This window comes from Prevotella sp. C561 (assembly GCF_000224595.1).
Taxonomy (GTDB): domain Bacteria; phylum Bacteroidota; class Bacteroidia; order Bacteroidales; family Bacteroidaceae; genus Prevotella; species Prevotella jejuni.
The window spans coordinates 30,139-87,427 of record NZ_JH114153.1; the positions used below are offsets into that span (position 1 = coordinate 30,139).

Sequence of the window (57,289 nt, forward strand, 5' to 3'; positions counted from 1 at the left end):
CTTAGACCTATGAACAGGCCAGCGGTTATCGAGCTCGGCATTACCCACGGTGATATTCTCAGCAGAGAAGGTCATCGCGATGGTCATCGGCGCCTCGTTGTTTACGTCGAGTGTCTCCTTGTAATGAACGATGTAAGCATTCTTGAAAGAAATCTCCTTCATCTTAGCATCCTCCTCACTCTTCTTGTAAACAATCTTACCCTCAACAGGTTTGAACTGACTGTTGAGCATAGCCTCGATAGTAGAAGTGTCATCAGTAGACTCGATAGTGACGCTGATACGCCCGCCAGAGATACTTGATGCAGGCTGACCCTTCTTGTCAGTCGTACGACTGAACTCGTAGTTAGAATAGAGTACGTCGTACTCCTTGCCACCTAATTCCAATGTTGCTCTAAATGAACTCATGATAGATAATTTTAAAGTAGTTAGAAAAATAAGAAAACGAGGTCATCTTAATTTCCCTCACGTATGAGAAACAAAAAAGAGAAAACCCCCTAACAACGTTTTGAAGTCTCCTCTGCGTGTGGCTGTAAAACAGTCTTGCTCTTTGGAAGAAGAGGAAGATTTGCAATCTGTTGTCATTTTTGTTGTTAAAAGTAATCATATAATTTCATAAAAGCAATTGATACAACACTAAATAACAAAGGTTTAATATCTTATACACATTCAAAGTCATCTTCATTCTGCCCCTCATCCACTCTTTGTCATTATATCCTTCTGTCTACGTAAGAGCTTTCAGTCACTCTATGTCATTATGTCATTCTGTCTGAGAATATTAAAATCTCCAATAGTTCTGAGCTTTCAGTCTCTCTATGTCATTATGTCATTCTGTCTGAGAACATTTAAAGCGTTGTTCCTTCTGTGCCCTCTGTCTCTCTATGTCATTATATCCTTCTGTCTGAGAACATTAAAATCTCCAATTGTTCAGAGTTTTCAGTCTCTTCTTGTCATTATGTCCTTCTGTCTGAGAACATTAAAATCTCCAATTGTTCAGAGCTTTCGGTCACTCTATGTCATTATGTCATTCTGTCTGAGAACATTAAAAGCATAGTCCATTCTGTCCCCTCTGTCTTAGTGCAATTTGCGTAATTCGTAGTTCTTTGTAGATAGTTGTATAGTATAGTCCATACCAGTCTTATTCCCATGTGGCATTATATCATCTTTTAATATGTCATTCTATTTATGGATAGTCCGTCTTTGTACCACTCAATTAAACCGCCGTATTTGTATGTCTGTGGAACTCGGTGTGAGTATGAAAAGTCTCAACAAAAATGTAATGAAAGGTAGGAGTTAATGACGAAGGTTATATACATGGTTCACGTCTATAATCTGTATTAAATCAGTGTGTTGTGAGCAGTGGAGGAGAAGGTGCTTATTAAGACACAAGAAGAGCCTTAACAAGCATCAAGAAGGGCGTGTTCTTGAATGAAGAAGAGCCTCTTCTTAATCCATGAAGGGCATGTAGAGGATATGATGTGTGCGATAATTCATTACAAAATAGCACTAAGGTTAAAGTAAAAGATAATCATCTACTTCTCTTCTTCTTCTCTTTAGTCATTCAACGAAATACGTAATTTATTGATAGTAGTTTCTATTTGTTTCTGATGAATGGTGATTTCCTCAAAGTTCTTTAATCTGTAGTAACGTCATACATTTTATGGTACTAAATAATAATAATGCGATTCTATGACGTATAACAAAGATTGCAAAGCAAGACAAGGTGTCATACCATGACTTTATTCATGGGAAGAGCGAATTAGAAGAGTGGCAGAATTGAGTTCTACTCGATACTATGTAAGGTGGAATATGTGTGTGTTTTTATCATTCTACTTGTAATTTTCTAATTCTTCATTTATGTCATCAATGAGAGTGCTTATAGAAACATTCAGCCCAAATCCATCGTGGACAGGGAATATTAACGCCTTGTTTATGTTATGTGCTTGTAGTTTCCCTATAGTCGTATGAAGGAATTCTGCTAACTCAAAGCATTTACATAGAGAGCCAGACATTGCTTTTGTTTGGTTTATATAATATGATGCAAAATCATTGAATGGGAACAAAATAACATATAAGTCGCCGTTTTTTCCTTCATTTAGAATGATAGAATCATCATCAAATAATGTCCATATACACTCCCAATCACATATTCGTTTGATGAAATATGCATAACGTTTTTCAGGAGATAATCGTATTATAGCCTCAATTTCTTGTTTAGATATTTCCATAATCTTTTTGTTTATTTCTATGCCTCTGGTTGTTTTTGACTTTGGTAGACTACTTTGATGTCTTGTCTTTAGAAACGGTTGACTCCGTTAATTGCTACATCTTTCTAATGTTGACTTGATATCTTTATTACTGTTGATAGTTGTCAGAGTTTTTTTATTACCATTAAGGATTGCTTGAAAGGTATGAGTAGTACGCTAACCCTTTACCCATAAGGCAAAGGTATGCTTATTTTAGAGATTACACAAGTGTTTTGCTTTATAATAATCTATTCTTGCGTTGTCATCTCGGAAGTGTTTGTAGGAGGTCTCGTCTCATTGTCCATGTATCGACTTAGTCGATGGGAGGGGATGTAGTCATGAATACTCTTCCGCTTACGCAAGTTATTGAAGCTATCATAGCCAGCATACAAAACAGCAATGGCTTAACTGAGGTATGCTTTCACAGAATAATCTTTATAGTTGCAGATGAAAGTGTAGCTTATTATTATCTCATTAAAGCCATGTCACGAGAAATAGTATGTTCGACTAAAATATCGCCTCATTTTGTAGGTTACGAATGGCCCATTAGATCATTTTTTATTATATAGGTCTGGCAAAGGGAATATATCCTGGTTCTTAGGATAATCTTCTATATTAGCAGACAGCCATAATTCAAAAGTCTGATAGTTATCAAAGAATCCATAAATATACCCTTTTTTCAATAGTGTTAAGTATTCATCAGTAGGTATTTGGATTAGGTTGTCATGGTGAATAGCTTGTGATTGAGTGATAAAAAGTTCTTTATTATAAGGTAGAAAAATGACCTGGTCTGGGTAAATTATATTTTCTTTGTTCAAATCAATGTGTCCTACCATCTTCCAAATCTTCTTTCTAACTGCCGTTTCTTTACAATCTTTATATGCCTTAAAGCCTAAAGATAATAATTGGTTTATGTTTGTCAGAGGTATTTCTGATATATAGTTGAAGATACCAAAACTAAATTGTTTTATCCAACACACATATACATACTTCCCATTAGGTAATGATATTTCATACACATTACCATATTTATTTCTAGAGTTTCGTAAATCTTGAGACATTGGTATATATTAATATAAATTTAAAATGTTTCTATCAATCTTTCTTCGAACATTTAATTCCATTGTTATTTGTGTGGTATTGTAAAACGAATAATAGTCTACTGCAATGGATGAAACGTAGTATCTGATTCAGCCACATGCCATAACTTTGTCCATGACACCAATTTTTGGATTGTCTTAAGGTGTCATATTAAAGTTGTATTGTGCATCATCACGTGGGTCATCATAACTCGTAAACTCATCAGTAGGTTCAAAGTTAAACCCGTAACCATAAATAGTACTCTTGGACATTACTCTTTTTTTATAGCCAGATATAGCCACACGATACTTGCCTTTGCCGAGTCTTACTCTGAAACCTTTATATAGTGTTTGACCATCTAAAGTCTGATAGGATAAACAGTCCTGTGCAGGATCCTTAAATAAACTTACTCTAAAATTAGCTAAACTCCCCAAAGAGCCAATCCAAACGTTATCGTCTTCTACATTTAGATTAAATCCATCATAGGTAAAAATTTCATTCCAATGGTCTTTTATAATGTCATCGTGACCTATTAGAATCTCATAATCTATTGAATCAATGGGTAAGATAGGAATCCACACTCCTTCCTTCAGTGAATCAATATATAAGTCATTATCGTCTTGAAAGACCTTCAAGAGATTTTTACTCTTTATTTGTTTTCTTGTAAGAAACCTCTTCAAGGAAGCTATACAAACAACATAGATGCCATAACTTTCGACTGATAGTATTCTTTTTTTCATTCTTTATTTGTTGAAAAATATATCATTGTTTTATAGTATAACGTTTTTTAGCTTCTGTAAATCCTCTAAAAGCGTTACGCCTTTATATCGAATATCATACAAATAGAGAACCGAAGATGTCATAAATCATAACGTACACTTCTGACATTTATTGTATTAAGTATTCGTGGAAAGCTCTTAGAGTCCTATATCCGACTTTGTGATTGGATATGAGGATATAGTAAACATAATTTGATATAAGATTTATCTTTCAACTTATATCTTGTGTTCTTTCCATCTTATGTCTACTTAGAGACCTGATACGTCAGGATTTTTGTCAGTCTGTTTTATAAACAAGCTAAGCGAAAAAAGCAGGTTTACCTAATTTGATACAAGAGGAATTCAAAACGTTATGAGCAACCTGTTGGAGCGAGCTTCTCGATTTAAGGTGATTGACATGTGTCTTTATCATAAACAAGTTCAATCGTTGACCAATGGCAAGAACAAACAAAGGTGCGCTCAGAATATCGTTGGATATTATTTATATTGATGGTCTCTATATCATCAGTTCTTTCTCCTGACATCTTTATATATACTTCGTGAAAATGATAATCAGTAATCTTGAATTCGACTATTCTGAACCCTTTATTCTCTAAATATTGAATTAGTGTTGTTATAGGATTACAGACTTTGATGTTTTCTATTTGCATATACATCTATTAAATTTGCTTGATTCTAATTCTATTGGGGCTTCATAAGGTGTTAGCTTTTCATTATAATCTTCTAAAGTATTGCGTTGCGCCACCTCTATTATATTGAAGATTAGCTTTTGTTATATATCCATTTTGAGTTGAATTATTTCCTGTTAAGCTTATAGGGTATTGGTGATGTAATTATCTGTTATCGATTTATTATGCCAGAATGGGTTATTGTAGGAACCTGTCTTATTGTCACAGAATACATTTTGAGATGTAGGCTATCCATCGAAGACATACTGTTGGTACGCGAAAGTAATATTAAGTAGCTGTGTAGTCCCACTATTTTAATACTCGTACACCAAGTTTCTGAAAAGTAACTTAACGACTACTATTATGTCTACTAATCATGAATATTACTGGAAATCTCACCAAATTCAATTTCATTCTCAAATGATATATAAATGATCTTCGTATAATCTTGAGATAGGAAATAGTGATGTTGAGGTATGTCTTCTATTAATAAGGGGATTATCTTTAATAAATCATTCAAGTAGAACTCATATCCATTCTCCGTCAAGCTATCTCCAATATATATAATCGTATCATCCTTACGATATACTCTCGCTTCTATTAACCCTTTAATAAGATTAATGGCTTCAAAAGAGACGTCTCTTTGCTCGGCTTTTATATACTTATAATTATTTAATTTACTAAGTTCAAGCTGCTCTCCGATGATGGGGATATGTTTTTTTAGATTTCCTATGTAATTAGAAAGGTTGGGAATAACAGTGTAATTTATCTTCTGCTCTTCTGCACTCTTTATTAAGATGTTATCATAATAATTATTCATAAATCAGTAAACTATTATTTGTAATGTTATTCGTTGCATATACTGACTGTTCTTGTAGTTCACGATTGTGCTATCTGATATTGGTTGAAGTGTTATAATTCGATTAATAGCAAGAACTATCTAAGTGTCCAATTCTCCAATGAAGAACAGAAATCTTCAAAGTTAGGAGCTATTTCTATCAAGCCTTCTTCCATTGGATACTCATGATAAAATACTTTAATAACTCCTGTTGATACTTCTATCCAAATATCATTACCACACCCATCATCAGCAAAGGGGATGTGAGTCTTGACTAAAGAATCCATCTCAGAATCATTTTGTAATTGAGGGGTCCGATATTTAATGATATCTTCAAATTTTAAGAAGAACCCTATTTCTATCTTATCCCAATCACCTTTTTCAATAGGGTAAAAGGTGTGTCTGAACATCATAGCTTGCATTGGGAAAAAGACACCATCGTAAGTTAGATATAATTGGATAAAACTTCTCATTTCATCACAATCTATTCCTAACTGTCGTCTTATCTCCTTTTCAGAAAGTAGAGATGTTCTACCTTCATATAGTAATTTATTATCTGTGAATGAAACCATAGTTTTATCTTTATTGTTTATACTGTTGTCAGTCCAAAGACCTCGTAAAGTAGGGTAGAGGGGGCGTAGGTTTTGCATCATTGGATAGACACATCACACTTTGTTTCAGAGTCACATTACGAGGACCACGGCCAAGTCGATTACGCTATCACAGGGTGCTGTTACATGACAAAGCTATCTGCTTTTATCAAAGCTGTTCTGTGCAACCGAACCAAGCGGGGCTCTTGTCGCTATTTGAAATTTAGTTCTGTTGAATCTGTAAAGTACGTGTTTAATATCTCTTTGCGCTGTTTGTCATCAGTACAACCGGAAATAATCTTAATAGCTAAGCTGTATTCCTTAGGCAAACTCCTATTAAAGACTAAATCCTTATAGGGATCTACGCTCTTATTATATAAGGAACATAAATATAACCGTTCATTGGTGTATGGGAAAACACACATGCCTGTTAATTCATATCTGTCTATGATGTCATTAGCTTCTAATGGAATATCAGCACAAATAACCTCATCAAAGACACCACTAATATGTGTGCGGAGTGGTTGTTCGGGTGTTGGGCTCCACCATAAATCTTTCTTTACTAACATACCTCCAGGCTTATGACCTAATATTACACAGTTAATTTCTTGGTCGTCCCCTTGATATGCAACTACTTTTCTACTGCCAGGATATTGGTTTATCCACGTGTCAGAATCTATCTTTCTAATATCTGGTATAGCGTCTTTTAATATAGATATCTGGCTACAGCGGAGGTACTGTCTGGTGACAGCTGCGGTAAATAAGACTGATAGCTCCATTGTATTCACATTGTGAAGGGTACTTTCTGTACTGAACATGTTGTAAAACCTAATATAAGGATGTTTAAGCATCTGTCCGATAACAAATACTCCTTTACGTGTTTCGACATTCAAGACTCGATTCTCTTTCCAAGATACTCTTGTCATACTTTATAATGTTTTTTGTCCTTTATGTAGTTTTGTTAAGTCAGTAACCTTAGTATTATCTTTCGTTTCTAAATATTTGTTGGTAAGTAGTTAGGTACTTACTTGTATCTTATCATTGTGCTTAAGCTTCATATTATTGTTTTGTCTTCATTTGAAGTGTACGAAAAGAGTATATAAGAAAGTGGTTGTCAAGGATGGATGGCATGCGGGTATAGTAATGAGAAGATGTAGTAACAGAGTTGGCAAGTAAGCGAGTTATAAGTTATAACAGCTATAACAAACTTCTCGTTCACTTGCCAACAATGCTATTATCTAATTAACTTGTTATCTTGTCAACTTACTTAACAATCACCTTGCGTGTTGTTCCATCAGAAGACTTAACGATGTTCAGACCCTTCTGAAGCTTCTGAATTTGACGACCATCAATGGTGTAATACTTTTCTGTTGTGGCCTTATTGAAGTTTGCACTCTCGATACCGGTGGGAGGAAGTGAGGCAACCAATGGTTCGCTTGAATACTTCTTGCTGTCAGCCTCATAAACCATTACGACCTTGGCGGTAGTGATTGAATTGTCATAGAAGTGAAGAATACGAAGGTTATCGATGACCTTGAAGTCATAGTTTCTGTTGTCCTGATAGTTGAAAGGAATATTAGTCATTTCGTCCTCATGCATGTAATTGTATTGACTTGCACTCTTCTTGAACTTGAAAGGTTCTGTGCTATCATTTACATAGACATTGTAGTACATCTTCTCTGGGTCGAGATAGTTGCCGTCAACATCTGCGTTCTTAACATAGAACGCTAATTTAATCTCATTAGAAGTGTTATCGTAGTCTGGAGTAGATGTGAAATAGAAGTATTCAGGTGTCGCTGGTGCTCCAACCTCCTTCTGAATGTAAGGTGTCAAGGTAAGACCCTCATAGCTCTCTATATAGTCTTCACCAGTAATGTTGTCATCACTTGCTCTACCTAAAGAAGTTCTAAGAATCTTAGAAGCAGTCAGTTTACCAGTTGCATCAATGCTGAACTCAAGGTTATCTGCAGCCTTGGTTTCATTCTCGAAAGCTGCGGCAAAGGTGTGATATTCCGACTTATCGCTATCGTATTTCTTAAAGTCTGTCTTCTTGGTAATACCCAAATACTGATTAGTAGACATGACAGCCTTGTCGCCCTGCTTGGTTAGTCTCACCCAAACGTTTGCGAGTTTCTCAGCCTTGAACAACCCCTTGATGTAGATATCGTTATTATCTGTCATCGCTTCAACAATACGTGGCGAAGGTTCAGACTTAGATGAAACAATATACTGAGCCTTCACAGCTGTAGAAGGAGGCGTAATTAGCTGTTCGCCAAGTGGCTCAATCGTAAGAGCCCAGTCGCCACCATAGTTGTTTTGCCAGCTATTTTCATAGGCAGCAGCCCATATTTGCTTCTTCTGACCCATACCTTTCATCACGAGTTTATTGTTCTCCCAAGTGAAATCAACATAGTTAAAAGCTGTACCAACAGGCTCGTAACTCTTTCCATCATCATTAGAAACCATACGATTAAGGGTGATAGTACGCTCGCTACTTTCCTCTTCTTCATCGTCCCCACCGAGGTCATCTGTAAGTATCGCCTGTGGTAGCTTTGCTCTATACTTGCCATCCGCTTGCTTCTCAAGCTTTAACCATGACTTGCTGTCGAGGCCTGATAGTGGATTGTAAATGTAAATACAGCCATCCTCGCCGATAACAATCTTAGACACTAAACCTTCATATCTGCCTTGCTGAACACCTGTCCAACCCTTCTTAACCCAAGACTTACTTGAGCGGTATAGGTTTTCCATCAGCTTACCTTTTGGCGTGTCCTTTATTATCTGAGCGGATGCCGTAAGGCTCAGAACTAATGCACAAATTGAGAATAAAGTTCTTTTCATATCTTATTACTTTATATTAGTTGAAATTGTATTGTTTGTCTTTTTTAGAAGTCATAACCAATGCCAATGGTACAATAGCTGCTTCCTGCGTTTGCAGTCTTCAGATTATAAGCTCCGTTTAGACGCAGTCCTTGATACTTGAAGCCTGCTCCCATAGTGACATGACTAAGGTCGTGGTCACCATACTCATAGCCAGCACGTACAGAAACCATCTTATCGTAGGTGTATTCAAGTCCGCCACCAAGCATAAAGAGCTTTGCCTCTGTAGGTTGGAAGAAATAACGAGAAGATAAGGCAGCAGCCGCTTGATGCTTCTCAGCAACATCCACTGACAATGCACCCCCTACGGCAAAATAGGTAGGAAGTGTTGTTTTATGCTTGTTACCATAGTTGAGTTGTGGACCAATTGCACCCACCTTCGCATCGAGCATGAGGTTGGCAGGTTTGTTGGCAAGGGTCAACTCGTTATTCTGATACGAACCACCCACATTGAAAGCAGCACCCATAGCATTCTTTGATAGGTGACTATAGATAAGACTTCCCGTCGCGTATGCAGCGAAACCCTTACCTAATAAATAGGTGTAACCCAAGTCGATTGTCCAGTTATAGGGCTGATAGTCCTTGGTTGGATTGCCCGAAGCGTCGTAGCCCTTTAACTTCAAGCCTCCAGCATAGCGGAAACCAGCAAAAACAGCATGACGTTTAGCAAACTTATAACCTGCAGTAGCAGCGTAAAGTCCGAAGGTGCCGTCAGCACCCTCAGCCTTTTCAAAAACAGAAGCAGCCACATCAGCAGTGAACGTCTTATCTGTTGCGAAGAAAGCAGCAGGATTGTTATATAGGTACATACCCTCGGCTGCAACCGAAGCATTACCCATAGCGGCCGTCTTAGCATCGGTGTTGACCGTCAGAATAGAGAGGTCTTGTCCCTGAGCATTAGCCTGCGCAGCACCGAGAAATGCTGCGCAAGCCATGAGAATTATATGTTTTGTATTCATACTTGTTGTGTTTATCGTTTAATGAATAGCTGGGTATGGTTACCCTTGTTGGTATAGACGGTTAGTTTATACGTCCCAGGGTTCAGTTTAGAAAGGTCGAGTGTAGCCACGTTGTACTTGTCTGGTATCACGGTAGCCTTCATCAGACGCTCGCCCACAGTAGAACTAATAACGAGTTCAGCCTGTTTTACTTCAGGATTGAGCAAGGTATGAATATCCTTCTGTACTGGGATAGGGTAGACAGCATAGACTGGAGCTGCCTTCTTTTCGACCACACGAACTTGGAAAGAGGCATCAGATGATGTCTTGCGACCGTCAGAAGCAATGATGCTGATGCGTGTGATACCCTTACTCGTTGGTTTCAACTGAAGATTGTCATTGCTGATAGTAGCCGAAGCAACACCCCCATTCGTAACATTCGCTTTATAGGTAAGCTGTGTGTTACTGCTGTGTGTATAATGACCAGCTAATGGTATCGTAACGACGCCTTCGTCCATACCTATGATGTAGTTCTCGAAAGGCTTCGTTAGCTGTGGTGGTATATACTTGACAATCTTAAATGTAAAACTCTTCTCTGCCTTTGCTCCTAAGTCATCTGAGAGTATAAAGGTGCAGTTGTAACTACCAGCTTCGAGCACAGGAACGAGGTTGACGGTCACAGTATTGTCCTTCACGGTGTAGGAAACACCCTTTGTCTCACCCGTAGCCTTGATGTCCCAGTTGTGACCATCAGGGTCGGCAACGTTGAAAGAGAATGACTTACGATCGTTCTCCATGACCTCTATGGCCTCTGTTGGGAATCCTGTAGCCTCAGGAGCATGGTTGAGTCGGGTTGTACACTTCTGAATCATAGGTTCAGAGAGGTTGCCCCAACGGTCTACTGCCACTACTGCAACGCTATAGGTAGTGTTATCTTTCAGGTCATCAAAGTCATACTTAAGTGTCTCACCCAAGCTATGTCCCATACCATTGATTTCTCTGTAAGTCATATCCTTGAGCTTATCAGCTGTCAGATCACCCTGAGCAATATAGAGTCGATAGAAGGCTGCAGTCTTATCCTCGTCCTTTGCGATACTCCACTCCGCATTAATGTCTACGAAATCAGGTTTGAGCGTCAGTGTTCTTACCTTCTCAGGGGCAATTTTCTTATCTGTTTCGAAGGCCGCCTCAGCGTCGATATAACCCTTACCTAATTTCCCCTTATACGTAGGATTTTGTTCGTCGATATTATAAGGACGGTAGGCAGTGGTCAGGCGTGTCTTTAGTTCTTCATTAGTAAAGCCTTGACGACCGAAGTAAGAAGCGATGAGTGCCGCAATACCTGACACATGTGGGCAGGCCATAGAGGTACCTTGGAAGTAAGCATAACCCGATGCTACCTTCTTTTTGGGTACGGTGCTCAACACACCTGCCGATGTTCCGAAGCGGTCTTGGTCGCCACCTGGTGCCGTAATCGTCACCCATTTCGCATAATTACTATAACTTGCTTTGCTGAAATCCCATGCCATAGCAGACACTGAAACCGTCGGAGCATAGCAAGCAGGGTAAGCAGAGAACTCTTTATTCTCATTACCAGCAGCGAACATTACCACACCACCCTTCATTGGGGAGTCTGGCCGCTGGTTGCCGTTAGCGTCACAACCCGCCATCTTGATGAAGTAGTCGATGGCTTCCTTCAGTAGTTGAGGCATGGAGGTGACGCCTGCTGTTGACGAGTAGCCCCAAGAGTTCTGACAAATGACAGCCCCGTTGTCAGCAGCATACTTAATGGCAGCTGCCGCATCGCCCTGTTCGTCTTTGTTTCTGAATATCTGACAACTCAACAGACGTACGCCACTATCGGCCGAGCCATCGCCACCAGCGATACCAGCTACACCCTTTCCATTATTGTTGCGAGCTGCAACAGTACCTGCAACGTGGGTACCGTGTCCGCCATCATCGGGTTCGATAGTACCGCCAACAACGTCTTTAGCTGTCACAAAGTTATAGCCATAGATATCGTCAACAAATCCGTTGCCGTCATCATCAACGTTAGGTTGACCGTTCTTCTCCTTTTCGTTGACATAAAGATTGTCTTTCAAGTCCTCGTGTGTGATATCAATACCACCATCGACAACGGCTACGATGACATTCTTCTTACCTGTTGTGTATTTCTCCCAGACAGGTTTAACATTACAATCGGCCCCACGCTTAGCATGAGGGCTGATGGTTCCGTCGTTATAGTAATGCCACTGTTTAGCGAGGAGGGGGTCGTCGAAATTGCTGGCACCTCCCTGTGTACTTGCTTCAAAAGGACTATAAGGAGTCATCTTAACCGTTGGTCTGGCCATTGGTAGTACTCGTTCTGCACATTCAACACCGTCAGCTTTCTTGAATTGGTCTAATACTGCTGCCACATCCTTGCTCTTGTCGAAGTAGATAGTGTACCAACGGTCGAGTCCCTCAGCAATGGTTCGTGCTTCATAGATGCCAGCTGGCTTAAATACTCGTTCCATCTTATACGCACCAGAGTATTGCATTGCAGAGGTCATAGCCGATGGGACGCTTTGCATCTCAACACTTCCGCTGCGGGTTGTAGGGATAGCTTGATTCGTACCCTTTGCCAGTTTCACATTAATGCAGCCTTTTACCGCAAAGAGGTCTTTGTCAATATTGACCGAGCGTGTGTCGGATGCGGTCGCATCTAAGTCTTGACTGTCCTGGCATGAGGCCGTAACCATCATGCCAGAGAGCGCACACGCACATAGATATATAATAGATTTTCTCATCAATGTACCTTTTATTTATTTCTTTTGATTGGTTTGTTTGAGCATACGTTCCACCTTAGCCAGACGCTGTTCTTTACTTCCTGCAAAGACGGTAGGCTTGTACAGGACGGTAATCTGCATGACTGCCTTACCGTTGTTGACGTCGGCATACTCGCCACCTGAGATGGCCAAGGTTAGATAGTCAGAACGACGCGCATAGACATGATGCTTACCATTGTAGCCAACAAACTCGAAGTTGTTTGCGGTAAGGAGCTTATCAAACTCGTGGGTGACAAACCACTCGTTGCCATACTGCCATATACCTAAATTAGGCTGACCGTAGAACAGGCTGTACTGCTCAATGCTTCCGACCTTGTCTTGTGGGGTCGTAGCATCACTGCGAAGGAAGAAGAAATAAGTACGTGCAATCAGTGTAGGGTCGTTTGTCTTGTAGAGAAGAGCCTCAATCTCGTTGTTCTTAGTCGTTTGACGCTTCATCTCCTCACTGTTCTTACCCTGTTCATATTTCTCAACATCGCTTATCTTCTTGTCAGACTTGTTCAGAAGGTCGATAGGACCAAGGTCAAGACTACTAAAAGTAGGGTAGCTGCGGTCCTGTGTATGCATCTGATAGAAGAACAATACAACACTGTTATTCTCCTCTCTGATGTCAACATCCATTGTATAAGCCTCTTTGATATTGACGTAATGATTGGTGTCCTTCTCGTCTCTTGTATATCCATTGGCTCTCATAAAGTCCTGGAAAGCTTGTGTCTTAACGGCGTTAACACCTTCTCTTGTTAGTGAACGCGTGTAGACACGGGTCGGTACACCATATTTAGTGTCGTTTACATAGACCACATCCTTGAATAATGGCGATGGTGTTCGGAAGAAGTAACTCTCTTCATAGATGCCGTTTACCTCGTCAGGTCCGCCATATTCTGTAAGAATACTCCCTCGGCGATACTCGTAATCCATCATCTTATGCAGACTGAAAGGATTACCTGGGTTACAAGCCAAGATGAAGGTTGCCACGCCTGGTTGCTTGACAACGACGTCATTGTTCTTCCCAGCGATGGTTACCGTAAGTTTCGTAGTTCTTTCAGTAGCACTATAGTTTGGCTTAGAAATAAACTTCAATCCATGCTTCTTCTGAATAACTTGCAGCCAGTCAGGCTTTTCGTTCTGTGTAAGGTCATACGACATGCCCTCTAACTTCAAGTCGACAGTGGTCGTACCACCCGCCTGTGGTAGGACAATCTCACCTTTGGTAATATCCAAAGAGATATCAGCAGCACTCTGGCTGACCATGATTTTCTGTATTGCCAAACCACCATCAACAAGGATATAGCTGCTTCTCTCTGCCCCAGTTGTGTTCGGGTCTACTTGTACAGCAATCTCGTTTCCGCTCTGTGTAAGGTGTACCCACGACTTAGGAGTCGTTGTAACCCATTCTTTACAGTTCGTGTTCACTGTAATCGTCTTCTCACCTACCTGATTAGAAAAGCTTATCTCCTTCTCTGAAACATTCAGATAGGGCTGTTCGAAGCTGTCATTGTCAGCACATCCAACCGCCATTCCCAATAATAGGCATAGCAGAGAGAACTGCATCAGCTTATGTATATTGATTATACGCATATCATGTAATAATTTAATAAGGTATAATAATCTGATTAGAACTTCAATGCTTTCTTAGCAGCAGAGAAGTTTTTAACCATCTTCGTCTGTGCTGTTAAGCCCTTACTACTTACACCTGATACGGATGGGTCATAGCTATAAAGCAGTGCGAGCACTGGTGCGTCATTGTCTAACACGCATGTAACATCAATCACTAAGTGGTCGCTTTCGCGCACGAAGAAGTGGTTATTGCCTGATGTACGGAGGAATGAGAAGCCCTCATCACCAAGTAGTTTCTTGAGCTCCTTGGTTGCAACCCATTTACTACCATACTTCCACACACCGAGGTTAGTGTCTTTGAAGAGCAAAGCACCAATCTGTACGCTACCAAGATTGTCTGGTGCGTCACCATCCTTATCCGTTGTATAGAAGATGTGAATACGTCCGTATGCTGCAGAAGGGTCTGTGCTTGCCTTCAGCTTATATTGAAGCTGTGACACCTCTGAGGTCTTGTGCTCGTTGACGGTGCGTTCTTCTTCCGTGCTACCAGCCCTCTGCTCGTATTGTTCTACTTGTGCTAACTTCACGTTGTCCTTCTGTAGTAACTCAAGAGGATAGAATGGTAGCTTATTGAAAGTCTTGTATTCACCAGTCTGCTTCATGATAGGAGTGAAGGTAAGATTAACTCCTTCGTTGTTCTCCTTCTCTGATATATAGACCTTCAAAGACAATAGCTCCTTCTCATTCGTGTATTCTCTGTCAGACTGAGAGTTGCTGCGTACATAGCCATTGTCTGTCAAGAACTTATCGAAAGCCTTGTCTTTCACGGCGTCGATGGCCTTTCTGCCATCGCCAATCATGATGATCTGTGATGGATTGATACCATCAGAACTGCAATATTGAACTAAGGTAAAGATAGGAGATGGGGTGATAAAGGTGTAAGTCTCCTCAAGTCCGTAAGCAGGCATGGCAGCTTGATACTCGCGCAGATAGCTACCACGCCCTAACTCGAAGTCCATAATCTTGTGCTCATCCTGTGGTACACCAGGGTTGATAGGCAAGAGATAACGCTGAATACCAGGTTGTGACACGACAATCTCACGGATGACACTGCCACTCTTGGCATATAGTTTCACCTCACGGGTCTGGTAGCTATCGTTGCGTTCAGCTATCAGTTTGATTTCTTCCTCAGCCTTAACAATCTTCAACCAACTAACTTCTTCGCTCGTTGTTACGTCATAGACAGCTGAGTTAGTGGTGATGTCAATCGTCTTCTCGCCACCTGTCTGTGGGAGATAGATAGCATTCGGAACCACGTCGAGCGTCACGTCGGCTGCACTCTGGGTCACAGCAATCTTGCCAGTAGCGCCATTGGCATTTACAAGAACATAACTTGTGCGCTCTGCACCCATCTTATTTTCAGTTACCTTCACCTTCAGCACGTTACCGTCCTGAACCAGCGAGAGCCATTCGCCTTCCTGTGGAGACGATGCAATCCAGCTGTTTTGATTGGTTGTCACACTAATGTTCCTTTCACTTACGCCTTTGTCAAAGGTGATGTTGTTTTCTGAAAGGACCAGTGTTGGCATCTCAAACTCGTCTTCCTTAGCACATGAAAACAGGCAAAGAAGGATACCACCTAACATTAGGGAGTAGAGTGTCTTTTTTAATTCCATACTCTTTAAGGGTTTTATAAGATAATAAATATATTGATTCAGACTCAATTCGAGGGGTTGTGATTTGTTTTTTGTATTCATATTCTCGGTAAGATATTGACTACGTGGCCTTTGTCTTAATTTATATTAAGGTGAGGTTTTCTTTTACAAAAATAGGATTTAATGAGAATAAAAACAAGCTGATTAGGTTAAAAGAAACTAACCTTATGTTATTTATATTTATCATGAAAGTGGATGTCAACGAATGGGAATATCCCTTCTTGTGCTCCTCTTTTGAATTGAATAATAGTTTCTTGACGACTTCTGCCAAGTCTGTCACCTTAAATGTCATACTAATTAAATCCATATTTATCACGGCCTGTAAAAATATCGGGTGCAAAGGTAGTGGCTTCCTACGGATGTGACAATACCTATTTATTAGGAATTTATGCTTGTTTCTTTGTATTGATGTGTCCTCTTATCCCTAATTAAGATGAGAGATTATGCTTTCTCAATAGTTGTTTGTTTGTTTTGATGCTCGTAAAATATCATTACAGAATGAGTATTCTATAACCTTCTTGATTACTATAAAGTATCTTGTTAGTCGTACTATATAACTAACAGATAAACAGTGAGTTATATACTCTATTGGAGAAGGGCATCTTTAAGCTTCAAGAAGGGCGTTGACAACGACGAAGAAGGGCATGTTCTTGAAGGTTGAAAGGCCTTGTCTTGAAGCTAATCAGGCATAGGTTAGTTTTAAGGATGTGAATTTCTTTTACATAATAGTTGGTGGGTATGGGTGATAAGGTGGATAGTTTAGGTCCAGTTCCATAGTGTGCTGTGTTTGTACGTGTTAATATGTTCATCCAAGAACAGATAAAATAGTGATTAGACGAAGCTTAGTTGAGAATGTATTTCTTTGCCAATAAGTTTGTAGAATATAATAATGAATAAGTATAAGGACTATTACACAAGTATACATGTTGGGTGAACTATAAACCAGATTGGTATATTCTGAGTTTCAGATAAGGCTATTGTAAAGTAAATAAAAATACCCATTGACCGTGTAGAGTTGTATAATACAACCGTACACGTTCAATGGGTTTACGACAGATGATCGTAGGTTTTAAGCCTTTCGCTTCTTAGTACTCCTTCTCTTCCACCATAGATAGTAACCACTAATAGGTAGGAATCCCCCGATAAATGCTGCGATGGCATAGAGAATGCGTGAGAACCATCCGCCCCAAGAACCTGTATGCAACTTCTTAAACAGTTTTCCTCCCTTTGGCTTCTTGCCTTGCTGGTCGCCTTTCATATATTTTGTCCCATCTTTCTGTGCCTGTGGTTGCCCCTTCATCTTACTTGTGTCTGGCTGTGCAAAGGCTTTCTCGTTTGTCTCACCCTGCTTTGCTCCGTCTTTCGACAGCTGTGCCTTCATTTCCTTGGGAGGTATTGGTTGACCAAAGAGTTTAGACATTCCCTGTCTGTACCAGCCGAAGGAGAATACAGGACCAGTGAGTGCCATGAGGAAAAGGAAGATGAATACATAGATACCTAACGACACATGTGAGTCGTAAACAAATCTGCGAAAACCTTTGTTGGTGCTGACTGTTAGTCTACTTTTCAGTGCTTTCTTACTCTTAGGCCACCAGACGACGACGCCGGAGAGCAATACAAGTACCATACACATGGACGTCACTGCCGTTAAAATTCGTCCTAACGAGAGCCCACCATCGTGTGCATTCTCTGGTTTCATGAATAGCCAGCGGTGTAAGCGTACTATGTCTGTATAGAGTGGAATCTCTTTTGCATTCATATCAAACAGCGGTGCGAGGTCTTTGAATAGTAGTAGCGCAAGTCCACTGAAGCATAATACGGTCATCACCACTCCAAGTGGTAATGCTAACCATCGGTGTATTTTTAGACAGAGTTTTCTCATTTCTTATATAATTATTGTTTTCGTTTCTTGTTTGTAAGCTGTTATCCTTTTGCTATCCCTTTCGTTTAAGATGGCTTTTGAGACTTATTTTCTTAGATGCTTACAACCTTGGAAGGTTTAATGAGCGTAGAGCGAATAAGTGATTATTTATATAATAAGATGTAGTAAGTTGTTGCGTTTATTGTCGAAATAGGTCAACACAGCTTCATTCGTCGCCATATCCAATTAGGGATAAGGCGCCAGAGGAAGGTGAGGACGGCCCATCGTGTGTCGATGACACAGACATGACGACGACAGTTGACAGCTTTTAGAATGCTGCGTGCCACCTTTTCTGTAGTCATCAACATAGGGAGACGAGAACTGCCAGCGAGTAGGGGAGTGTCGACAAAGCCCGGACGAATATCTGTGAAATGGATGTTATGATGCTTGGAGATAGCAAGCTGCTCCAATGCCTGTAGGTAGGTGTTCTGCATAGCCTTACTTGCACTGTAAGCAGGAGCAGGTCCGAGCCCCTTTGTTCCAGCGATAGAAGTGATGCAAGCGATGTGTCCTCCGCCATTGTTAGCAAAGTAGCGATAGGCACAACCAACCAATCTTGTGAAGCCAACAGCATTTGTTTCCATCGTCTTGAGCTCTTTCTCGGCTTCAAGACTTGGGTTTTGCCAACCGATACCTGCCGCATGGAAATAGAGATCGAGCCCTCCCATGCGTTCAATAAGTTGTTGTAGGGATGCTTCCGCAGCTTCGTCTGTCACGTCAATCTGCGCTGTGAAGACACGCTCTGGTGCGAGGTTTTGTAGGTCTGTCAGCTTGTCAATACGACGGGCTGCCACACCAACTACCCATCCCTGGGCTATGAACAATCGTGCCACCTCATGTCCGATACCACTGCTGGCACCTAATACGATAGCTTTCTTCATTTTAGTAGTTCTTTAGGGAGTAGTTCGTTGAGGCTATCCTCACGTATAATCTTAGGTGCAGCCTTGCCAGGAAGAACTAAAATCTTCTTCCCTTTGCGATAGATATGTAACTGTCGTGAACGTATCACAGCTGTTATCTCGTCATCAGTTTGCATCGCCTGCCATATAGGATAGTAAACACCATCCTCGTTAAAGAGTTTCTTCTGCAGGTGTGAACACATATTTGTAGTGTCGAGTTCTATCATTTCTTCTGTTGATTTGAATGTTATTGCGTGGATACAATATCGTTTCTTATTCTATTCTTTTGCAAAGTTAGGAAAATAAAGCAGTATAACAAGCAATGGAGAAGAAAATGCGTGATTTGTGTAAGGAGGTGGAGTTGTGGCTGAAGAGATATTTTCCTTTCTGTCTTAAGATGCTAAAAGGCTGATTAAGATATGCTGAAAAGTAGTCTTAAGATGTGTTGGGAAGTTGTTTAAGATACGTTGAGAAACTGTTTAAGATAGGATGGAAAGCAGTTTAAGCTGTGCAGGACAGCTATCTTAAGCTGTGTTGATAAGGTATCTTAAGATTGGTTGGAAAGTTGTCTTAATATGCTGAAAAAGAGAAAGGTGTAAGCCACGTAATCCGTTGGTTTACACCTCTTTTGCGGAAAGAGGGGGATTCGAACCCCCGATACCCTTTAGGGGTATACACGCTTTCCAGGCGTGCCTCTTCAACCACTCGAGCATCTTTCCTTGTGGATTCTGAAGCATATAGCTTGTCTATCGAACCCAAACTGGTTTGCAAAAATAGAACTTTAGTTTTACAATAAAGCGATAGTAAAACTTCTTTTAAATTTCTTTAAGGCTTTTGACGGTCTTTTCCTTTCTGTTAGTTTTGTGCAATTCATCGTTTTGTTTGTGAGCGAATACACTTGTAATAAGTCAAAACAAATAAATACACTTGTAACTCTATAAGACAGGTTAATATGTCTGAAATAAACGTTTAATATCATGTATGCTGTTGTATCAAGGCTGAATATGAGCTGACAAGCACGTTGTTATCCCTAATGATAGCACTTAGTTTGGGACTTGTTGTAGTTAAATGGAATATTTGATGCTATTTTTATTACTTAATGACCCGTCTAATTCACATAAAATTAGTATCTTTGCACATTAGTTTATAACCAACTAATTTAGTTTAGAAAGATAATAATTAAACATAACATACATCGTGGCTGAAACAAAGTACATTTTCGTTACGGGCGGAGTAGTTTCTTCACTTGGTAAAGGAATTATCTCGTCATCAATCGGTAAGCTTCTTCAAGCAAGAGGTTACAACATTACCATTCAGAAGTTTGATCCGTACATCAACATCGATCCAGGTACGCTAAACCCTTACGAGCACGGTGAGTGCTACGTGACGGAGGATGGTATGGAGACCGACCTCGACCTCGGTCACTACGAGCGCTTTACGGGTATTAAGACCACGAAGGCCAACTCAATGACTACGGGACGTATTTATAAGAGTGTCATCGACAAGGAACGTCGTGGTGACTACCTGGGTAAGACCATTCAGGTAGTACCGCATATCACGGATGAGATTAAGCGTAATATCAAACTGTTGGGTCAGAAGTATCACTATGACTTTGTGATTACTGAGATTGGCGGTACTATTGGTGATATTGAGTCAGCTCCATTCCTTGAAGCAATACGCCAGTTGAAGTGGGAGTTGGGCAAACGTGCTATTAATCTTCACTTGACATACGTTCCTTACCTGAGAGCTGCTGGAGAGCTGAAGACTAAGCCAACACAGCATAGTGTGAAGGAATTGCAGAGTGTAGGTATACAGCCAGATGTCCTTGTCTTGCGTACTGAGAAGCATCTTGATGATGATATCCGTAAGAAGGTGGCAGCTTTCTGTAATGTTGATTTCGATTGTGTTGTACAGAGTGAGGACCTCCCAAGTATCTATGATGTCCCTGTAAATATGTTAGAACAGGGCTTGGATGCTGCTATCTTACGTAAGTGTGGGGAGGAAGTTGGTCCTAAGCCTGCTCTTGGTCCTTGGAAGGAGTTCCTTGATCGACAGCGTAAAGCAACGAAGGAGGTACACATCGGACTTGTTGGAAAATACGACTTGCAGGATGCTTATAAGAGTATTCGTGAAGGATTGATGCAGGCTGGAACCTACAACGACCGTAAGACGGTCATTACCTTTATCAATTCTGAAGACTTAACGGACGAGAATGTAGCCGAGAAACTTAAGGGGCAAGATGGTATTGTGATATGTCCAGGGTTTGGTCAGCGTGGTATTGAGGGTAAGATAGTGGCCGCTCACTATACTCGTACACATGATATCCCAACCTTCGGTATCTGTCTTGGTATGCAGATGATGGTGATTGAGTTTGCTCGTAACGTCCTTGGTTATAAGGATGCTAACTCTCGTGAGATAGATGAGAAGACTACGCATAACGTGATAGATATCATGGAAGAACAGAAGAATATCACGAATATGGGTGGTACTATGCGTCTTGGTGCATACGAATGTGTGTTGCGTCAAGGGTCACATACCTTTAATATCTATAAGAATGAGCATATTCAGGAGCGTCATCGCCATCGTTATGAATTCAATAATGACTATGAGAAAGAATACGAGAAGCATGGCATGATGTGCGTTGGGCGTAACCCAGAGAGCGACTTGGTTGAGATTGTTGAGATACCAAGCCTGAAGTGGTATATAGGAACACAGTTCCATCCAGAGTATCAATCAACAGTACTCGGTCCACATCCGCTCTTCCTCGACTTCGTTAAGACTTCAATTGAAAATCAGAAAAGCAAATAAATGGATAAAAAAACAATCACAGGGTTTGTACTCATAGCCCTGATTCTCTTTGGTTTTGCATGGTGGCAGCAGCCATCAGCAGAACAGAAAGCTAAGCAGAGAGCTGAGTTTGTAAAGGATTCTATCGCTGCTGCCAAGAAAGCACAAACTGCTAAGCTTGCTGCAGAGAAGCAAGCACAACAGAAGGAGGCTGCGGCAGTGGATACAACAGCACTGTTCTATTCTGCATTGAATGGTAAGGCACAGGATATTACACTGAAGAATAATAAGGTGGAATTGACCTTGAGCTCTAAAGGTGGTGTCGTTAAGAAGGCTGTTATCAAGAACTATGTCGGTCATAATATCGCTGTTAAGGATGGTTCGAAGGACCAGAAGGATGTTACCTTGTTTAGTGGTGACGACCAAAGTCTTAACTTTATGTTGGCTACAAAGAATAGTAACATCGAGACAAAAGACCTTGTCTTCACGCCATCAAACGTGACTGACTCTACTGTTACATTTACTGCAGCTGCAGGAAAAGGTAAGATGCTTACCTTAAACTATACCCTTAGTGATGGTTATCTGCTTCGTATGTCATTACAGACTACGGGTATGAATGGACTGTTTGCACCGAATTACAACCAGATGGATATCAACTGGCAGGATCGTTGTAGGCAACAAGAACGTGGCTTTACATTTGAGAATAGATACGCAACGCTTACCTTTAAGAAGCATGATGGCGGTACTGACTATTTAAGTGAGACTGCTGAAAAGGAAGAGACTACGGAGGATCCAATGGACTGGGTGGCTTTCAAAAACCAGTTCTTCTCTGCAGTAATGATTTCAAAGGATAACTTCTCTACAGGTGCTAAGCTTAAGAGTACTCCACTTGAGAAATCTTCTCATTACTTAAAGCACTATGAAGCTAACATGAAGGCAGGCTTTGACCCAACAGGTAAGCGTCCTTCAGAGTTTGAATTCTACTTTGGTCCTAATGACTTCCGCCTACTTCAATCTGTAGAAAAGCAGAGTCACTTCGGTAAAGAGCTTGATATGGAACGCCTTGTATATCTTGGTTGGCCATTGTTCCGTATCATCAACCGCTGGTTCACGCTTTATGTATTCGATTGGTTGAGGCAAGTATTCCCAATGGGAGTGGTGTTGATACTCATTACCTTGCTGTTAAAGCTCATTACCTTCCCTATGGTGAAGAAGAGTTATATGAGTTCTGCAAAGATGCGCGTGCTCAAACCAAAATTGGATGAGGCTACTAAGCAATTTAATAAGCCAGAGGAGCAGATGCAGAAACAGCAGGCTATGATGCAGAAATACGCTGAATATGGTGTCAGCCCATTGTCTGGATGTCTTCCAATGTTGATACAGATGCCTATCTGGATTGCGATGTTCAATTTCGTACCGAATGCTATTCAGCTTCGTGGCCAGAGCTTCCTTTGGATGGATGACTTAAGTACTTACGATCCAATCTTCTCATGGGGCCATGATGTTTGGCTCGTAGGTGATCACATCTCATTGACCTGTATCCTCTTCTGTGGCGCTAACTTACTTTATACATGGTTTACCATGCAGCAGCAGAAAGACCAGATGGTGGGCCAGCAAGCAGATCAGATGAAGATGATGCAGTGGATGATGTTTGCTATGCCATTGTTCTTCTTCTTCATGTTCAATGACTATTCATCAGGTCTTAACTTCTATTACTTCATATCACTCTTCTTCTCTGCAGCTATCATGTGGACATTGCGCAAGACAACTAACGAAGAGAAGCTCCTCGCAATCCTTGAGGCTCATAGAGAAGAGAGGAAGAATAACCCATCTAATAAGGGTGGTGGACTCTTCGCTCGTCTGCAGGCTTTGCAGGAGATGCAGCAACAGCAGCAAGAAGAACTACGTCGGAAACAAGAAGCACTTAATAACAAAAAGAAAAGTCTATAAGCTATGAACAAAAACTTAACCATTGCAATGACTGCCGCTCTAATGATGAGTGGCGGTGTTGCACAAGCGCAGGATGTGAACATCGGACGCAACAACATCACGCTGAAGAGCGACCTCATGACTCCAGAGGCGCTTTGGGCTATGGGGCGTATCGGTGCTGCACAGGCCTCACCTGACGGCAAGAGGATTGTCTATCAGGTGGGTTACTACAGTGTAAAAGAGAACAAAGGACATCAAGTGTTGCGTGTTATGGATGCTGATGGCAAGAACGACCGTCTACTCACCACCTCTTCAAAGAGCGAGAGTGACGCAGCGTGGCTTGACAACAACACCTTAGCATTCCTTTCAGGAGGCCAGTTGTGGACGATGTCTGCCGATGGTTCCAACCGAAAGCAGCTTACACAGTCTGATATTGATATTGAAGGCTTCCGTTTCTCACCCGACCGTAAGCGTGTAGTGCTCATCAAGAGTATTCCTTACTATGGTACTATCAAGCAGAATCCAAGCGACTTACCGAAGGCTACGGGTATGGTTATTACCGATATGAACTATCGTCATTGGGATCATTACGTAACAACCAATGCGCATCCTTTCGTGGCTGATGTTACAGCAGAGGGTGTTGGCGCAGGCGTTGACGTACTTGATGGCGAACCATACGAGAGTCCGTTGGCTCCTTTCGGAGGTATCGAGCAAATTGATTGGAGCAAGGACTCAAAACTTGTTGCCTATACCTGTCGTAAGAAGGAAGGTACACAATACGCCATCTCTACTGATGCCGACATATATATATATAATGTGGAAACGCGTCAGACAAAGAACCTCTGTAAGCCAGCCGACTATGTTGAGCCAAAGTGTGATGCAACAAAGAGCCTACGTAATCAGGCTGTCAACCATCAAGCTGGTGATATGAATGTAGGTTACGATGTGAACCCTAAGTTCTCTCCTGACGGCAAGTATATTGCTTGGCAGAGCATGAAGAACGATGGTTATGAGAGTGATCGCAATCGTCTTTGCGTCTATGACTTGGCAACAGGGAAGAAGACATACGTCACTGAGAGCTTTGACTCAAATGTAGATGACTATACTTGGGCCGTTAACTCAAAGGACCTTTATTTCATTGGGGTATGGCATGCGACAGTGAATATCTATCAGACTAACCTTAAGGGAGAGGTGAAGCAACTCACAGAGGGCGACCATAACTATGTAAGTGTCTCACTCTTAGGTGATAAGAAATTGCTTGCTATACGTCAGAGTATCTCTCAAGCTAATGAAATCTACGCTGTCACTCCAGCCAAGAAGGAGAAGACAAGTGTACAGACACAGCTTAGCTTTGAGAACAAACATCTCTATGACCAGTTGGCTATGGGTGATGTAAAGTCTCGTTGGGTAAAGACAACCGATGGTAAAGAGATGATGGAGTGGGTGATAACACCACCACATTTCGATCCAAACAAGAAGTATCCAACCTTACTCTTCTGTGAGGGAGGTCCACAGAGTCCTGTCTCTCAGTTCTGGAGTTTCCGTTGGAACTTTCAGATAATGGCTGCTAATGGATACGTTATCATAGCTCCAAACCGTCGTGGACTACCTGGTTTTGGTAGCGCATGGAACGAGGAGGTGAGTACTGATTGGACTGGTCAGTGTATGAACGACTACCTCTCTGCAATTGATGATGCAGCTAACAATCTCCCATTCGTAGACAAAGACCGCTTAGGAGCAGTTGGTGCTTCATTTGGAGGTTTCTCTGTTTACTATCTTGCTGGTATTCATAACAAGCGTTTCAAGTGCTTTATCTCACATGATGGAGCCTTCAACCTTGAGAGCATGTACACTGATACTGAGGAGGCTTGGTTTAGTAACTGGGAGTATGATGATGCTTATTGGAACAAGGATAAGAGTGAGGCTGCGAAACGCACATACGCTAATAGTCCTCATCTTAACGTTGATAAGTGGGATACTCCAATCCTTTGTATCCACGGTGAGAAGGACTATCGTATCAATGCCAATCAGGGAATGGGAGCATTCAATGCGGCTCGTCTGCGTGGTATCCCAGCCGAGTTACTTCTCTATCCAGATGAGAACCACTGGGTATTGAAGCCACAGAATGCTATTCTCTGGCAGCGTACATTCTTCAATTGGCTTGACCGTTGGTTGAAGAAGTAGGTGATTAGATGACAAGTGAACGAGTTTACAAGTAGATAAGTAGACAAGTCAACAAGTCAATAAGTCAACAAGTTGCTTGATAGTATTAACTCGTTTACTTGTTAACAAGTCGACAAGTCAACAAGTCAATAAGTCAACAAGTTGCTTGATAGTATTAACTCGTTTACTTGTTAATATGTTGACAAGTCAACAAGTCAACAAGTAGACAAGTTGCTTGATAGTATTAACTCGTTTACTTGTTAACATGTCGACAAGTCAACAAGTAGACAAGTTGCTTGATAGTATTAACTCGTTTACTTGTCAACTTGTTAACTCGTCAACTTGTAAACTTATTCACTCATCAACTCATTCACTTATAATTTATAATCTAACAAATAACTTGTTTACTTGTCAACTCGTAAACTTGTTAACTAATAAATATCATCATGACAGATAAAATTCAAACTACATTGAGAGATTCAGCGGCAATGCGTTGGACGGCTCTCCTACTTTTATCCCTGGCAATGTTCTGTGCCTATATCTTTGTCGACATCCTTTCTCCTATCAAGGAGTTGATGCAGGAGCAGAGAGGTTGGGACTCAACCGCTTTCGGTACGATGCAGGGTTCAGAGACATTCCTTAATGTCTTCGTTTTTTTCCTTATCTTTGCAGGTATCATCCTCGACAAGATGGGCGTTCGTTTCACTGCTATTCTCTCTGGTGCAGTGATGTTAACTGGTGCTTTGATTAAGTATTATGCTATCAGTGATAGCTTTGCTGGTAGTGGACTTGAAGTATGGTTTACCAATAATCTAAACCACATTCCTGTCTTCGAGCAGTTGGGTGTGTCGCCTTTCTATGAGGGCATGCCTGCGTCAGCCAAGGTAGCCGCTTGTGGCTTCATGATATTTGGTTGTGGAACAGAGATGGCTGGTATCACCGTTTCTCGTGGTATTGTAAAATGGTTTAAGGGTCGTGAGATGGCCTTGGCAATGGGTTCAGAGATGGCTTTGGCACGTCTTGGCGTTGCAACCTGTATGATATTCTCTCCTTTCTTTGCAAAGTTAGGTGGCAACATTGACGTATCTCGTTCAGTAGCCTTTGGTGTTGTTCTTATTTGCATTGCATTGATGATGTTTGTTGTTTATTTCTTCATGGATAAGAAACTTGACTCACAGACTGGTGAGGCAGAGGAGAAAGACGATCCATTTAAGATTAGCGACCTTGGAAAGATACTTACCAGTATGGGCTTCTGGCTTGTAGCTTTACTCTGTGTACTTTATTATTCAGCTATCTTCCCATTCCAGAAGTATGCTGTAAATATGCTTCAGTGTAATCTTACCTTCCATGAGCTTCCAGCGAACTCGTTCTGGGCTTCATCAAGTGTGACAATCATTCAGTACGCTATCATGCTTGTTGTTGCAGCAACCGCTTTCATGTTCAACTTCATGAAGAACAAGGCTATGAAGAACATTATGCTCCTCGTGTCTGTTTTGTGCCTTGTTTTCTATTGTTACATGGGTTATATGCGTCAGTCAGCCGAGTCTATCTTTGCTGTATTCCCATTGCTCGCAGTAGGTATTACACCAATCCTTGGTAGCTATGTCGACCATAAGGGTAAGGCAGCATCTATGCTTGTGTTAGGTTCATTGCTTCTGATTGTTTGTCACCTCACATTTGCCTTCATTCTTCCACAGTTTAAGTCAAGTCAGGTAGGTGGTGTTATTGTAGCATACGTAACCATCCTCGTCCTTGGTGCCTCTTTCTCACTCGTACCAGCATCATTATGGCCAAGTGTTCCAAAGTTGGTAGATGCAAAGATTATCGGTTCTGCTTACGCTCTCATCTTCTGGATTCAGAACATTGGTTTGTGGTTGTTCCCATTGCTTATCGGTAAGGTTCTCGACAAGACAAATGTTGGTGTTACTGACCCAACACAGCTCAACTACACCGCTCCATTGATTATGCTTGCAGGTTTAGGAGTGATTGCACTTATCATCGGTCTTATCTTGAAGGTAGTAGATAAGAAGCGTCACCTCGGTTTGGAAGAGCCTAATATCAAGGAATAAGATAATAGGATGACGCTTGGAGGGTTTATGGATACGTTGTATCATTGAACTTTCATTATCCATCCTACGATTAAGTAGATAATATACAGAAAAGCCCTCATGAGCAGTTTATGCTTGTGAGGACTTTTCTTTTGTCTTTCATGAGAATGCAGTGATAGCCTTCACTAATATTAGACGAACTTTTGTAGAGTTATTTTTGAGCTTCTCTTCTTGTAGAATAATACGTTACAATGACTGTGTGTGGTTGTGTAATGGATAGTCTCTTCCCTCGTGAAGTTCATCTAAAGCGACAGTTTGTTCATGTGCCAATAGTCTCTTATTATGTATAAAGTACATTGCACCATTCGCTTCTTCCCCCTGCGCCCTACGTATTGACCATGCGTACATAATCTTACTACGCATTAACACAGCAAGCGAAGGTTGAAGCTATGACCTGAAAGGGATATACTCGTAAGAAGAAATAAGACGCTAAATACTAAGTTACGTGGCTGAACTCTATACATAAGAAGCATTCCGTGAATCTGTAATTATCTTCTTTATATAAACATAAAACTCTTCTTATTTGTAAAGAAAATACATATCTCCAATTTGAAAGACGCCTAATAAGCTTTGAGAAGACGCCTTTCAAGCCTCAAGAACACGCCCTTTAAGGACGTTGTTAAGGCCCTTCTTGATTCTAACTAAGCATCTTCTGCAGTGATGTATTGCAACAGCTTAATTATCAATAGGTTATCTGTGAGTAATGCGTGGATATTTCGAACGTTATAGTAGTTCGTTATGATACTGTTTTGTAAGGATATTTCGTGTTTAGCGGATAGGTGAATAAGAGATGAAGAGGTGCAAGTTGCGGTGATAGAGAATGGTGTATATTAGAGATAAGAAGTCTGAAAACGAAGAAACCCGCACAACGTTTGTACGGGTCTTCTTGTATTGCTTTATCCTTTCGGGATAGTTTTACAGTTACTCTACGCTATTCGTATAGCGTAGACAATCTTGTTACTCTTCTTCCTCTTCATCGTCTTCCAGAACGACATCAGCCACCTTCATGCCCTCAATAGGCAAGGTACGGTCGATAACAGCATTGTAAGAGATAGAACTCTCACTGCGTGACAGACCCAGTGGCATCAGCTTGTCATGGATAACAGACATAAGGTGATGGTTGTTATATGCGTAGATTTTCAAGAAGAGGTCATACTCACCTGTGGTGTAGTGACACTCTACAATCTCTGGAATCTGGCGCAAAGCCTCAACAACATCATCGAATTTCTCTGGGTTTTTAAGGTTCAGTCCGATGAAAGCACAGGTCTCATAACCAATACGTTCTGGGTCGATAATAAACTGAGAACCCTTTATAACACCAAGGTTTGTTAACTTCTGAATACGCTGATGAATGGCTGCACCGCTGACATTACACGCACGTGCAACCTCAAGGAAAGGAATTCGTGCATCCTCAGAGATGAGGTGCAGAATCTTTTTATCAAGACGATCTAAACTTCTATGTGCCATTTATTATTCTATTGTTTTTGCTTACAAAGGTATGAAAAAACTTTGAATTATCAAAATAGCGAGTTCCTTTTCTACAACAAATTACAACTTTCTACCTTATTTCTGTTTGTTATTTCTACTCATGGTAGCCGAAAAGTTGACATTCAATACGTTAGCTTCTCTTAGCGCTTGTTTGATGTCCATGATCGTACCCATGTCTGCATGGCGGTCTGCCTTAATGCTGACACTAAGCTGCTTACGCTGTTCTGGGGGTAAGGCAGCGGAGAGTTGGATAAGATACCGTTTAATCTCTGGGACGGTTGTGATGTTGTTATTGAGCTGTACAACCATCTCGTTGCCCTCTACCTTACCAAGGTTGTTGATGGGTCGACCGACATAAATGTATTGTATGTTCGACTTGTTATATAAGCGTGAAAGCTCGGTAGCCATTGGGACTTGATACTTCACGTGTACAGTTGCCTTCCTCATGTGTACGACTAACATAAAGAAGAAGAGGATGGAGAAGATGAGGTCGGGGAGAGAAGCCGTGTTTAATGCTGGAATCTCATGATTTCTACTGCGATAGAACTTCATTTTGTATCTCCTTTCTTTACGTCGTTACTGTTAGAAGCCACATATACCTCCGTAATTCGAATGGGTACTTCGTCAGCAATCTGCGTTTGTTGCTCATTACTACACAGGTCGAACTCCTTACCAAAGAGGTTCATTGACTTTTGGTTACGGATAGTGTTATAAGCCGCTACTAACTGATTTTGTACGTGGAGATAAGTATCGTATGAGGCGTTGCGGTCGCTTTGTAATTGGATAAGGTGGCCCTTACCAGCCGACTCAACAAGCTGCATCGTACGCTGCTTAATCTCATTCATCGAGGCAGGTTTACCATCAAGTGTCACTTGATTCTCGGCATTGATAGCGATACGTATGACCCGCTTGCTGTCTACTGCAGCTGGTGGAGTCTTCGTCTTGTCGATAGCAGCCAGTCTACGTGACACCCCTTTGTCGAGGTCCATAGAGGAGGCAACGAGAAAGAGAATCAACAGCATAAACGAAATGTCAGCTGTTGATGTGGTGTTTAAGCCAGGAACTTTCCTCCGTTCTTTCTTTCGAAACATCATTTCATACGTTCCTTTCTGTAATAACGAGTGGCCCCAAAGACGACAACTCCTGCTGCAAGGACAAGAAGAAGGAGTGAGCTGTTGACAAACATATCAGTCATTCGAAGCCAAAAGCCGTCTGTGAAGTTCTGTCCATTGACTATCATCGCTTGCGTTGAACCAAAGATAAAAGTCAAGACGAGGATGAGAGCGGTCACACCGTATGTCGTATAAGTAATCTTTCGTGCAGGAATACCATTCGTAACTCCTTCACTTCGGTTAGCTCGTTGTATGCCACGGACTACAGCAAAGACGGAGGCTAACGTGGTGAGAGCGAGTAATCCCCACATAAAACCAAGTAATACGTCGGTAAGCATAGGTGCATTGAAAGCCGTGTTATCGGCAAAAGGCATGTCATATCCAATGAGATAGAACGCTAAAAAGACGATGACTGACAAGGCTACTATGACATAGAGGATGCGTTGTGATATGCGTTCCTCGTCCATCTTTGCTATTCCTTTTATTTTCTTCATATTACTCTATGTTGTACATAACGAATAATTAGGATATTCATGTTTCTATTCGCCCAACTTAAATAAGTTCTCGGAGACATCCTGATGTCCTTTTCTCTCTTTCTGATGGAAGTCTGATACATCGGTAATCATACAGAGGATGAGTTGAGGAGAACGCTCTTGAGTGATAGCGAGTTACATGAATAATAAATTATCAATTACGTTTCAATTTATATTTCATTATCGAATCTAATAATGAAATGGCTGATTCCTCCATTTGAGCTGTGATATGTTCAATCTTAGAGAGGATGTAATTGTAGAATACTTGTAGTACAAGGGCAACGATGATACCGAAGATGGTCGTAATCAAAGCCACCTTCATACCTGCTGCTACAATTGTAGGACTAATGTCGCCAGCCTCTTGAATTTGGTCGAAAGCCATGACCATACCGATAACTGTTCCAAGGAATCCAAGTGAAGGAGCCATTGCGATGAAGAGTGTAATCCATGAACAACCCTTTTCAAGGTTGGCACTTTGAACACTACCGTAGGAGGTCACGCTGCGTTCGATGTTCTCTATAGAATCGTCGATACGGAGTAGTCCCTGATAACAGATGGAGGCCACCGGACCACGTGTGTCTCGGCTCAATTCCTTGGCTTGCTCAATCTCGCCTGCATCAATCATATCTTCGAGCTTTCCAACAAATCGTTTGGCATCTATCTCAGAAAGACTAAGGTAGATGATGCGCTCTATACAGAACGCTAAACCCAATACTAATGCTAATGCTACCAGCGACATAAAGCCCGCATTACCCTCGATAAACTTCCTTTTCAACGACTGATGGAAACCCGCATCCTTTGCTGCTGGGGTCTTTGCGGTCGTAGTGTCTGCCACACCAGTCTCATTCAAAGCATCGTCAGAGAGCGTGTCAGCTGTAGCAACCGTCGCTGTTTTTGTTGGTTCTTGAGCGATAACAATGGTCGAACAAGTGAATGCAAGAATTGTTATGAATGAAAACAACGCTATTAATTTCTTCATAATTGTATAACCTGTAGTGGTTCTCCTTATTATAATAAAGGCATTGCTGCCCCTGTTTATGAGAGGTTCCAGCCTTGAAAAGAGGAGGTTGAATAGTCTCTCTGATTGTCTGCGCAAAGGTATATAAAATTGTAATAACAGCCAAATCTTTGTACTTGAAAAGACTCAAAACCGTTACATCTAAGTGTTTCTGACGTTGGATAGCTTATTCGTCGAACTTTTTAAGGGAATAGGATATTAGTTTGTCATGTCAAGAAAGCGGTGATGAAGCTCAGAAGATGCCATCTATTTTAGTCATAGCTATGGAAAACCTGTTTGTTATTGGTATTATGTAAGGACAAACAGGTTTTCATGTTACGCTAATGTCGTCAGTCGTTATTTCTTGTCATCAGATATAGTTGCGTTGTGTTCTTCGGCTTTTTGTGCCTCTTTATTAGCTTCTAATGCATTCTTTTTACGGTGATATTGCATGACTTTCTTGCCAAACAATGCCGCCATTGAGTCAGCTGAAAGATAGCGCATAGAGCCAGAGTCGAAGCCAACAGAGTCCTGTGGGATGCGGTGCCCTTGCTCATCAACGGTATCTTTATAGATGTATAGTCTGCCATTGAAGATATGCCAGCTTGTATAAACCGTCACCTTCGGGTATTCAACAGGGCTTTCATCTTCCAAGGAGTTGGCTTTCATGACATAACCCACGGGTGAAGCCTGGTTATAACTCTTCAGAGTAAAGCCATACTCACGTGGGATAAACAACGCAGCCTTCATGGAGTCGCTCATTCCTGCTAATATCTCTTCCTCCGTTTTGGTAGGGTTTGGCTTTAACTTAGGCAATACTTGGAATGTCCATGTACCTTTCATCTGTTCGAGATCAATCACCATTTCAGCCTCGAGAGGGTCTATGGGATTAGGAACAATTGCCAGAGCATCACCAATCTGAGGTGTGCCATAAACCATGCCATTGCGCTTTGCCGTTACAATGTCAAACTTTATGGGGTCGCCTCCCTCGTTAGGTAAGAGAACAATCACTGAGTCAGAACAGCCATCACATGCCAATCCATAGCGTGTACTGTCTCCTTTCAATTGTACCTCGACGTCTATAGCACCATGATCGCCAGTCGATACTTGGTTATAACATGCCGTGAGAAGGAACAGTACAGAGCTTAAGAGAGGAAAAAACAATTTCTTCATGTATTTACTTTTAGACTGCAAAGATAGTCAATTATTGCAAAAAATATTAGTAGTCAGCCGTTTTTTGGAAATTTTTATCTAATTTTGCAAGTCAGATTGCAAGTGGTAATCTCTTCAATTAGATAATTATTGAAACATATATGGGAAAGAAAATTGAGTTCAGTCTCATTTATCGAGACATGTGGCAGAGCTCTGGTAAGTTCCAGCCACGTAAGGATGAGTTAGTTCGTATCGCACCAGTCTTCGTTGAGATGGGCTGTTTTGCACGTGTAGAGACCAATGGTGGTGCATTTGAGCAAGTTAATCTTTTAGCTGGTGAGAACCCAAACGAGTCTGTACGTGCCTACACCAAGATTCTGCATGAAGCTGGTATCAAGACGCACATGCTTGACCGCGGTCTGAACGCATTGCGTATGTATCCTGTACCTGATGATGTTCGTGCGATGATGTATCGTGTAAAGCATGCACAGGGTGTGGATATCACTCGTCTCTTCGATGGTCTGAACGACATTCGTAATATAGCTCCTGCATTGAAGTGGGCTAAGGAAGCAGGTATGACTCCACAGGGTACACTCTGTATTACTACCTCTCCTGTTCATACAATTGAGTACTACTGCAAGTTAGCCGACGAGGAGATTGCAGCTGGTGCAGAGGAGCTTTGTTTGAAGGATATGGCTGGTATTGGTCAGCCAGCATTCCTTGGTGAGTTGACACGTCGTATTAAGGAGAAGCATCCAGACGTTATTCTTGAGTATCATGGCCACTCTGGTCCAGGTTTGTCAATGGCTTCTATGCTTGAGGTAGCCAAGAACGGTATCGACATCCTTGATGTTGCTATTGAGCCACTGTCATGGGGTAAGGTGCATCCAGACGTTATCTCTGTACAAAGCATGTTGAAGAACGCTGGTTTCGACGTACCAGAAATCAACATGGATGCCTACATGAAGGCTCGTGCTATGACTCAGGAGTTTATTGATGAGTGGTTAGGTTATTTCATCAATCCACAGAATAAGATCATGAGTTCACTGCTTCTTGAGTGTGGTCTACCTGGTGGTATGATGGGATCTATGATGGCCGACCTCGGTGGTATCCGTTCAACGATTAACAATCTACGTAAGAAGAAGGGCGAGCCAGAGCTTTCAGTAGATGATATGCTCGTTAAGTTATTCGATGAGGTAGCATACGTATGGCCACGTGTTGGTTATCCTCCATTGGTAACTCCATTCTCACAATACACTAAGAACATCGCTCTTATGAACCTTCTCACCCTTGAGCAGGGTAAGGGACGCTTCGTAATGATGGACGATTCTATGTGGGGTATGATTCTTGGTAAGAGTGGTCGTGTTCCTGGTGAGATATGTCAGGAGTTGAAAGACCTTGCTAAGCAGAAAGGTTTCGAGTTCACTGATGCTGACCCACACACACTTCTTCCTAACGCTCTCGACGACTTCCGCAAGGAAATGGACGAGAACGGATGGGATTACGGACAGGATGATGAGGAGCTCTTCGAGTTGGCTATGCACCCAGAGCAGTATCGTAACTACAAGAGCGGACAGGCTAAGAAGAACTTCTTGGCCGACCTTCAGGCTGCAAAGGATGCTAAACTCGGTGCAAAGGTAAGTCCTGAAGAGGCTGCAGCGTTCAAGCATGCTAAGGCAGACGCCATCGTTTCTCCTGTTAAGGGACAGCTCTTCTGGGAGTTCCAGGGTGATGGTGAGGCTGCTCCAGCCATCGAACCATTCATTGGTAAGGAATATAAGGAAGGCGAAGCATTCTGTTATGTTCAGGCTCCATGGGGTGAGTTCGTAACTGTTCCTGCTGCCCTCGGTGGTAAGTTGGTTGAAATCAACGCTAAGCAGGGTGCTAAGGTTAATAAGGGCGACGTTATTGCTTACATCGAAAGAGAGCACGACGCATAAAGAAACAATATCATAATGACTGAGCTACGGTTCTTCGTTCATGGCGGCACGAGCTGTCTGAGTGGGGAGGCGTGGCTCTTTTTTGTTGTATGGACTATCAAGCAATCATTCAGAAGTATTATCCAGAGGATAATGAGTTGCGTCATATCCTCCTTGTTCATAGTCGTTCTGTAGCAGATAAGGCACTTGCCATAGCCGACCAACACCCTGAACTCTCCCTCGATAAACAGTTTCTTGAGGAGGCTGCCATGCTACATGATATCGGTATTATCCGTTGTAATGCACCTGGTATACAGTGCTTTGGTACCGAGCCTTACATCTGTCATGGGCGTATCGGTGCTGAAATGTTACGTGCCGAGGGCTTCCCTCGTCATGCTCGTGTCTGTGAACGACATACGGGGGCGGGGATTACTCGTAGTCAGATTATAGCTCAACAGCTTCCTTTACCAGCCCAAGACTTCTTACCAGAAACGATGGAAGAAAAAGTTATCTGTTATGCTGATAAGTTCTTCTCAAAGACTCATCTTGATAAAGAAAAGACTGTTGAACAAGCTATTGCGAGTCTTTCTAAGTTTGGAGAAGAGGGAGTTGAACGCTTTCGAGAGTGGGTCAAGATGTTCTAAAACAGTTTTTGACCGCCTCTTAGAGTCATTCCATGCAGGGAAAATAGCAGTTGTTTCGTCTATGACCTACGCTTATTCAGCTGATTTAATATACGCATAATAGTTTTAATCATTATTTCTTTGTACTTTTGTAGTATGATAAGAAAGAATCCATATACAGAGGAGAAATATAATCATTATCGGGTGACAGAGTCGGCTCCGTTGCTTGAGTGGCTACTTGCTAATCTTAAGGAAAGTAAGAGTAAGGTGAAGGCTACACTACAGAACCGTGGTATCAAGGTGAACGGTAAGTGTGTTACGCAGTTCGACCATCCGTTGAAAGTAGGCGACAAGATTTCTGTCAGTAAAAGTAAGAAGAACGACCTCTTCCGCAGCCGCTACGTTAAAATCGTCTACGAAGACCGTTTCTTGGTTGTAATAGAGAAGAATATCGGTATTCTTTCGATGGCTGCTGGCCACTCTTCATTGAATGTGAAGACAGTTCTCGACGACTATTTTCATAAGACAAAACAGAAGTGTTCGGCGCATGTAGTCCATCGTCTCGACCGTGACACATCAGGACTGATGATCTATGCTAAGGATATCCAGACAGAGCAACTACTGGAACATGACTGGCATAACATTGTCTACGATCGTCGTTACGTTGCTGTAGTCAGTGGCGAGATGGAGCAGGATGAGGGCACGATAGCCAATTGGTTGAAGGATAATAAGTCCTATGTCACTTATAGCTCACCAGTAGATAATGGGGGAAAGTATGCTGTGACACATTTCCATGTGCTCGATCGCACAGTCTCACACAGTCTTGTAGAATATCGATTGGAGACTGGACGTAAGAATCAGATACGTGTTCATTCTGCCGATATGGGTCATCCTGTGTGTGGCGACGTTAAGTATGGTAACGGAGACGATCCTCTTCATCGTCTCTGTCTACATGCCTACGTACTCTGTTTCTACCATCCTATCACCCATCAACGTATGGAGTTCGAGACGCCAGTACCTGCTATGTTCAGACACTTGTTCAAATAAAGCATGCTTGAATGGAGAATTTACAGTATTTCATAGCCCTCCTTGCCGTATTAGTTATCGGTCTTATCCTTATTAAGAAGATAACTGGTTGCATCTTTCGCATCGTTATTACGCTTGCAATTCTTGCTTTTGCCTATTGGGCTTTGACTGGTTCACACGTCCTTTAGACAGTCAGTAAGGAATTATTTACGTGAGAAGAAATATTTTTTCTCACGTAAATAATTATTTTTTTCATGAAAGTAAATCTTTTCTTTCATGAAAATAATTCCTTTGCCGAGCCCATTTAGCCTCGACTCTTCTGTCTTTTATTAATATAATAAGGTGAGGTAGCTGTGGAGTAAAGGCCTACCTCCTTAGCTTGTTATGCCTTTTAGTGATTGGTTTATAGGTAGTTATCTTTCTACTTAATACTTATTAAACGCAAAAAGCCCTGTTCCTTTTTGTCTTATAGATAGTAAGCAAAGGGGAACAGGGCTTAGTTTTTTAGTCTTGTTATATGTTGGTTATTTAGCCATAGAAGGGTAGAGTACGAACGCGAAACTTGTTGGCTTAACTGGTACACGATACTTCTCAGCAACGCCAGGACCACATGTAGCAGTACCAACACCACTCTGGTTAGCATCTAAGTGTACGGTTAGCAGACCATCACGTGAGAGTTGGTTGATATGCGTTGCACGGTCGATAACACTGTCAGAGAATGGAGTCACAGAGAATTGGAATGGTGTCTTTGCGGCTACCATAAGGCGGTTACGTGTGTCAGAGAGCGACATCCAGCGCACATCAGTGCGATTACCCGTTGCTTGTGGCTTCACATAATAGTGGAACATAGCCTCAGCTGTCGTCTTGTAGTGCCCAATCAATCCAGCTTCCTTACGGTCGTTATAAGTCTCAATATCGCCACGACCATTGTATTCAACCTTGCCGAACGTGTCCTTTACACGGAAGGTAAGACCGATGCGAGCAAGCGACTTGACGACAGCAGTATCTGGCGTGAAGTCTACCTTCACGGCTAATGCACCGTTCTTCTGTGGTTGATAGGTGAAGACTGCCTTACCGATTATGTTGCCATTCTTGCCTATCACGTCAGTTTCAGCACGTGTTATGTCTTTACTTCTACTAATCTTTGTAACTTTCTGACTGATAGAGTCGATGCCATCCTTACGCCAAACTCTTACGCCATGTTGGTCGCGACCATCGTTATCGGTGGCTGGTCGGTATAGACTTAGGCTCAATGGAGTATCGAGGAACTCTTGGTTGCCACTCTTTAAGGAGGTCAACTCGCCCGTTGTCTCATCTACTTTGTAGGTCATGCGCTGCTTCTCACGTGGGAGGAAGGCGGTGCAGTCATTAGCTTTCTTCAGTACAAACTGGTCATAGGCCACTACGTCATTCTTCGTGATGATAAGTGCATCGCTGACAGGCTGCCATGCAAGATTGAGATAGAGTTCCTTCTGTGTGCCAGTAGCAACAGATGGCAGCATGATTGTCGTTGACTCGTGTGGCGCACAGTCTACGTGTTGTGTACCCTTTGAAACGATATTACCGTTTTCATCTACAACCTGCCAGTTAAGTTGATATTCATTCAGATTGGTGAAATCAAACCAGTTCTTAACCTTTATCGTAATCCCTTTCTCGGTTGAAACGAGCTTAGACTTGATGTTCTGATAGATTTTCTTTACCTCAGAGAGATGTGGGTGAGGGGTGCGGTCGGCAGCGATAAGACCATTAGTACAGAAATTGTCAAAGCTTGGTACGTCCTTTGGACCGTAGTCACCACCGTAGCTCCAGTACCAGTTGCCGTACTTGTCTACCTCACGGAACGACTGGTCGACCCAGTCCCAAATACTTCCACCCTGTAAGATAGGCTCCGACTCGATTAAGTCCCAGTAGTCCTTCATACCTCCACAGCTGTTACCCATCGCGTGAAGATACTCGCACATGATGTAAGGACGTGTTATATCGGTTCGTTTTGCGTATGCTTTCATGTGGTCGAGGGACTGATACATAGGACAATAGATGTCTGTATTGAAATTCTCCTCAGCTCGCTCATACTGAATAAGACGTGTCTTATCAGCATTCTTCAGCCAGCGGTAGGTGTTTTCAAAGTTCACTCCGTTGCCAGCCTCATTACCCAATGACCAGATGATGATACTTGGATGATTCTTAGAACGCTCATACATGCGACGTGTTCTGTCCATGTGAGCCTTCAACCAAGTACTGTCTTTTGCCAAAGACTCCTTACCATAGCCCATTCCATGAGACTCGATATTGGCCTCGTCGATGACATACAAGCCGTATTTATCACATAGTTGGTACCAATAAGCATCGTTAGGATAGTGCGAACAGCGCACGAGGTTGATGTTATTCTGCTTCATCAAGCGAATGTCCTGTTCCATGAGTTCCTTGCTCACGGTGCGTCCCAACTGTGAATGTTCATGTCTATTAGCACCCTTCACGAGGATAGGTGTACCGTTCACGCACAGTTGTTTGTTCTTAATCTCAATCGTTCTGAAGCCCACCTTACTGCCAGTTTGCTCGGTGATATTGCCGTTCTGGTCTTTTAATGTAATAAGTAAGGTGTAGAGGTTAGGGTGTTCAGCACTCCAAGCAGCAACGTTCTGAACAGTTTTTGGGGTGAAATCCACCATTTCATCGTTGTTCTTTCCATTGACAGCCATGTCCTCTGAGAGTACAGTATTGCCTTTTTCGTCAGTCAGAACATAGCTTATAGTACCATTGCCAGCCCCCTTAATATTAGTAGAAAGGCTGAAATTACCCTTGAAAGAACCATTATCTTGCTTGTCAACACCTGCTGCTACGTTGTAATCAGCAATATACTGGGTTGGAGTAGCATAGAGATAAACATCCTGTTCGATACCACTTATGCGCCAATAGTCCTGACATTCGAGGTAAGAACCTGCTGCCCAACGATAGACCTCCATAGCAATAGTGTTCTCTCCATCGTGCAGATACTTTGTAATATCCCATTCTGACGGCATCTTTGCACCCATGTTATAACCAACGTAAGTGCCGTTAATCCACAGATAGAAGAACGACTTAACACCCTCACAACAAAGGACTATGCGGCGACCCTTCCATGTTGAAGGGATAGTAAATGTACGTCGGTAGGAGCCAACTTCGTTTTGTGCGTATGGAACGAGGGGAGGGTTCTTCTTAAACTGGAAGAGTTTATCATCAAATTCGTAGGTTTCATTGACATAGATAGGCAGTCCATAGCCCTGACGCTCCCAGTTTCCTGGTACGTTAATGTCGTTCCAACCCTGCACGGCAAAGTCGTTTTGGAAGAAATCCTTTGGTCTTTTATCTGGATTCTTGGTCCAATGGAATTTCCATTTGCCGTTGAGTGTCATGTAATAAGCCGACTGCTCATATCCACCTGGTTGTTGTAACTTTTCAACAGAACTGTATGGTAGGACGTAGGCATGCGGTTCCACCTTATTTAAACCTGTTGTGTACTGACTCTGCCACTCTGGGTAAGTGGTCTGTGCAGACATGCACAGTGGAGTAAACGCTCCAATGAGGAGTGCATAAAGTTTGTTCATGTTTATGTTAGGAATGTGTTTGTTTTCTGTTGATTTAGTCGAGTCCCAGCAAAGAGACCACTCTCTAAATACCCTATTTAGAAAGTGTTATCTCCTTGTCGTGGATGGTGTAATGGAAAGAAATGGTATAAGAAAGTCCGTCTAAGACGTTTTCTATATCCTTATTCCTCTTAATCACACCTGTATAAGTCTTTTTGTGGTCTAACTTAGAGTCTATGGTTATCTTGTAGTCATAGAGCTGCTCGAGGATACGAGCAATCTCTTTGAGTTGCATGTTATTGAACGGTATCATGTTATCACGCCATACTGCGTCAGCAAGGGCGTAGCTGTCTTCTTTCGTGATAGTCTTAGAGTCTTTGCTAATCGTAGCTTTTTGGTTAGGGTGAAGGATAACTTTTCCCTCGCCATTATGCCCAGTCACCTCAAGTTTACCTTCTATCAAGCTGATAACATCTTTACCTTTAGCCCCTTGGTCTTTGAAATTGAAGGTTGTTCCTAACACCTTTGCAGACGAAGCCTCACTACTAACAATAAATGGTTTTGCGGCATTCTTTGTGACATGGAACAAGGCTTCGCCTTTCAAGTTTACCTTTCTTTCGTTGCCTTCAAAGCTCTCAGCATAGCTAATGGTAGCCCCTTTGTTGAGCCATACAGTTGAACTATCAGGTAAGACAACCTTCTTCACTTCGTTCAAAGCAGCGACAGTGATCGTTTCGGTGGACTGACGAAGATAAGCAAAAAGTCCTCCTCCAATCAAAAGAACTGCTACTATCATCGCTGCAGCATAACGGAAGAAATGTAATCTATTGTTTTTTATTGTATGTTCCTCGTGCTTATCAATCTGAGCAAATAATCTGTTCTCAGCCTCTTCGACCTTCTGTGGGGTGGCAACAGAGCTATTCCTTCCTAAATGGAATGCCAACTCCATCTCGAAGAGTTCCTTTTGATTCTCCTCCGAGTCTGCCAACCACTGGGCTAACTGCTCCATCTCTTTGGCCGTTGCCTTGCCAATAAGATAGTCTTTGATGGTTTTGTTGTTTATTTTATTCATTCTTTTTCTCTTTCAAATGAGGCTTGTTGCCTTTAAACTTTGGTCGGTAGTTTTCCAACCAGTCATTGTTATAACAACCTAAAAGCCCTTTTTACGTAATAGTAAATAATAAAAAATGTTATAGAAGTTACTGTTTTGTAAGTTTGAATACGTGTTTACCATAGTGTTTCCATTGTTAATGTGGATTTCTTTTCATGATGAAAAATATTTTTCTTCACGACAAAAAATATTTTTCTTCACGACAAAAAATATTTTTTTTCATGAAAATAATTTCAGCAAGAAGATGTTCTCTCCTACGATAAAGACTTTATGAATGACGTTTCAGCCTTGCTCTTAGCGTCTTCACAGCCTTGTAAAGATGCACTTCAACCGTTCGGATTGAGATACCTAACTGTTCTGCAATCTCCTTATTCTTCTTGTCATGCTGATAACTCAGTATGAAGACCTCACGACATTTGGCTGGTAGTTCTCCGATAGCATCATTGATTTGCTTCCTTGTCTCCAACCCCTCGATATAATTCATCACGTCGTTCGTTTCTGGATTATAGTAGTCTAACTTGAACTGAGTAACCTTCTTTACGCTATCAGCATGATTATTGACAACGGTGCGATGCTTAATGACGTTAAGGGCCTTGGTATAGACGATACGATATAAGAAGGCTTTAATATGGCTTTCATCGTCAATATCCTCCTTGCGCTTCCATAGTTCCATAAAGGCTTCTTGTACAATATCCTCTGCCTCATCATCTTGTACAAGACGAGTAGCATAGAAGGAGAGCGAAGGATATAGTGCTCTAAATATCTGTCGAAACCTTTGTTCTGGTAATGTCATTGTTTATTCTTTAACCCTACTTAGTCTGTTTTAGTCCTGTCAACAGTTACCTCTTTGCGATAGTCATAGCAGGAGAATTCTAATAATTATGAACAAAGATACACTATTTATGCTTGTTAAGACGAATGAACGGGTTAATTTATGTGAAATGGGAGCATGTCAACCTTATTAAATAAAGATAATTGACTATCTTTGTGTATGTAAACTTGATGTTTTGTTAGTGTAATGTAATATTAATACTATTTGAACTGATTTACATGGTGATAGTTAGTCGTCTGAAAGTATTACTTTCCCTCAGAGTGATTATGTGTGCCTTTCTCTTGTTGATAGGTGTACATAGTGGTTCTGCGCAGGTGTCACTAACAACAAACCAAACCAACTTAAAGACAGTTATTCAGCGTATAAAATCGAAGACAAAATATCGTTTCTTTTATGATGATGAACTGAAAAAGCATAAAGTTAATGCTGTTTCTATCAGTAATTTATCTATTGAGTTTGTTTTAGACAGGCTTTTTGAGGGTACAGGGATAACGTATAAAATAATTGATAACGTCATTTATTTAAAGAAAGAAAAACGACCCGTTCAAAGTATAGAAACTAAAGAAAAGGGGACAACAGTGCGTCAGCATGTAGAAAAACCATTTGTTGCTCCTACGATATACACTTACTATGGTCAGATACAAGACATATCGGGAAACCCACTCATCGGTGCTACTGTAATGATAAAAGGCAGTTCTAAGGTGAGTACGGTATCTGATTTAGAAGGTAAGTTTGTACTTAAAACAGAACGTCCAAGTCCTGTGTTGATGATTTCTTGCATAGGTTTTGAAACGATAGAGAAGCGTGCTGAGAGTCGAGAAAACCAACTCTTTGTCTTAAAGGAGAGCCTTTATGAATTAGACAATATCTTTGTGACTGCCTTGGGTATAAGCCGTTCTCGCCCTGCGCTGAACTACAATGTCAAGCAGATGGACGGTGAAGACCTTAATAAAGTGAAGACAGCTAACTTTGTTAATGCCTTAGCAGGAAGGGTCGCCGGTGTGTTTGTTAACGAGTCAGCAGCAGGAATGGGTGGTGCGGCAAGGGTTGTCATGCGTGGCCCAAAGTCTTTGGCACAGAGCAACCAGCCCCTTTATGTAGTCGATGGTATCCCTATCAACAATCGAAGTAATGACGATATAAAGAGTGGTATCTACTCTTTACAGCCCAGTTCAGAAGGTATATCGGACATCAATCCAGATGATGTGGAAAGTGTGTCCGTACTTAGCGGTGCAGCTGCAGCGGCTCTTTATGGGTCGGCAGCAGCGCAAGGAGCGGTGATGATAAAGACAAAGTCGGGTAGAGTAGGGAAGACCTCTGTAGAGCTTTCTACAAGTACTCAGTTCCTTTCGCCCTTTGTCTTACCTGCATTTCAGAATGAGTATGGCAACAGAAGTAATGAGATGAAGTCATGGGGGACGAAGCGTCTCTCACAAAAGGAGGATTACACACCTAACGACTTCTTCCGAACTGGATTGAACCAAACCCATAATGTTGCTCTGACAGCAGGTACTGAGCGTAATCAAGTATATCTGTCATTGGGTTCGACCACTGTACATGGCATTATACCGAACAATGATTTCCACCGGTATAACTTCTCGTTTAAGAACGTGTTTTCAACCTTCCGTGATAAGTTGAGGCTTACCTTCTCTTTTAAGTATATTCGAGAAAATGATAAGAACATGTTGGCTCAAGGACAGTATTTCAACCCTCTCACCTCAGTTTATCTCTTTCCACGTGGTGAAAGCTTTGATGCTGTGAAATCATTTGAGGTGTTTGATGTTGCACGTAATGTCTATCTGCAGAATTGGAGCTATGGAGATGACCTAAAGATGCAGAACCCCTATTGGGTTGCCAATCGTATGGTGAAGACGACAAAGCGTAATCGTTACCTCACAGACCTTAGCTTAAAGTATGATGTAACAAGGGATTTCTCACTTGAAGGAAGACTCCGTTGGGATGAAGCTATCAATAAGTTAGAAGACAAACGATATGCTTCAACACTTGACATCTTCACTCATTCGCCCTACGGATATTATAGTTATAGTAGGGCGAACGACCGCTCTATCTATGCAGACATGATGGCCAACATCTCAAAACGGTGGACCAATCTATCGTTTATAGCCAATATTGGTAGTGCTTTCACCCATACATCCTATGATATAACAGGTTTTCAAGGTGGATTGAAACCACCATCAAACCTCTTCACACCCAATGCCATTGATTATAGTAGAGTGTCGGGCGACAACCGTCCTATCTTCGATTTGACTCGACACGCAATCCATTCCGTACTCGGCAGTGTAGAGTTAGGATGGCAGGAGAAAGTCTATCTGACTGTGACGGGACGTAATGACTGGGACTCATCACTAAGTAATACAGCACAACAATCCTTCTTCTATCCCTCAGTGGGTATGTCGGCTATCCTCTCAAAAATGCTGAAACTCCCAGAGTTCGTTGATTTCTTGAAATTCAGAACATCGTGGGCTTCAGTTGGTTCAGCCATCTCACCTAATATATCTTCAGCTTGGCGATATGAGTATATACCCTCAACAGGTACGTATCATACAGTCACCTATAAGTTTCCAGACAATTTCTATCCAGAGCGTACGAACTCCTTAGAGGCGGGCGTGACCGCAACCCTGTTTAAAGAAGCACTGTCTGTGAAGTTTACGCTTTACCAGTCAAATACAAAGAATCAGACCTTCTTGCGGCAAATCACACTTGGTGGTGCTTATAACCGTGAGTATATACAGGCAGGAAACGTGCGGAACAGAGGATTAGAACTTACTGTTGGTTATAATAAGAAATGGACTGATAGTCGCTGGTCTGTGAACATGAGTTACAGTATGAACCATAATCGGATAGTCAGATTACTTGATAATCCAAACGAGACACTGCGACAAGGCGGACTAAATGGATGTGAAGTTATCTTGACACAAGGTGGGACAATGGGCGACCTCTATACATTTACAGGTTTTAAGCGCAATCAGCAAGGTGACATCCAAGTCAATGCTGACGGACAGGTGATGCAGATAGAGCTACCCACACCACGTTTAGTAGGCTCTGTCTTACCGAAAGCTCACCTTGGACTGAACAATACTTTCTCATGGAAAGGCTTAGAGTGTAGACTGCTGATAACAGCCCGCTTGGGGGGAGTCTGCGTCTCACAGACACAAGCCTTTATGGATTCGTATGGCGTGTCACAGAAGACTGCAGTGCAAAGAGACAATGGTGGTGTAGTTGTTGGCAGTCAGTATGTTCCGACAGAAAGGTATTATACTGTCGTGGGAGGTGAGACGCCTATTTGGGATGAGTATGTTTATGATGCTTCTAATGCCCGAATAAAGGAAGCCTACCTTAGTTACACCTTCGACAAACTGATACGTGGAGCAAAGGTGTCAGTGGCTTTGACGGCCAGAAACCTTCTGATGTTGTATTGTAAAGCACCTTTTGATCCAGAGGCAACTCCCTCCACGGATATCTATTATCAAGGCTTCGATTATTTCATGCAGCCAAGTCAACGATCATTGGGATTTAGTATCAACGTAAAACTCTAAGGTTATGATGGTTAGTAGAAAGTTATTTCTCCTCTTCTTATGTTTACCAGCAATCTTCTCTTCATGTACGGGACGTTTTGTTGATATCAACCGTCCAGGTAGTAAACTGTCGCCAGATGAGTTAAAGCGGGACAACTATGCCGTCGGTTCCTTCCTTATTCAGATGCAGGGAGTGGCTTTTCCAGAGCAGGAGAATGCCTATCAGACGATGATAGACTTTGTGGGTAATTATTTGGGACGATACACAACCTACACGAAGGAATTGCCGAAGAACCATACACTCTTTAATGCCAGTAATGCGTGGTGTGCGTGGCCTGCATCATACGCTCCACCTATTGTGTCGGCCTTTAACGAGGTTGTTAAACTGAATGGTAAGGAGAATGTAACATACGCATGGGCTTTGATACTTCGTGCACAAGCTTTCCTGCGGTTTACAGATATCTATGGGCCCTTCCCGCTCAGTATGAATAATGGTAGTGACGAGGTCTATTCTTCTCAGCGTGACATCTATTTACAATTGATAAAAGACCTGAATGAAGCAACTACTCTTATCGATTCAGACACACATCTTGCGCAAGAACGAGAGACGTTGGCGTCCTACGACCTTGTCTATAAGGGTGATTTCAATCAATGGCGTAAGTTTGCTAATTCGCTCAAATTGCGTATTGCTGTGCGTATAAGTAGTGTAGAGCCTGTCATGGCACGCTCTTTGGCTGAACAAGCGGTGAGGGATGGCGTCATAGAAGAGAATGAAGACAACTGTACGATAAGTTATCATAAGTCGGGTTTATGGACTACTGCTGTCTCGTGGGGCGATAGTCGTATCTGTGCTGACATTGAGAGTTATATGACAGGATACAAAGATCCACGCATGAGTAAGTATTTCTTACAGCCAATCTCTACTGGTGCACGTAGATTTATAGGCTGTCGTGCGGGTGCTCCGATAGGGAGTAATGTTGTTGCGAAGCGACTTTACTCCACTGTTAATGTGTCTCAAACAACACCAGGGATATGGCTTATCGCCTCTGAAATGGCCTTTTGTAAAGCGGAAGGAGTCTTGCGAGGTTGGAATATGGGCGGAGGTACGGCCAAAGAATATTATGAAGAAGGTATCAGACGTTCGTTTAGTCAATGGGATGCAGATGGCGTTGCAACCTATCTAATGGATAATACGTCAACAGAAGCTAATTATATTGATGCTATAGGGGGCTATGGTGGAGACGCAGGAAAGGTCTCTACGATAACAATAAAATGGGATGATAACGCCACTATGGCTGAGAAGATGGAGCGGCTGATAACTCAGAAGTGGATAGCACTATACCCCAATGGGCAAGAGGCATGGAACGAGATTCGTCGTACGGGCTATCCTCATATTTTTGCTCTACCCCAGTCAACAAACGGCTATACGCTCTTGACGCCCAATAGAATACCCTTCGACAAGAATCAACAAATCTATAATCGACAAAACTATACCAGGGCTGTGGAGCTCTTAGGTGGTCCTGATGATTATGCAACACGCATGTGGTGGCAGAGATAACACCTTATAGTAGGTTAGGCAATGCCCCCCATGATACTATTCAACTGGTTCTTGTAGTGGAGTGGTGCCTTAGTACTTGGGATACGGAGGATTGACACACAAGGTGTAGAGGCTTATCTCGTATGTTACACAACATAAAACAGGAGATAGACTATCGTAGGAGAAGGAATGGCTGAAGCTTAAGAAAGAATAAGATAATCCTGTGTTAAATGACAGTCGAAGCCTTTAGAGACTCTGTGTTTTTTCCTTTACAACGTTTGGTAATCTCTGCTTTTATATTTACCTTTGTTCTTTGAACATAACAATCATATTATTACCAAATTATCTTTCGGCTATGGAGAAGAAATATTTTGCCCCTTCTGAACTGATTATAAATGCAGATGGGAGTGTATTCCACCTACATTTGAAACCAGAGGACCTTGCAGATAAGGTCATACTCGTTGGTGACCCAGGACGTGTGGCACTCGTTGCTTCACACTTTGAGAATATAGAATGTGAAGCATCCAACCGTGAGTTCCGTGCTATCACTGGTACTTTTCGTGGAAAAAGAATCACCGTCTTGAGTACGGGTATTGGTTGTGACAATATAGATATTGTAGTAAACGAACTCGATGCACTTGCTAACATCGACTTTAAGACACGTACTGAGAAAGAGACATTACGCCAGTTGACATTCGTGCGCATCGGTACTTGTGGTGGCCTGCAGCCTTATACACCTGTTGGAACCTACATTGCATCTGCCAAGAGTATTGGTTTTGACGGCTTGTTGAATTTCTATGCTGGTCGTAATCAGGCTTCTGACCTTACGTTTGAAGCTGAGTTTAAGAAGCAGGTGGGATGGGACTTGCAGATGGGTAACCCTTATGTGGCTTGTGCGGATAAGGAGTTATTGGATAGAATAGCGTCTGATGATATGGTGCGTGGCGTGACGATTGCATGTGGAGGCTTTTTTGGACCACAAGGGCGTGAACTTCGTCTACCATTGCAAGACCCTAAATTGAATGAAAAGATAGAAAACTTCTCTTATAACAATATGCAAGTAACTAACTTTGAAATGGAGTCTTCGGCTCTTGCTGGCCTTGCAACGCTCATGGGACACAAGGCTGTAACCGTCTGTATGGTTATTGCCAACCGCCTTGCTAAGGAAGCTAATGCAAGCTATAAGAATACGATAGATGGCTTGATAGAGAAGGTGTTGGAGAGAATATAAAACTCTTTATGAGGATAGTTACTTGGAATACTTTTGGTATTAGGACAGCTTTGCCAAATCTTCAGATGATGTTGAAAAGCTGTACTCCTGATGTCGTATGTTTACAAGAAACTAAAATAAGAGATGTATATGCCAATTTTGACTTTAATGGCTATCAACAGTATTGGAACGAGTCAACAGACTTTGCACATTTAGGTACTGCTCTTCTTTCAAAATCAAGTTCTCTCGTAGCTGTTACAAGTGATAACTTTGATGTGTATTACGACAAAGGTAATGTCATTGTTGCTGAGTTAAAGGAAACTTATGTTGTATGTGTTTATGTCCCTTACGCAGGGGCAATGGGTATAACAAGAGATAATAGACACTGTTGGTATAAGTGTTTTCAAAGTCTTATTCATCAATTACAGCAAAATAAACCATGTATTATATGTGGTGATTTCAATGTTGTACAACATGAAGAAGATACTTGGGATAAGGCTGCTATAAACACATCTTTGGCTTGTTTTACTGCTGAAGAACGTGTAGAAGTCGAAAAGTTTGTTCAGGAAGAACAGTTGGTAGATGTCTATCGTTATCTGTATTCAGATACTGAAAGTGAGGGATTTACTTATTTCCCATTTGGGGCTGAGTATAGAAAGAATAAGAAGGGGTATAGAATAGACTTGTTTCTCATTAGCAAACAATTAATCAATAAGGTTGTTGACTGCTATCCATTACAGGATGTAGAAGGCTCATGTAATGTCCCTCTCTTACTTGATATAGATATATAACAATAACAAAATGAATTCAAAGAGTATATTTTTATCTACTTCTGATACGGTGTGTTCTCTTGCCACTCAGCCTGGCGGGGCTATAGGAGTTATCCGTGTGAGTGGCGATGAGGCTATAGAAATAACGGATAAGGTCTTTCGTAGTGTACGTGGACGGCATTTGCTAAATGTAAAAGGGAATACCTTATATTATGGCGAAATCCTTGATAAGGAGGGAAATACCATTGATGATGTTCTGGTTAGTGTCTTCCGTGCTCCTCATAGCTATACGGGTGAGAACAGTACGGAGATATCTTGTCATGGTTCTGCTTATATTCTTAATCAGGTTGTTAAGGCACTTATTGATGCTGGATGTCGCCAGGCTCAACCAGGAGAGTACACCCAACGGGCCTATCTGAATGGTAAGATGGACCTTAGTCAGGCGGAAGCTGTTGCCGACCTCATTGCAGCTTCAAACCGTGCTACGCACAAGGTAGCATTGAGTCAACTTAAAGGTCATTTCAGTTCGGAGCTATCAATCCTGCGTGAACAGCTTTTGAAGATGACATCCTTGTTAGAGTTAGAGCTCGACTTCTCCGACCATGAGGAGCTTGAGTTTGCTGATCGAACAGAATTGAAAGCATTGGCAGAGACGATACATCAAAAGATTAGGACACTCACAGACTCCTTTGAAACAGGTAAAGCATTGAAGAAAGGTGTACCTGTAGCCATAGTTGGTAAGACGAATGTGGGTAAGTCGACCCTTTTGAATTGTCTCCTTCACGAAGAGAAAGCCATCGTGTCGAACATTCATGGTACGACTCGTGATGTCATAGAAGATACAACAGAAATAAAAGGAGTTACTTTTCGTTTTATAGATACGGCAGGCATACGCCATACTGACGACCAAATAGAGAAGTTAGGGATAGAACGTGCATATCAGAAGATGGATGAGGCTGCTATTGTCTTATGGGTTCTTGACGAGCAACCTACAGTAGAAGAATGTGCAGAGATGCAAGGTCTGACACGGGGGAAGCATTTGATTACTATCTTTAACAAAATTGATAATAAGGTAGTTGAGCCCAAGTTAGTAGGGGCAGGATTGCATACTGTCTATATCTCTGCAAAGTTAAAGCAGAATATAACAGCCTTAGAAGAAGCTATTTATCAAGCAGCTGATATCCCTGAGATAAACGAGAACAGTGTTATCATAACTTCAGCGCGTCATTACGAAGCATTAACTCATGCCGATGAGTCTATCCTAAGAGTGATAGAAGCACTTGATTTTGGACTTAGTGGCGACCTTGTTAGTGAGGACTTACGCATCTGCCTTTATCAACTTGCTGATATCACAGGTGGCCAGATTACCCCACATGAAGTACTTGGAAATATCTTCAAGCACTTTTGTATTGGTAAGTAAGGGCTTAAGATAGTTTACCCACGTTGCATCGTAACTCTTTTTTATTGAGAGATATAACCCTCTTGATCATAACCTTTACGCTCATGATGAATGAGGTCTATCAATTGTTGGATCTCTATTCTATCTGATTTAATATCTTTATAACGAGCATATTGTTCGTTATAACGCCTTGCTGAACCATAGCTTAACCGTGAGGAGATATCTTCTGGGATTAAGAGAGATGTGCGTCCTATGCCTAAATGCTTCTGAAACTCAGATAGGAATATATGAATACCAGCCAAATCAAAGTCGCCAAAGTGGATATATAGATTGGGAATAGATGCCAGCCATTCTCTGAGATCAGTTGATTGTGGATAGCGTGAGACGAACAGTACCTTTTGTGAAAGGCTGTGTTTATGTAGGTACTCATCGAAGAAGAGCCTTTGTTGACGTACTTTTCTGAAATTCTCCATGTTCTCAATTCCAATGATAGTTACATCTTCTGGAATTGTAAAAGTTCTCCAATCAGAAACAAATAAGAAACATCCTTCTTGCGGATTGATGATAAATGGCTCTTCATTTAATCGACATTCAATAGGCTCATACGTGTTCACTGGGAATCCAGGACACGAACGTACAGTCACGAGCTTAGAGTTTCCTGTCTCGCTTGCCATAGAACTTCTTGAGTCGAAATTATCGATATCTAAAATACGATAGTTCTCATCCTTGTCAATGAGAAACCTCTTTAATGCTTCGATGTTATTTGCACGATACGACTTTCTCGATCCATGTATAATGATTTGCAATAGACCTTCCTGAATAAGTTCTGTCAGTAGTCTATTGCTTATCCTTGAGCCTGCAACAGTCTCACCAGCTATCAACGCTTGTATAGATGCACTTATTGCCATAGTCTTTCGATGTTATATTCTCTTCAAGAGCTTCTCTACTTTCGTCTTTACACCATGCTTGCTTAGTAGGTAGGTGTACCGATAATCATACGGATTGTAGGATGTTGGCGAACTATTTATTAGATAGATATTACGTGAGTTGGCAAACTGTAAGATGCCTTTAATGTTGTTTGGATGTAGACGACCAATCTCATCCATCATACAATGGACGATGAAATCACCACTCTTGCGTGCCGCCTTCTTCTTGAAAACATTGATAAGCATGATGTTAACCATAGCTTTCACTAAGATATCTGTTCCGTCTGAACCAACGTTATTAATGCGTTCTACCCAGCTTGTGTCATTGTCGTTCTCCTTCACACGGAACTGTAGACGGAAGGCATCTCCCAATGAAACGATGTTACGATTAGGTTCGTTTTGCAACTGATGAGCTAAGCTTTTCAAGTAGTCTACAACCTTTCGGTTCACTTCATCACGATTATCACTTGAGAAGAGGTTCAGTTCTCCTATAGAGAGGGCGTTCTCTACGCAGTAATCATGGATTGATATAAGCAACTGCATAAGCTTGTCTGACGACTCATTTGCCCTTAATTCTATGCTTTTAATCACCCCTGCAAAGTTCTTCTCGACAAAGTCTCGATTGATGTCAAGGATTACTCCATCTACATCAGAACGACGTTTCATCAACGCTCCAACCTCTGTTGAGATACGACCTAAGATATCTTTGTAGTGTTCACTGGTACGTCTTCGGTACTCTTCTATCTTGTTGTTGTCGATAAACTCTTGTAAATCAACAGCTATCTGCATGTAATCATCATCAGTGACAGGCGTTGTATTGAAGTGAAAAGCATTCTGTGGCTTAAAGTTACGATTGAAGTTTACAATGGTTCCCTTTAATGTTTCAATAGCTTCTCGTTTCTGATTAATGGTGCCTCTCAGCTGACTTAACAGCTGTAAACAGTCTAAGTGAGTAGATTTCACCTTGTTATCAGCGAGATAGACAGTAGGTACTAAGTGTTCGTTCTCTATAACTTGATGATATTGGCTTAGTCCATCTCGTCTATGAGTGAGGTCTTTCTGGAAAGCCCTCTGTTGGTCTTCACATGCTTGCTTCTTCTTTTCTATGCGTATTCGCTTGTCTTCGTAACGTTGTTGCAACATAATAAGACGCTGTCCAATCTCCTTTATATTGTTTCTAATATCAGCTTCTTTAGAGAAGAGAGTCTCCACCGCATCTTCGTATTTAATAACGTCATTGCGGTCAGTTTCTATCTGTTGAAGTAGCTTGTTAAGCTCATCAAGTGCTTTGCGATATTCGTTTAGTAGTTTTATGTCTACTCCTTTGCCTTCAAGCTCAGCCCTTTGTTGTTTGTCGAGTTGAGTCTTTTGATTTTCAAACTCTTGATTATGCGCTTCTGCTTCAATCTTTTGTTGCTTTTGGAAAGCATGAAGCTCATTATTAAGTGCCCTTACATACCTATTGAAAGCAGTGTCGAGTTCTTTCAAGTCCTTTTCGTTCTTAGCATCATTCTTTGCTTGTCTTTCTTTCTCAACCTCAACTTTAAGAGTGGCATCATTGAATGCATGCATACGTAACTCTTGTTCGCTTGAAATTATTTCCTGCTCTTCCATCTCTAATTTATGCTGTTGGTTTTGCAGGTTCTGTCTCTTCGTTGGTATTTGTTCAGCTTCCACTCTAAGGCGAGTAGCATCCTGACGTAATGGTTTAAGTAGATTACCATATTTCTTCCCGAGTTTGGAAATATCCTCTTGAAGGGTTATAGGCAGTTGTGATAACTGTCTATTTAATAGCTGAAGTTGGTCTTCTAATTTCTTTTTCTCTGCCCGATACTCATCAGGAGTACGGTGAGTTGACTCAATGTTATCCAAGTTGAGTTTTACTCCAAATAGGTTGTCTGTTTTATTGTCTAAAGTTGGCTCAAGTCCTTGGGCATAGAGTATCCGTTCTTCATCTACAACTTTTCCAATTGTATCCTCCCATCCTTCAGCGTTCTCACATAACCAATGATAAAGCGAATCATCTAAATGTGACAGCAAGTCGTTGATTCTTGCAATCTCATTACGGCATATCGTGCGTTCGTCTTCCAATCGCTTTTGTTCCTGCAAAGAGGCCTGTTTCAATTCAGCCTCTTTCATTTCGAATTCGTTAGTCAGCTTTTCTATTTGAATTCTTACAGTTGTCTGCTGTGCCTCATTATCCTTTTCATTGATATCTAATTGTACCAGTTGTTCCTTCACTAACTTGATATCCTCCTCTTTAGGGTGCCATTGGCGCAGTTCTTTAAGTCTACTATCCGCCCTATGTTGCTCTGTAATAAGTGATTGAAGGCGTTCGTTAGACTCATGTATCCAAGTACGATACACGCTCATAACCTGGTTTCTACTCTTAGAACGCTCTTCTTCGTAGCGATTACGTTCTTGTTGTAGCTCTGTTTGCTTTGCATATAAAGTCTCCTTCTGCCCATTGATAAATGTTTGATGAGCATTTTCAAGTTTCTCTTTAGCGATGTTATATTTATCAGCTATCGAAGCATTCGTTTTGAGTAAATCGTCCAATAGCATTTGTTTCTCAGCCACCTCGTGCTTTAAAGACTTCTCACGAGCGTTAAGTGCAACCTTTTCTTTTATATTGATAGCATCAAAATACTTCCGCTTCTCAGCAATCTCTTTCAGTTTACTATTCTTCCCTCCAAGGTCTTGATTGAGAGTGTCTTTCTCCTTGTCATAGTCTGTTTTTAGTTCCTTCTGACGTCTACTCTCTTTCTCAATATTGTTTCTTACATCTACAAGTTTACTTTCTAATAGTGGTATCTGTTGTTCATCATCTGCTACAACATAGTTGAGCATGTGCCAGACATCAAGTAGTTGCTGGTCGAACGCAAGTATCTTACGGCCCTGTTCAGCTATTTTCAGTGCTTGTTGACGTACAGGATAGATTCCGTCACGCGTTTGTTGGAACCAACAGTCTATCTCATCGTATTCTCTTTCAAAGTCTGTTACCAGTCTTCTATACGTTTGTAAATCAATAGGATGGTCTTCGTCAGCCATTGATTGGATAATAGTATTCTTCACAAAGTCGGCATCCAGCTTCGTATTAAGGAATACATTCTGAATACTTCGAGGTATGTTCTGATAGTGAGCACTCTGTACTAAGGCATAGCGAGTAAACTTATGGTCATGCGTATTACCAAAGATAATATCCTTAAACATCACCCCAGAGTCGATTCTTGCCGACACACTCACATTCTTATCAATGCGTTCACGTATCTTCACCCAGTCGCTCAACACTTGTTTCCCATTGTCAATGAGCCACTCCCTTTGGTAGGGAGCATCAATAAACCGCCAAGAAGCACGTCCTTGGTATCGGTTGACTAATATGGTATATGCGCCATTGTCGCGCATTACCTCATAGAGGATATGCGAGTTAGATTGGCGGAAATAGAACTCATCAAACGACTTCTGGCCTTGTTGAATACCCAACTTATGTTTGTCGGCATTGTAGAAGAACAGAAGAGCCCTTAGTACTGTGCTCTTTCCAACACCCTGTGTTCCAGTGAAGTGCACGTTACCATCTACTGATATTTCAGCGTATGGAATATTCGCACTATTGATAAATATGATTCTATTCAGGTATTTCATCTTCGTTAGCTATTTGAATCATGTTAACCAATTCCTCGGCATAACGGAATGCAGAGGTAATCTTAAAAGTCTCATCTTGGATGTTGACACACTCAGCAAAGCCCATGTTTTGCATCTCTTGGAGTAGTTTGTTCACTATCTCTTGATTTGAACCTGCGCCATACTTCTTAAACAAGTGGTTGGCTTTCTCCTTTAGTTCGATGTCCAGACTGATTTGTTCTATCAGATGACCTTTGCGAAACTGGTAGCCAGCTGAGAATGCTTGATTGTAGCATTTAAGGAAGTCAAGATAGTCAAGCCACTTAGAGAAGCTCTCTAACTTTTGTTCTATCGCTTGCTTTCCTTCTCCTATACGAGAGAAGTAAAAGTACCCGTTGCCTTGTACTAATTGTAGACCAATCTCCTTAAAGTAGTCAGCATAGTCTTCAAAGTTCTCTTCCAGGTCATCATATAGATGTCGGATAGAGTTGTCAGCACTATCCACAGAGAGGAACTCTCCACGGATTAAACGTTCATATATTCGTTGAGTATTATTTCGCATATATAATAGGATATTCAATGTTTTGGTAAGTTGCGTATTCTCCTGTCAGTTTACATTCATCAGGATGTAGAATGACAAGTTGGCAAAATAGGGTCGCATGATCTTCTATCTCACGTTTTGTTGTGTAGTTATATCTGAGGATGAATTCAAATAGATTGTAGCTTGATGCTGCAAAGGCATTCCATACTTCAGTAGGGTCAATCTCTTTCAAAAGTTGTACTTGCTCTTGTAAGTCTTCCTGTGTCAGCGGTTCTGCTTCTATTCGTGACGTCTTCTGTATGCCGTTACGTTCTGCTATCCTTCTTAAAACCTGCCCTATCTCATCATTCTCTCTCAGTGCCTCCAATGAAAGACGTATCTTACTATATTGTCGAGACTCCATCCATAGTGGATTGTTGTCTTCTAATACTTGTGTTATATTAGTCTCTGTCTTGATGAGAAGTTGGTCTTTTAGATACTTTAATTTGCGTATCTTCTTGTATAGTTGGTTCTGTTGGTCTATTTGATTGATATAGACAATAATCTGCCTGTCTATCTCCATCAGTGCATGATAAGCTTCAACAAAATCGTGCCTCACGGTGCTACAGGTCTTAGCCATGTGTGGGTCATTGGCCATAATGAAGAAAGCTTGCTCGTTGTCCATTAGCTTCTCACATTCACGTATCATCGAACGAATACTATGGCTTTTCTCATCAAGGTGCTGTAGTTTCGTTTTCTTGTTGAGATAGTTGGGTTCTTGCTTATAGGTGTTGTCCATGTTTCGTTTCAAGTCCACCACATTCTTCAATGTCCTAAAGCCTGTTTTCTTCAAGAGTTGGCGCACACTATCTTGGTAACCAGCCCTTCTGTTTACGTTTGTCTCTTGTAGGAAGTAAGTGATATGTTCCTTTAGTGTGTTGATACATTCCTGTACGCTTAGCACACTTATCTCTTCGTTCACATTCAGAACCTCCTCGAAGAAATTAAGATAGTCGCTCTCTATTTCAAGAGAACTGCCTGTTTCTACCAGTACTCCATAGTCAATGAGCCTACTTAGTAACGTTTAAAAAATAACTTGGTATTTTTTGTCTCTCCATGAAACCTTGTAGTTCCATTTCGGTAGCTCTTCATCAAAGGTAATATGCCGTTGACAGACATCATCATAATTGCTATCCACACAACGAGAAGTGTCGTACTTCTTTCTGTTGATGTTGGTGAAGACACAAAGGCCGGATTTCGTTCTGGCCTCTGCGGCAAGTTCGCATGCCTGCTCAACGCTCTCGAAGGAAATACCACTCCATACTCTGGTGATTTGAGAGAAAAGCCTGTGTTCAATGGGGTTCCACTTCGACGTGTACGGGGGATAGTGCGCCACTATTATGTCAATATGGAGGTCTTCGGAAAGTTTGATCAGCTCTTGCTTGAAAAGCCTGCTGGAACTGCTGTTGGAACCTCACCGTCACAGAGCAA

At 41.6% G+C, this 57,289-nt stretch carries 42 protein-coding genes and 1 tRNA gene; 13 read left to right on the forward strand and 30 right to left on the reverse strand.

Annotated elements, in window-relative coordinates; genetic code table 11:
* The 16 genes from tssD to HMPREF0666_RS13275 form a co-directional block, all read right to left on the reverse strand.
* The coding region (gene tssD / locus HMPREF0666_RS13195) for a type VI secretion system tube protein TssD (protein ID WP_009012863.1) at window positions 1-405 on the reverse strand (405 nt) is incomplete at its 3' end.
* A 1,421-nt stretch (window positions 406-1,826) separates the two neighbouring features.
* Window positions 1,827-2,225, reverse strand: coding sequence for a DUF2750 domain-containing protein (locus tag HMPREF0666_RS13200; RefSeq protein ID WP_009012864.1), 399 nt, complete (start codon window positions 2,223-2,225; stop codon window positions 1,827-1,829).
* Window positions 2,226-2,794: 569 nt separating this feature from the next.
* The gene (locus HMPREF0666_RS13205) at window positions 2,795-3,304 is read right to left on the reverse strand and encodes an Imm26 family immunity protein (protein WP_009012865.1); all 510 of its coding nucleotides are present in this window, start codon (window positions 3,302-3,304) and stop codon (window positions 2,795-2,797) included.
* Between the two features lie 177 nt (window positions 3,305-3,481).
* The gene (locus HMPREF0666_RS13210; protein ID WP_009012866.1) at window positions 3,482-4,063 is read right to left on the reverse strand and encodes a hypothetical protein; all 582 of its coding nucleotides are present in this window, start codon (window positions 4,061-4,063) and stop codon (window positions 3,482-3,484) included.
* Between the two features lie 1,077 nt (window positions 4,064-5,140).
* On the reverse strand, window positions 5,141-5,590 hold the full coding sequence (locus HMPREF0666_RS13215) for a hypothetical protein (protein ID WP_009012868.1): 450 nt from the start codon (window positions 5,588-5,590) through the stop codon (window positions 5,141-5,143).
* Between the two features lie 116 nt (window positions 5,591-5,706).
* Window positions 5,707-6,261, reverse strand: a complete 555-nt coding sequence (locus HMPREF0666_RS13220; RefSeq protein WP_232214121.1) for an SMI1/KNR4 family protein — start codon at window positions 6,259-6,261, stop codon at window positions 5,707-5,709.
* 149 nt (window positions 6,262-6,410) lie between these two features.
* The gene (locus HMPREF0666_RS16170) at window positions 6,411-7,124 is read right to left on the reverse strand and encodes a hypothetical protein (protein ID WP_009012870.1); all 714 of its coding nucleotides are present in this window, start codon (window positions 7,122-7,124) and stop codon (window positions 6,411-6,413) included.
* Window positions 7,125-7,461: 337 nt separating this feature from the next.
* Window positions 7,462-9,039 carry a hypothetical protein gene (locus HMPREF0666_RS13230; protein WP_009012871.1) on the reverse strand — a complete coding sequence of 526 codons (1,578 nt, stop codon included), beginning with the start codon at window positions 9,037-9,039 and terminating at the stop codon, window positions 7,462-7,464.
* 44 nt (window positions 9,040-9,083) lie between these two features.
* Entirely contained in the window at window positions 9,084-10,037 is a 954-nt protein-coding gene (locus HMPREF0666_RS13235) for a PorV/PorQ family protein (RefSeq protein WP_042856400.1), read from the reverse strand.
* Between the two features lie 11 nt (window positions 10,038-10,048).
* On the reverse strand, window positions 10,049-12,805 hold the full coding sequence (locus HMPREF0666_RS13240) for a S8 family serine peptidase (RefSeq protein ID WP_009012873.1): 2,757 nt from the start codon (window positions 12,803-12,805) through the stop codon (window positions 10,049-10,051).
* A gap of 15 nt (window positions 12,806-12,820) precedes the next feature.
* Window positions 12,821-14,422, reverse strand: a complete 1,602-nt coding sequence (locus HMPREF0666_RS13245) for a BACON domain-containing protein (RefSeq protein ID WP_009012874.1) — start codon at window positions 14,420-14,422, stop codon at window positions 12,821-12,823.
* A 35-nt stretch (window positions 14,423-14,457) separates the two neighbouring features.
* Window positions 14,458-16,077, reverse strand: a complete 1,620-nt coding sequence (locus HMPREF0666_RS13250) for a BACON domain-containing protein (RefSeq protein ID WP_009012875.1) — start codon at window positions 16,075-16,077, stop codon at window positions 14,458-14,460.
* Between the two features lie 1,108 nt (window positions 16,078-17,185).
* Window positions 17,186-17,998, reverse strand: coding sequence for a PepSY domain-containing protein (locus HMPREF0666_RS13260; RefSeq protein WP_009012877.1), 813 nt, complete (start codon window positions 17,996-17,998; stop codon window positions 17,186-17,188).
* Between the two features lie 194 nt (window positions 17,999-18,192).
* On the reverse strand, window positions 18,193-18,918 hold the full coding sequence (locus tag HMPREF0666_RS13265) for an SDR family oxidoreductase (RefSeq protein ID WP_009012878.1): 726 nt from the start codon (window positions 18,916-18,918) through the stop codon (window positions 18,193-18,195).
* On the reverse strand, window positions 18,915-19,163 hold the full coding sequence (locus HMPREF0666_RS13270) for a hypothetical protein (RefSeq protein ID WP_009012879.1): 249 nt from the start codon (window positions 19,161-19,163) through the stop codon (window positions 18,915-18,917). The genes HMPREF0666_RS13265 and HMPREF0666_RS13270 overlap by 4 nt, the downstream gene beginning before the upstream one ends.
* A 404-nt stretch (window positions 19,164-19,567) precedes the next feature.
* Window positions 19,568-19,655 (reverse strand) — tRNA-Ser (locus HMPREF0666_RS13275).
* Between the two features lie 478 nt (window positions 19,656-20,133).
* Here HMPREF0666_RS13275 and HMPREF0666_RS13280 point away from each other — a divergent pair.
* The 4 genes from HMPREF0666_RS13280 to HMPREF0666_RS13295 all read left to right on the forward strand — a co-directional run bounded on the left by HMPREF0666_RS13280 (window position 20,134) and on the right by HMPREF0666_RS13295 (window position 27,884).
* The gene (locus HMPREF0666_RS13280; RefSeq protein WP_009012881.1) at window positions 20,134-21,744 is read left to right on the forward strand and encodes a CTP synthase; all 1,611 of its coding nucleotides are present in this window, start codon (window positions 20,134-20,136) and stop codon (window positions 21,742-21,744) included.
* Window positions 21,745-23,673 (forward strand): membrane protein insertase YidC, encoded by a 1,929-nt coding sequence (gene yidC / locus HMPREF0666_RS13285; protein WP_009012882.1) that lies wholly within the window; start codon window positions 21,745-21,747, stop codon window positions 23,671-23,673.
* 3 nt (window positions 23,674-23,676) lie between these two features.
* Window positions 23,677-25,836 carry a S9 family peptidase gene (locus HMPREF0666_RS13290; protein WP_009012883.1) on the forward strand — a complete coding sequence of 720 codons (2,160 nt, stop codon included), beginning with the start codon at window positions 23,677-23,679 and terminating at the stop codon, window positions 25,834-25,836.
* Between the two features lie 425 nt (window positions 25,837-26,261).
* Window positions 26,262-27,884, forward strand: a complete 1,623-nt coding sequence (locus HMPREF0666_RS13295) for a nitrate/nitrite transporter (RefSeq protein WP_009012884.1) — start codon at window positions 26,262-26,264, stop codon at window positions 27,882-27,884.
* A gap of 996 nt (window positions 27,885-28,880) precedes the next feature.
* Here HMPREF0666_RS13295 and HMPREF0666_RS13300 read toward each other — a convergent pair.
* From HMPREF0666_RS13300 to HMPREF0666_RS13325, 6 genes are all read right to left on the reverse strand, one after another.
* On the reverse strand, window positions 28,881-29,390 hold the full coding sequence (locus HMPREF0666_RS13300; RefSeq protein WP_009012885.1) for an Lrp/AsnC family transcriptional regulator: 510 nt from the start codon (window positions 29,388-29,390) through the stop codon (window positions 28,881-28,883).
* A gap of 96 nt (window positions 29,391-29,486) precedes the next feature.
* Window positions 29,487-29,963, reverse strand: coding sequence for a biopolymer transporter ExbD (locus tag HMPREF0666_RS13305; RefSeq protein WP_009012886.1), 477 nt, complete (start codon window positions 29,961-29,963; stop codon window positions 29,487-29,489).
* Entirely contained in the window at window positions 29,960-30,505 is a 546-nt protein-coding gene (locus HMPREF0666_RS13310) for a biopolymer transporter ExbD (protein WP_009012887.1), read from the reverse strand. The genes HMPREF0666_RS13305 and HMPREF0666_RS13310 overlap by 4 nt, the downstream gene beginning before the upstream one ends.
* Window positions 30,502-31,017 (reverse strand): hypothetical protein, encoded by a 516-nt coding sequence (locus HMPREF0666_RS13315; RefSeq protein WP_042856402.1) that lies wholly within the window; start codon window positions 31,015-31,017, stop codon window positions 30,502-30,504. The genes HMPREF0666_RS13310 and HMPREF0666_RS13315 overlap by 4 nt, the downstream gene beginning before the upstream one ends.
* 193 nt (window positions 31,018-31,210) lie before the next feature.
* Entirely contained in the window at window positions 31,211-32,035 is an 825-nt protein-coding gene (locus HMPREF0666_RS13320; RefSeq protein ID WP_009012889.1) for a MotA/TolQ/ExbB proton channel family protein, read from the reverse strand.
* 375 nt (window positions 32,036-32,410) lie between these two features.
* Window positions 32,411-33,226: a hypothetical protein gene (locus tag HMPREF0666_RS13325; RefSeq protein ID WP_009012890.1), complete on the reverse strand. Its 816-nt coding sequence runs from the start codon at window positions 33,224-33,226 to the stop codon at window positions 32,411-32,413.
* A 140-nt stretch (window positions 33,227-33,366) separates the two neighbouring features.
* On the opposite strand from HMPREF0666_RS13325, the gene HMPREF0666_RS13330 reads away from it, so the two are divergent.
* The 4 genes from HMPREF0666_RS13330 to HMPREF0666_RS17695 all read left to right on the forward strand — a co-directional run bounded on the left by HMPREF0666_RS13330 (window position 33,367) and on the right by HMPREF0666_RS17695 (window position 36,961).
* Window positions 33,367-35,145: a biotin/lipoyl-binding protein gene (locus tag HMPREF0666_RS13330; protein ID WP_009012891.1), complete on the forward strand. Its 1,779-nt coding sequence runs from the start codon at window positions 33,367-33,369 to the stop codon at window positions 35,143-35,145.
* An 89-nt stretch (window positions 35,146-35,234) separates the two neighbouring features.
* Window positions 35,235-35,768, forward strand: a complete 534-nt coding sequence (locus HMPREF0666_RS13335) for an HD domain-containing protein (RefSeq protein WP_009012892.1) — start codon at window positions 35,235-35,237, stop codon at window positions 35,766-35,768.
* A 135-nt stretch (window positions 35,769-35,903) separates the two neighbouring features.
* Complete coding sequence (locus tag HMPREF0666_RS13340) at window positions 35,904-36,794, forward strand: RluA family pseudouridine synthase (protein ID WP_009012893.1); 891 nt, start codon at window positions 35,904-35,906, stop codon at window positions 36,792-36,794.
* Between the two features lie 11 nt (window positions 36,795-36,805).
* Window positions 36,806-36,961 carry a hypothetical protein gene (locus HMPREF0666_RS17695; protein ID WP_009012894.1) on the forward strand — a complete coding sequence of 52 codons (156 nt, stop codon included), beginning with the start codon at window positions 36,806-36,808 and terminating at the stop codon, window positions 36,959-36,961.
* A gap of 336 nt (window positions 36,962-37,297) precedes the next feature.
* On the opposite strand, the gene HMPREF0666_RS13345 is transcribed toward HMPREF0666_RS17695, so the two are convergent.
* From HMPREF0666_RS13345 to HMPREF0666_RS13355, 3 genes are all read right to left on the reverse strand, one after another.
* Window positions 37,298-40,357, reverse strand: a complete 3,060-nt coding sequence (locus HMPREF0666_RS13345) for a glycoside hydrolase family 2 TIM barrel-domain containing protein (RefSeq protein ID WP_009012895.1) — start codon at window positions 40,355-40,357, stop codon at window positions 37,298-37,300.
* Window positions 40,358-40,430: 73 nt separating this feature from the next.
* Window positions 40,431-41,408, reverse strand: a complete 978-nt coding sequence (locus HMPREF0666_RS13350; RefSeq protein ID WP_009012896.1) for a FecR family protein — start codon at window positions 41,406-41,408, stop codon at window positions 40,431-40,433.
* A gap of 307 nt (window positions 41,409-41,715) precedes the next feature.
* The gene (locus HMPREF0666_RS13355) at window positions 41,716-42,240 is read right to left on the reverse strand and encodes an RNA polymerase sigma-70 factor (protein ID WP_009012897.1); all 525 of its coding nucleotides are present in this window, start codon (window positions 42,238-42,240) and stop codon (window positions 41,716-41,718) included.
* 257 nt (window positions 42,241-42,497) lie between these two features.
* Here HMPREF0666_RS13355 and HMPREF0666_RS13360 point away from each other — a divergent pair, with 257 nt between their 5' ends.
* From HMPREF0666_RS13360 to mnmE, 5 genes are all read left to right on the forward strand, one after another.
* A complete protein-coding gene (locus HMPREF0666_RS13360) occupies window positions 42,498-45,836 on the forward strand; it encodes a SusC/RagA family TonB-linked outer membrane protein (protein ID WP_009012898.1) in 3,339 nt (1,112 codons plus the stop codon).
* A 4-nt stretch (window positions 45,837-45,840) separates the two neighbouring features.
* Window positions 45,841-47,373 carry a RagB/SusD family nutrient uptake outer membrane protein gene (locus HMPREF0666_RS13365; protein ID WP_009012899.1) on the forward strand — a complete coding sequence of 511 codons (1,533 nt, stop codon included), beginning with the start codon at window positions 45,841-45,843 and terminating at the stop codon, window positions 47,371-47,373.
* Between the two features lie 334 nt (window positions 47,374-47,707).
* Entirely contained in the window at window positions 47,708-48,583 is an 876-nt protein-coding gene (locus HMPREF0666_RS13370; RefSeq protein WP_009012900.1) for a nucleoside phosphorylase, read from the forward strand.
* 8 nt (window positions 48,584-48,591) lie between these two features.
* Window positions 48,592-49,353, forward strand: coding sequence for an exodeoxyribonuclease III (locus HMPREF0666_RS13375; protein WP_009012901.1), 762 nt, complete (start codon window positions 48,592-48,594; stop codon window positions 49,351-49,353).
* A gap of 10 nt (window positions 49,354-49,363) precedes the next feature.
* Window positions 49,364-50,752, forward strand: coding sequence for a tRNA uridine-5-carboxymethylaminomethyl(34) synthesis GTPase MnmE (mnmE, locus tag HMPREF0666_RS13380; RefSeq protein WP_009012902.1), 1,389 nt, complete (start codon window positions 49,364-49,366; stop codon window positions 50,750-50,752).
* A gap of 41 nt (window positions 50,753-50,793) precedes the next feature.
* Here the strand turns inward: mnmE and HMPREF0666_RS13385 are convergent, their stop codons facing one another.
* The 5 genes from HMPREF0666_RS13385 to HMPREF0666_RS17700 all read right to left on the reverse strand — a co-directional run bounded on the left by HMPREF0666_RS13385 (window position 50,794) and on the right by HMPREF0666_RS17700 (window position 57,233).
* Entirely contained in the window at window positions 50,794-51,639 is an 846-nt protein-coding gene (locus tag HMPREF0666_RS13385) for a hypothetical protein (RefSeq protein ID WP_009012903.1), read from the reverse strand.
* Between the two features lie 12 nt (window positions 51,640-51,651).
* Entirely contained in the window at window positions 51,652-55,299 is a 3,648-nt protein-coding gene (locus HMPREF0666_RS13390; RefSeq protein WP_009012904.1) for an ATP-binding protein, read from the reverse strand.
* A complete protein-coding gene (locus tag HMPREF0666_RS13395; RefSeq protein ID WP_009012905.1) occupies window positions 55,283-55,840 on the reverse strand; it encodes a hypothetical protein in 558 nt (185 codons plus the stop codon). Before HMPREF0666_RS13395 ends, HMPREF0666_RS13390 begins: the two co-directional genes overlap by 17 nt.
* Window positions 55,830-56,780 carry a hypothetical protein gene (locus HMPREF0666_RS13400; RefSeq protein WP_009012906.1) on the reverse strand — a complete coding sequence of 317 codons (951 nt, stop codon included), beginning with the start codon at window positions 56,778-56,780 and terminating at the stop codon, window positions 55,830-55,832. The genes HMPREF0666_RS13395 and HMPREF0666_RS13400 overlap by 11 nt, the downstream gene beginning before the upstream one ends.
* 102 nt (window positions 56,781-56,882) lie before the next feature.
* The gene (locus HMPREF0666_RS17700) at window positions 56,883-57,233 is read right to left on the reverse strand and encodes a hypothetical protein (protein ID WP_083822498.1); all 351 of its coding nucleotides are present in this window, start codon (window positions 57,231-57,233) and stop codon (window positions 56,883-56,885) included.
* Window positions 57,234-57,289 lie beyond the last annotated feature (56 nt).

Bases quoted from the DNA above. Each gene is read 5' to 3' on its own strand.
- HMPREF0666_RS13215 (WP_009012868.1), bottom strand. From the start codon at position 5,590: ATGAATAATTATTATGATAACATCTTAATAAAGAGTGCAGAAGAGCAG.
- HMPREF0666_RS13220 (WP_232214121.1), bottom strand. From the start codon at position 6,261: ATGATGCAAAACCTACGCCCCCTCTACCCTACTTTACGAGGTCTTTGG.
- HMPREF0666_RS13240 (WP_009012873.1), bottom strand. From the start codon at position 12,805: ATGAGAAAATCTATTATATATCTATGTGCGTGTGCGCTCTCTGGCATG.
- HMPREF0666_RS13305 (WP_009012886.1), bottom strand. From the start codon at position 29,963: ATGAAGTTCTATCGCAGTAGAAATCATGAGATTCCAGCATTAAACACG.
- HMPREF0666_RS13200 (WP_009012864.1), bottom strand. From the start codon at position 2,225: ATGGAAATATCTAAACAAGAAATTGAGGCTATAATACGATTATCTCCT.
- HMPREF0666_RS13365 (WP_009012899.1), top strand. From the start codon at position 45,841: ATGATGGTTAGTAGAAAGTTATTTCTCCTCTTCTTATGTTTACCAGCA.
- HMPREF0666_RS13320 (WP_009012889.1), bottom strand. From the start codon at position 32,035: ATGAAGAAATTAATAGCGTTGTTTTCATTCATAACAATTCTTGCATTC.
- HMPREF0666_RS13370 (WP_009012900.1), top strand. From the start codon at position 47,708: ATGGAGAAGAAATATTTTGCCCCTTCTGAACTGATTATAAATGCAGAT.
- HMPREF0666_RS13250 (WP_009012875.1), bottom strand. From the start codon at position 16,077: ATGGAATTAAAAAAGACACTCTACTCCCTAATGTTAGGTGGTATCCTT.
- HMPREF0666_RS13345 (WP_009012895.1), bottom strand. From the start codon at position 40,357: ATGAACAAACTTTATGCACTCCTCATTGGAGCGTTTACTCCACTGTGC.
- HMPREF0666_RS13375 (WP_009012901.1), top strand. From the start codon at position 48,592: ATGAGGATAGTTACTTGGAATACTTTTGGTATTAGGACAGCTTTGCCA.
- HMPREF0666_RS13260 (WP_009012877.1), bottom strand. From the start codon at position 17,998: ATGAGAAAACTCTGTCTAAAAATACACCGATGGTTAGCATTACCACTT.
- HMPREF0666_RS13395 (WP_009012905.1), bottom strand. From the start codon at position 55,840: ATGCGAAATAATACTCAACGAATATATGAACGTTTAATCCGTGGAGAG.
- HMPREF0666_RS17695 (WP_009012894.1), top strand. From the start codon at position 36,806: ATGGAGAATTTACAGTATTTCATAGCCCTCCTTGCCGTATTAGTTATC.
- mnmE (WP_009012902.1), top strand. From the start codon at position 49,364: ATGAATTCAAAGAGTATATTTTTATCTACTTCTGATACGGTGTGTTCT.
- HMPREF0666_RS13245 (WP_009012874.1), bottom strand. From the start codon at position 14,422: ATGCGTATAATCAATATACATAAGCTGATGCAGTTCTCTCTGCTATGC.
- HMPREF0666_RS13295 (WP_009012884.1), top strand. From the start codon at position 26,262: ATGACAGATAAAATTCAAACTACATTGAGAGATTCAGCGGCAATGCGT.
- HMPREF0666_RS13385 (WP_009012903.1), bottom strand. From the start codon at position 51,639: ATGGCAATAAGTGCATCTATACAAGCGTTGATAGCTGGTGAGACTGTT.
- HMPREF0666_RS13360 (WP_009012898.1), top strand. From the start codon at position 42,498: ATGGTGATAGTTAGTCGTCTGAAAGTATTACTTTCCCTCAGAGTGATT.
- HMPREF0666_RS13390 (WP_009012904.1), bottom strand. From the start codon at position 55,299: ATGAAATACCTGAATAGAATCATATTTATCAATAGTGCGAATATTCCA.
- HMPREF0666_RS13315 (WP_042856402.1), bottom strand. From the start codon at position 31,017: ATGAAGAAAATAAAAGGAATAGCAAAGATGGACGAGGAACGCATATCA.
- HMPREF0666_RS13300 (WP_009012885.1), bottom strand. From the start codon at position 29,390: ATGGCACATAGAAGTTTAGATCGTCTTGATAAAAAGATTCTGCACCTC.
- HMPREF0666_RS13350 (WP_009012896.1), bottom strand. From the start codon at position 41,408: ATGAATAAAATAAACAACAAAACCATCAAAGACTATCTTATTGGCAAG.
- HMPREF0666_RS13310 (WP_009012887.1), bottom strand. From the start codon at position 30,505: ATGATGTTTCGAAAGAAAGAACGGAGGAAAGTTCCTGGCTTAAACACC.
- HMPREF0666_RS13290 (WP_009012883.1), top strand. From the start codon at position 23,677: ATGAACAAAAACTTAACCATTGCAATGACTGCCGCTCTAATGATGAGT.
- HMPREF0666_RS13265 (WP_009012878.1), bottom strand. From the start codon at position 18,918: ATGAAGAAAGCTATCGTATTAGGTGCCAGCAGTGGTATCGGACATGAG.
- HMPREF0666_RS13355 (WP_009012897.1), bottom strand. From the start codon at position 42,240: ATGACATTACCAGAACAAAGGTTTCGACAGATATTTAGAGCACTATAT.
- HMPREF0666_RS13335 (WP_009012892.1), top strand. From the start codon at position 35,235: ATGGACTATCAAGCAATCATTCAGAAGTATTATCCAGAGGATAATGAG.
- HMPREF0666_RS13230 (WP_009012871.1), bottom strand. From the start codon at position 9,039: ATGAAAAGAACTTTATTCTCAATTTGTGCATTAGTTCTGAGCCTTACG.
- yidC (WP_009012882.1), top strand. From the start codon at position 21,745: ATGGATAAAAAAACAATCACAGGGTTTGTACTCATAGCCCTGATTCTC.
- HMPREF0666_RS13340 (WP_009012893.1), top strand. From the start codon at position 35,904: ATGATAAGAAAGAATCCATATACAGAGGAGAAATATAATCATTATCGG.
- HMPREF0666_RS13205 (WP_009012865.1), bottom strand. From the start codon at position 3,304: ATGTCTCAAGATTTACGAAACTCTAGAAATAAATATGGTAATGTGTAT.
- HMPREF0666_RS13235 (WP_042856400.1), bottom strand. From the start codon at position 10,037: ATGAATACAAAACATATAATTCTCATGGCTTGCGCAGCATTTCTCGGT.
- HMPREF0666_RS13325 (WP_009012890.1), bottom strand. From the start codon at position 33,226: ATGAAGAAATTGTTTTTTCCTCTCTTAAGCTCTGTACTGTTCCTTCTC.
- HMPREF0666_RS16170 (WP_009012870.1), bottom strand. From the start codon at position 7,124: ATGACAAGAGTATCTTGGAAAGAGAATCGAGTCTTGAATGTCGAAACA.
- HMPREF0666_RS13270 (WP_009012879.1), bottom strand. From the start codon at position 19,163: ATGATAGAACTCGACACTACAAATATGTGTTCACACCTGCAGAAGAAA.
- HMPREF0666_RS13210 (WP_009012866.1), bottom strand. From the start codon at position 4,063: ATGAAAAAAAGAATACTATCAGTCGAAAGTTATGGCATCTATGTTGTT.
- HMPREF0666_RS13330 (WP_009012891.1), top strand. From the start codon at position 33,367: ATGGGAAAGAAAATTGAGTTCAGTCTCATTTATCGAGACATGTGGCAG.